This is a genomic window from Kitasatospora sp. NPDC002543, assembly GCF_053594915.1.
Genome location: NZ_JBSFWR010000065.1, coordinates 1 through 47,595, shown reverse-complemented (window position 1 = coordinate 47,595; position 47,595 = coordinate 1). Strand labels below are relative to the sequence as shown.

At 73.9% G+C, this 47,595-nt stretch carries 47 protein-coding genes; 25 read left to right on the top strand and 22 right to left on the bottom strand.

Features of this window, described 5'->3' with window-relative positions; all coding sequences use genetic code 11:
- The 3 genes from ACWD4P_RS24900 to ACWD4P_RS24890 all read right to left on the bottom strand — a co-directional run.
- On the bottom strand, positions 1–1,051 hold a 1,051-nt coding region (locus ACWD4P_RS24900; RefSeq protein ID WP_449781086.1), incomplete at its 3' end, for a lysine--tRNA ligase.
- A gap of 89 nt (positions 1,052–1,140) precedes the next feature.
- Positions 1,141–3,063: a hypothetical protein gene (locus ACWD4P_RS24895; RefSeq protein ID WP_449781085.1), complete on the bottom strand. Its 1,923-nt coding sequence runs from the start codon at positions 3,061–3,063 to the stop codon at positions 1,141–1,143.
- 295 nt (positions 3,064–3,358) lie between these two features.
- Complete coding sequence (locus tag ACWD4P_RS24890; RefSeq protein WP_359821132.1) at positions 3,359–4,108, bottom strand: hypothetical protein; 750 nt, start codon at positions 4,106–4,108, stop codon at positions 3,359–3,361.
- Between the two features lie 162 nt (positions 4,109–4,270).
- Here ACWD4P_RS24890 and ACWD4P_RS24885 point away from each other — a divergent pair, with 162 nt between their 5' ends.
- Together ACWD4P_RS24885 and ACWD4P_RS24880 are read left to right on the top strand one after the other, a co-directional pair.
- A complete protein-coding gene (locus ACWD4P_RS24885; RefSeq protein ID WP_359821130.1) occupies positions 4,271–4,825 on the top strand; it encodes a SigE family RNA polymerase sigma factor in 555 nt (184 codons plus the stop codon).
- A gap of 56 nt (positions 4,826–4,881) precedes the next feature.
- Complete coding sequence (locus ACWD4P_RS24880; RefSeq protein ID WP_449781084.1) at positions 4,882–5,949, top strand: hypothetical protein; 1,068 nt, start codon at positions 4,882–4,884, stop codon at positions 5,947–5,949.
- A 7-nt stretch (positions 5,950–5,956) separates the two neighbouring features.
- Here ACWD4P_RS24880 and ACWD4P_RS24875 read toward each other — a convergent pair whose 3' ends face one another.
- From ACWD4P_RS24875 to ACWD4P_RS24840, 8 genes are all read right to left on the bottom strand, one after another.
- On the bottom strand, positions 5,957–6,745 hold the full coding sequence (locus ACWD4P_RS24875) for a type III pantothenate kinase (RefSeq protein WP_359822670.1): 789 nt from the start codon (positions 6,743–6,745) through the stop codon (positions 5,957–5,959).
- A gap of 46 nt (positions 6,746–6,791) precedes the next feature.
- Positions 6,792–7,754, bottom strand: a complete 963-nt coding sequence (nadC, locus tag ACWD4P_RS24870) for a carboxylating nicotinate-nucleotide diphosphorylase (protein WP_449781083.1) — start codon at positions 7,752–7,754, stop codon at positions 6,792–6,794.
- A gap of 4 nt (positions 7,755–7,758) precedes the next feature.
- The gene (locus ACWD4P_RS24865; RefSeq protein ID WP_359822665.1) at positions 7,759–9,432 is read right to left on the bottom strand and encodes an L-aspartate oxidase; all 1,674 of its coding nucleotides are present in this window, start codon (positions 9,430–9,432) and stop codon (positions 7,759–7,761) included.
- Between the two features lie 15 nt (positions 9,433–9,447).
- Positions 9,448–9,897 carry an aspartate 1-decarboxylase gene (panD, locus tag ACWD4P_RS24860; RefSeq protein WP_359822662.1) on the bottom strand — a complete coding sequence of 150 codons (450 nt, stop codon included), beginning with the start codon at positions 9,895–9,897 and terminating at the stop codon, positions 9,448–9,450.
- A gap of 51 nt (positions 9,898–9,948) precedes the next feature.
- A complete protein-coding gene (gene panC / locus ACWD4P_RS24855) occupies positions 9,949–10,854 on the bottom strand; it encodes a pantoate--beta-alanine ligase (RefSeq protein WP_359822659.1) in 906 nt (301 codons plus the stop codon).
- Positions 10,855–11,790, bottom strand: a complete 936-nt coding sequence (locus ACWD4P_RS24850) for a Rossmann-like and DUF2520 domain-containing protein (RefSeq protein ID WP_359822657.1) — start codon at positions 11,788–11,790, stop codon at positions 10,855–10,857.
- A gap of 74 nt (positions 11,791–11,864) precedes the next feature.
- A complete protein-coding gene (locus ACWD4P_RS24845; RefSeq protein ID WP_359822654.1) occupies positions 11,865–12,554 on the bottom strand; it encodes a response regulator transcription factor in 690 nt (229 codons plus the stop codon).
- Between the two features lie 37 nt (positions 12,555–12,591).
- Positions 12,592–13,824 carry a sensor histidine kinase gene (locus ACWD4P_RS24840; RefSeq protein WP_359822651.1) on the bottom strand — a complete coding sequence of 411 codons (1,233 nt, stop codon included), beginning with the start codon at positions 13,822–13,824 and terminating at the stop codon, positions 12,592–12,594.
- Positions 13,825–13,953: 129 nt separating this feature from the next.
- Between ACWD4P_RS24840 and ACWD4P_RS24835 the strand changes: the two genes are divergently transcribed.
- Together ACWD4P_RS24835 and ACWD4P_RS24830 are read left to right on the top strand one after the other, a co-directional pair.
- Positions 13,954–14,970, top strand: a complete 1,017-nt coding sequence (locus ACWD4P_RS24835; RefSeq protein WP_449781082.1) for an SAM-dependent methyltransferase — start codon at positions 13,954–13,956, stop codon at positions 14,968–14,970.
- Entirely contained in the window at positions 14,967–16,136 is a 1,170-nt protein-coding gene (locus ACWD4P_RS24830; protein WP_359822646.1) for an NADH-quinone oxidoreductase subunit D, read from the top strand. Before ACWD4P_RS24835 ends, ACWD4P_RS24830 begins: the two co-directional genes overlap by 4 nt.
- Positions 16,137–16,228: 92 nt before the next feature.
- On the opposite strand, the gene ACWD4P_RS24825 is transcribed toward ACWD4P_RS24830, so the two are convergent.
- Positions 16,229–17,050, bottom strand: coding sequence for a hypothetical protein (locus ACWD4P_RS24825; RefSeq protein ID WP_449781089.1), 822 nt, complete (start codon positions 17,048–17,050; stop codon positions 16,229–16,231).
- Positions 17,051–17,343: 293 nt separating this feature from the next.
- On the opposite strand from ACWD4P_RS24825, the gene ACWD4P_RS24820 reads away from it, so the two are divergent.
- From ACWD4P_RS24820 to ACWD4P_RS24795, 6 genes are all read left to right on the top strand, one after another.
- The gene (locus ACWD4P_RS24820; protein WP_449781081.1) at positions 17,344–17,577 is read left to right on the top strand and encodes a hypothetical protein; all 234 of its coding nucleotides are present in this window, start codon (positions 17,344–17,346) and stop codon (positions 17,575–17,577) included.
- 11 nt (positions 17,578–17,588) lie between these two features.
- On the top strand, positions 17,589–18,551 hold the full coding sequence (locus tag ACWD4P_RS24815; protein WP_359822643.1) for a Ppx/GppA phosphatase family protein: 963 nt from the start codon (positions 17,589–17,591) through the stop codon (positions 18,549–18,551).
- Positions 18,552–19,253: 702 nt separating this feature from the next.
- A complete protein-coding gene (locus ACWD4P_RS24810; RefSeq protein WP_359822673.1) occupies positions 19,254–20,057 on the top strand; it encodes a sugar phosphate isomerase/epimerase family protein in 804 nt (267 codons plus the stop codon).
- 48 nt (positions 20,058–20,105) lie between these two features.
- A complete protein-coding gene (locus tag ACWD4P_RS24805) occupies positions 20,106–20,876 on the top strand; it encodes a class I SAM-dependent methyltransferase (RefSeq protein WP_449781080.1) in 771 nt (256 codons plus the stop codon).
- A 179-nt stretch (positions 20,877–21,055) separates the two neighbouring features.
- Positions 21,056–22,900, top strand: coding sequence for a dihydroxy-acid dehydratase (gene ilvD, locus ACWD4P_RS24800; protein ID WP_449781079.1), 1,845 nt, complete (start codon positions 21,056–21,058; stop codon positions 22,898–22,900).
- A 148-nt stretch (positions 22,901–23,048) separates the two neighbouring features.
- Entirely contained in the window at positions 23,049–23,579 is a 531-nt protein-coding gene (locus tag ACWD4P_RS24795; RefSeq protein WP_359822637.1) for a hypothetical protein, read from the top strand.
- A 6-nt stretch (positions 23,580–23,585) separates the two neighbouring features.
- Here ACWD4P_RS24795 and ACWD4P_RS24790 read toward each other — a convergent pair whose 3' ends face one another.
- Positions 23,586–24,932, bottom strand: a complete 1,347-nt coding sequence (locus ACWD4P_RS24790; protein ID WP_449781078.1) for an SCO2583/SCO2584 N-terminal domain-containing protein — start codon at positions 24,930–24,932, stop codon at positions 23,586–23,588.
- Positions 24,933–25,116: 184 nt separating this feature from the next.
- On the bottom strand, positions 25,117–25,566 hold the full coding sequence (locus ACWD4P_RS24785) for a hypothetical protein (protein ID WP_359822632.1): 450 nt from the start codon (positions 25,564–25,566) through the stop codon (positions 25,117–25,119).
- A gap of 257 nt (positions 25,567–25,823) precedes the next feature.
- Between ACWD4P_RS24785 and proC the strand changes: the two genes are divergently transcribed.
- On the top strand, positions 25,824–26,651 hold the full coding sequence (gene proC / locus ACWD4P_RS24780) for a pyrroline-5-carboxylate reductase (protein WP_449781077.1): 828 nt from the start codon (positions 25,824–25,826) through the stop codon (positions 26,649–26,651).
- A gap of 106 nt (positions 26,652–26,757) precedes the next feature.
- Positions 26,758–27,960: an MFS transporter gene (locus tag ACWD4P_RS24775; RefSeq protein ID WP_449781076.1), complete on the top strand. Its 1,203-nt coding sequence runs from the start codon at positions 26,758–26,760 to the stop codon at positions 27,958–27,960.
- Between the two features lie 27 nt (positions 27,961–27,987).
- Here ACWD4P_RS24775 and ACWD4P_RS24770 read toward each other — a convergent pair whose 3' ends face one another.
- Positions 27,988–28,527 (bottom strand): hypothetical protein, encoded by a 540-nt coding sequence (locus ACWD4P_RS24770; RefSeq protein ID WP_449781075.1) that lies wholly within the window; start codon positions 28,525–28,527, stop codon positions 27,988–27,990.
- Between the two features lie 116 nt (positions 28,528–28,643).
- Positions 28,644–29,168, bottom strand: coding sequence for a COG1361 family protein (locus tag ACWD4P_RS24765; protein WP_359822625.1), 525 nt, complete (start codon positions 29,166–29,168; stop codon positions 28,644–28,646).
- Between the two features lie 179 nt (positions 29,169–29,347).
- Between ACWD4P_RS24765 and ACWD4P_RS24760 the strand changes: the two genes are divergently transcribed.
- The 5 genes from ACWD4P_RS24760 to ACWD4P_RS24740 all read left to right on the top strand — a co-directional run bounded on the left by ACWD4P_RS24760 (position 29,348) and on the right by ACWD4P_RS24740 (position 33,554).
- Positions 29,348–30,544, top strand: coding sequence for an acetoin utilization protein AcuC (locus ACWD4P_RS24760; RefSeq protein WP_359822623.1), 1,197 nt, complete (start codon positions 29,348–29,350; stop codon positions 30,542–30,544).
- 225 nt (positions 30,545–30,769) lie between these two features.
- On the top strand, positions 30,770–30,979 hold the full coding sequence (locus tag ACWD4P_RS24755) for a helix-turn-helix domain-containing protein (RefSeq protein WP_045699258.1): 210 nt from the start codon (positions 30,770–30,772) through the stop codon (positions 30,977–30,979).
- Between the two features lie 173 nt (positions 30,980–31,152).
- On the top strand, positions 31,153–31,269 hold the full coding sequence (locus tag ACWD4P_RS24750; protein ID WP_425311139.1) for a 30S ribosomal protein bS22: 117 nt from the start codon (positions 31,153–31,155) through the stop codon (positions 31,267–31,269).
- Positions 31,270–31,417: 148 nt separating this feature from the next.
- Complete coding sequence (locus ACWD4P_RS24745; RefSeq protein WP_359822620.1) at positions 31,418–32,539, top strand: NAD-dependent epimerase/dehydratase family protein; 1,122 nt, start codon at positions 31,418–31,420, stop codon at positions 32,537–32,539.
- 7 nt (positions 32,540–32,546) lie between these two features.
- Positions 32,547–33,554, top strand: a complete 1,008-nt coding sequence (locus ACWD4P_RS24740) for a lysophospholipid acyltransferase family protein (RefSeq protein WP_359822617.1) — start codon at positions 32,547–32,549, stop codon at positions 33,552–33,554.
- 114 nt (positions 33,555–33,668) lie between these two features.
- Here the strand turns inward: ACWD4P_RS24740 and ACWD4P_RS24735 are convergent, their stop codons facing one another.
- From ACWD4P_RS24735 to ACWD4P_RS24725, 3 genes are all read right to left on the bottom strand, one after another.
- Positions 33,669–34,958, bottom strand: a complete 1,290-nt coding sequence (locus ACWD4P_RS24735; protein WP_449781074.1) for a DUF5667 domain-containing protein — start codon at positions 34,956–34,958, stop codon at positions 33,669–33,671.
- A gap of 265 nt (positions 34,959–35,223) precedes the next feature.
- Positions 35,224–35,973, bottom strand: a complete 750-nt coding sequence (locus ACWD4P_RS24730) for an ECF subfamily RNA polymerase sigma factor, BldN family (protein ID WP_449781088.1) — start codon at positions 35,971–35,973, stop codon at positions 35,224–35,226.
- Between the two features lie 721 nt (positions 35,974–36,694).
- The gene (locus ACWD4P_RS24725; RefSeq protein ID WP_449781073.1) at positions 36,695–37,747 is read right to left on the bottom strand and encodes an HAD family hydrolase; all 1,053 of its coding nucleotides are present in this window, start codon (positions 37,745–37,747) and stop codon (positions 36,695–36,697) included.
- Between the two features lie 120 nt (positions 37,748–37,867).
- Here ACWD4P_RS24725 and ACWD4P_RS24720 point away from each other — a divergent pair, with 120 nt between their 5' ends.
- From ACWD4P_RS24720 to hemB, 7 genes are all read left to right on the top strand, one after another.
- Entirely contained in the window at positions 37,868–38,143 is a 276-nt protein-coding gene (locus ACWD4P_RS24720) for a glutaredoxin family protein (RefSeq protein ID WP_359823607.1), read from the top strand.
- 285 nt (positions 38,144–38,428) lie between these two features.
- Complete coding sequence (locus ACWD4P_RS24715; RefSeq protein WP_449781072.1) at positions 38,429–39,151, top strand: 3'-5' exonuclease; 723 nt, start codon at positions 38,429–38,431, stop codon at positions 39,149–39,151.
- Positions 39,152–39,258: 107 nt separating this feature from the next.
- Entirely contained in the window at positions 39,259–40,152 is an 894-nt protein-coding gene (locus ACWD4P_RS24710; RefSeq protein WP_449781087.1) for a redox-sensing transcriptional repressor Rex, read from the top strand.
- A gap of 25 nt (positions 40,153–40,177) precedes the next feature.
- A complete protein-coding gene (locus tag ACWD4P_RS24705; RefSeq protein WP_359823612.1) occupies positions 40,178–41,518 on the top strand; it encodes a glutamyl-tRNA reductase in 1,341 nt (446 codons plus the stop codon).
- A gap of 41 nt (positions 41,519–41,559) precedes the next feature.
- Complete coding sequence (gene hemC, locus ACWD4P_RS24700; protein WP_449781071.1) at positions 41,560–42,567, top strand: hydroxymethylbilane synthase; 1,008 nt, start codon at positions 41,560–41,562, stop codon at positions 42,565–42,567.
- A gap of 73 nt (positions 42,568–42,640) precedes the next feature.
- Positions 42,641–44,290 carry a bifunctional uroporphyrinogen-III C-methyltransferase/uroporphyrinogen-III synthase gene (locus tag ACWD4P_RS24695; protein WP_359823617.1) on the top strand — a complete coding sequence of 550 codons (1,650 nt, stop codon included), beginning with the start codon at positions 42,641–42,643 and terminating at the stop codon, positions 44,288–44,290.
- A 68-nt stretch (positions 44,291–44,358) separates the two neighbouring features.
- Entirely contained in the window at positions 44,359–45,339 is a 981-nt protein-coding gene (gene hemB, locus ACWD4P_RS24690; RefSeq protein ID WP_359823619.1) for a porphobilinogen synthase, read from the top strand.
- A 64-nt stretch (positions 45,340–45,403) separates the two neighbouring features.
- Here hemB and ACWD4P_RS24685 read toward each other — a convergent pair whose 3' ends face one another.
- The 3 genes from ACWD4P_RS24685 to ACWD4P_RS24675 form a co-directional block, all read right to left on the bottom strand.
- The gene (locus tag ACWD4P_RS24685) at positions 45,404–45,673 is read right to left on the bottom strand and encodes a hypothetical protein (protein WP_449781070.1); all 270 of its coding nucleotides are present in this window, start codon (positions 45,671–45,673) and stop codon (positions 45,404–45,406) included.
- Positions 45,674–45,885: 212 nt separating this feature from the next.
- Positions 45,886–46,230: a rodlet layer protein gene (locus ACWD4P_RS24680; RefSeq protein ID WP_359823622.1), complete on the bottom strand. Its 345-nt coding sequence runs from the start codon at positions 46,228–46,230 to the stop codon at positions 45,886–45,888.
- An 84-nt stretch (positions 46,231–46,314) separates the two neighbouring features.
- Positions 46,315–46,659, bottom strand: coding sequence for a rodlet layer protein (locus ACWD4P_RS24675; RefSeq protein WP_359823624.1), 345 nt, complete (start codon positions 46,657–46,659; stop codon positions 46,315–46,317).
- Between the two features lie 300 nt (positions 46,660–46,959).
- On the opposite strand from ACWD4P_RS24675, the gene ACWD4P_RS24670 reads away from it, so the two are divergent.
- Positions 46,960–47,595: hypothetical protein (locus ACWD4P_RS24670; RefSeq protein WP_449781069.1), on the top strand; the 636-nt coding region annotated here is incomplete at its 3' end.

Here is a 47,595-nt window from a genome sequence, read left to right as displayed (position 1 = left end):
CCTCGACACCGGTCTCCGGGGTGACCTCGGCGCCCAGGCGGGCGGAGATGCCCGGGTAGACGCTGACCTCCTCCCACGGCTCGGCCAGGTCGATCTCGTGCTCGACGCCGTGCGCGTCCACGCCCTTGATCACCGTGGTGCCCAGTGCGTCCCGGGCCGCGTTGACGATCGTCTCGCGGATCAGCTCGGCCTGGGTGTCGTAGTCGCCGTACGCCTCGTACGACTCCAGGGAGGTGAACTCCGGGTTGTGGGTGGAGTCCGCGCCCTCGTTGCGGAAGTTGCGGTTGATCTCGAAGACCTTCTCGGCGCCGCCGACCACCAGCCGCTTGAGGTACAGCTCGGGGGCGATGCGCATGTAGAGGTCGATGTCGTACGCGTTGATGTGGGTCTTGAACGGACGCGCGTTGGCGCCGCCGTGCACCGGCTGGAGCATCGGGGTCTCGACCTCGATGTAGCCGCGGTCCTCGTAGGTGCGGCGGATCGAGCGGACGACCTTGCTGCGCAGGTGCAGGATCTCGCGGGCCTCGGGGTTGACGATCAGGTCCACGTAGCGCTGGCGGACCCGGGCCTCCGGGTCGGTCAGGCCCTTGTGCTTGTCCGGCAGCGGCCGCAGGCACTTGGCGGTGAGCTCCCAGCGGTCCACCATCACGGACAGCTCGCCGCGCTTGGAGGTGATCACCTCGCCCTCGACGCCCACCTGGTCGCCGAGGTCGATGTCGGTCTTCCAGGCCGCCAGCCGCTCGGCGCCCAGCTTGTCCAGGGAGAACATCACCTGGAGGTCGCCGGTGCCGTCGCGCAGGGTGGCGAAGCAGAGCTTGCCGCCGGTGCGGGAGAGGATGACGCGGCCGGTGACGCCGGCCCGCTCGCCGGTCGCGGTGTCCGGCTCCAGGTCCGGGTGCTTGGCGCGCAGGTCGGCGATGGTGGTGGTGCGGGGGAATCCGACCGGGTACGGGTCGACGCCGGCCGCCCGGAGCCGGTCCAGCTTCTCGCGCCGGACGCGCATCTGCTCGGGAAGGTCGTCGGTCGCGGGAACAAGGCTCTGATCGCTCACCCCACAAGGGTAGCCAGCCACACGTGGTGCTCCGCGCCGGGATTGCCGCGGGGGAGGCCGCGACGGGCGGCCTCCCCCGGATCGGCGGGTCAGTTGGAGATCACGTAGAAGGTCTTGTTCGCCCGGGAGGTCCGGGTGCCGTCGGCGCTCGTGACCTCGAGGTAGAGGATCCGGGTGCCCCACCCGTTCATCGGGATGTCGACCGTCGCGCTGCCGTCGGTCGCGGCAGCGGTGCGGTCCAGCCTGTAGGCGTCGAAGCCGTAGCGGAACGTGGCCGCCTGGAGCCCGGGTTCGAGGTCGTTGGTGGCCGCGGTGAGCGTGAGCCGAACGGTCTGTCCCGAGTGGATCGGCCCGGGGTCCGAGATCGAGACCTGGAAGCCGGGGTCGCCGCCGTACCGGAAGTAGCACGGCGCGCCGGCCGCCGAGCTGTGCACGCCGTCGGTGGTGTACGCGTACCAGCTGTAGGCGGAGCCGTTCTGCAGGTCCGCCAGGGGGACCCGGGTGGAGGTGACGGCCGGATCGGCGTGGTCGACGGCCTTGCTCGCGTAGGTCCTGGTACCGGCCGGGCCGGTCATCACGACCTGCGTCCACACCTGGCCGGTGGCGCCGGGCAGAGCGCTCGTCGTGGCGTTGAAGCCGGTGCTGTAGTTGCCCGGAACGAGCCAGCGCCCTGGGCTGGCGGCGCCACAGGCCACCGTCGAGGGGGCGTCTCCCATCGACAGCCCGGTCGGTCCGCCCTGCGGGGCGGTGAAGTAGCCGAACAGGTCGACCACGACGTCCACCGAGCCGGAGTTGTTGTAGAAGTTCACGATCCCGGAGTCGTCGACCGGGACGATCACGGAGTTGGCCACGGTCTGGCCCGCGGTGTAGTTGAGGTTCGAACTGCTCGGCCGGGGGCTGGCGTTCGGGTAGACGTCCAAGTGGCCGGCGGCGGTGGGGCCGGTGGCGGTCACGTTGAGCACGACGGCGCTCACCTTGGTGGAGGCCAGGCCGGAGCCCTCGCCCACCGGCCAGCTGAGCACGCCGCCCGGGCCGACCGGTCCTCGGCCGGGGGCCCGGGTGTCCACGACCCGGGTCGGGCCGGTCGGGGTGAAGCCGGAGCCGCTGGGTGCTCCGGTGTAGAAGCCGAACACGTCCACGACGAGGTTCGCCGAACCGAGGTGGTTGTACAGGTCGATGCTGCCGTCAGCGCCGAGCGGCACCGTCACCAGGTTGGGAACGGTGTCGCCGGCGGCGAAGTTGAGGTTCGAGGTGACCGGCCGGGTGGTCCCGTGCGGGTAGACCGTCAGGTGGCTGGCGTCGCTGGTGTCGGTGGCGGTGACGTTGAGCACCACGGCGGTGGCCCCGATGGCGGGGACGCGGTTGCGGCCGGCCAGCTTGACGTTGACCGTGCCGTCGGTGCCCACCGGCTCGGCGCTGCCGTCGGGGCCGGTGGTGCGGGTGTCCAGGGCCCGGGACGGGGTGACAGGCTGGAAGGTCGAGCCGGCTGCCGCCGTGTCGTCGGTGTAGTAGCCGAACAGGTCGGCCACCAGGTCGGCCGTGCCGAGGTGGTTGTAGATGTCGACGTACCCGTTGGACACCGGGACGGTGACCAGGTTGGCCACCGTACGGCCCGGGGTGAAGTTGAGGTTCGAGGTGGTCGGCCGCGGCTTGCCGTCGGGGTGGACGGTGACGTAGCTGTCGCCGGTGGTGTCCGTCGCGGTGACGTTCAGGACCACGGCCTTGGCGTTCGGCGCGAGCTGTCCGACCTGGAAGCGCAGCGTGCTGTCCTCGCCGAGCGGCTGCACGCCCGGAACGCCGATCGCCGCGCGGGTGTCGAGCACCCGGGTCAGCTCGGTCTGGACGAACCGGCCCGGCTGGGCGGCGGCCGGGGGTACCGGGTCACCGGGGGAGGCGGCCGGGGCGGCCGGGGCGGCCGAGGCCGGCAGTCCGGCCGAGGCGAGGGCGAGGATCAGGGTGCCGCCGGTGACGACGCGGCGCAGCAAGGCGCCGCGGCCGGAGGAGAGGTCCATCCGTGCTCCAGTGGTTGCACGTCGAGTGTCGGGGAGCGAACGGCGGCGATCCGCGCGTGGTTCGGGACCGGCGCACCGACCGGCGAGGGTGAAGTCGCCCGTGATGTCGCCGGTCGGTGAAGGAATTCCGTGCCCGCCCCCGCCGGAGATCCACTCCGGCCGCACAGTCATACCAGCATGATGATCACTGTGGCTCCGCCATTGATTGCTGTTGGGCAACGATGTGTGGCGGTGCGAACGCGCAGGGGTGGCGGGTCCTCGGACCCACCACCCCTGCGCGTGGGGTCGGCGCGGCTCAGCCGGTTCCGGTGGCGAGTTCGACGTCCTCGATGCCCTCGACGTCCTCGGGGGACCGGTCGGCGGGCGGGGCGGGGGGCTTGGGGCGGCGGCCGAACAGTTCGGCGGGGGTGGGCATCCGGTGCGGACGGGGCGGGTTCTTCGCGGCGGCGGGCTGCTCCGGGCGGGAGTCGGTGCTGCTCATGGTGGTCCGTCCTCCTACAGGGGTGGGGTGACTGTGCGGGGGTGCGGCGGGGCTCGGTACGGCCACCAGGTGGCGGGGCGCCCCGGTGTGCAGGGCGAGCCGCTCGCGGACGGCGGCCTCGGCCAGTGCGTGGCAGCGCCCGGCGAGCCGGGAGCGGCGGGCCCGCTCGCCGTGGCCGCAGGGCTGGCGGGTCAGCCCGCGCAGTGCGGTGAGGTCCTCCGGACCGGGCAGGTACCCGTCGCTCACCGCCTCCTCCAGCCGTTCCAGGTAGCCGGGGGCGCTGCCGGGCAGGGCGGACCGGTAGCGCCCGAGGTCGGCGAGCAGGAAGGCGCGCAGCCGGCCGCCCTCGTGGACGGCCTCGTCGATCGCCTCGGTCAGGCGCAGGGCGTCCTGGACGTCCTCCGCCCAGAGTTCGGCGCAGGGCCCGGCGAAGGCCGGCCGGGCGGGTCCCTGGAGGTGGACGGGGACGGCGGGGTGCAGGGCTTGGGCGAGGGCTCGGCGCAGCACGCGGACTTCGTCGGCGCTGAAGGCCATGCCGCCGCGCGATCCGTGTGGCGTAGGCATGGGCTGACACTACGTGAGGAATATCCGATTTGTCGGTAACCTCGCGCCGAACCACCCACGTTCGGCCTGGTGAAAAAACCTTTCGTCGCCGCCTGTAACGCCGCCCGAGGTGCACCGGGTCATTCAGGTGTCAGGGGAGAGCGAACGAGGGGGCCGGGCAGGATGCAACCGGACGGTCAGGAGAAGGCGGCCCGGGGCGGGCGGCGGGACGAGGACTTCCAGGCCTTCGCGGCCACCCGCGCGCGACCGCTCTACCGCTCGGCCTGCCTGCTCACCGGCGGGGACACCCACCTCGCCGAGGACCTGGTGCAGGAGGCGCTCGGGCGGGTCTACGCCCAGTGGCACCGCACCTCCTGGTTCGGGGCCGGGCGCCGGATCGACAATCCGGCCGGGTACGCCCACACCGTGCTGGTGCGGGCCTTCCTCTCGCACCGCGGCCGCCGCTCCAGCGGCGAGCGGCCGGTCGGCGAGGTGCCGGACGGCGCGGCCCCGCAGGGCGACCCGGAACTGCGGCTGACCCTGGTGGACGCGCTCGGCCGGCTCGCGCCGCGCGACCGGGCGGTGCTGGTGCTCCGCTACTGGGAGGACCGCAGCGTCGAGGAGACCGCCGCGGTCCTGCACAGCACCCCGGGCGCCGTCCGGACCCAGTCCCACCGCGCGCTCGGCCGGATCCGCGCGGTGCTCGGCGGCAGCCTCGACGAGCTCGCCGGGCGCTGAGCCGTCGGCCCGCCCGCACATCACGTCAACTCGATCGGTAGAGAGGTTGGTTCAGCATGTCCGCAGAGCACGACGGGCCCGAGGAGCGGTTCGAGCGGGCCTTCACGGAGGCCATCGGCAGGGCCGGTGCGGCCTACGACACCGACGGCACCCGGCTGGTCGACACCGGCTGGTCGTACGGCCGCCGGCTGCGTCGCCGCCGGCGGGCGGGCACCGCGGTCGGCGCCGCCGCCCTGGCCCTGGTCGGGGTGGGCGGAGCCGCGCTCGGCGGCCTGCTGCCGGGCGGGGGCCCGGCCGTGGTCGGCGCGGCGTCGGGCGCGGCGTCGGGCGGGGCGTCGGCGACCCCCGTGGCCGGGGTCACCGGCCCGGAGTTCGAGCAGATGCTCATCGAACTCCTGCCGCCCGGCACGGTGACGGTGAAGGTGGGCGAGGCCCGCGGGACCGAGAGCGACACCCCGCAGCTGCGGCTGGTGCTGGACGACGGACGGGGAGCGGCGCAGTTCCTGTTCTGGATCATGCGTGACGCGGGTGGGGCGGCGTCCAAGCCCTGCCCGGCCGCGCCGACGGGCGGTGACTCCTGCGCCGATTCCGACCTCCCGGACGGCAGCCACCTGCAGCTCTACCAGGCCGCCACCCGGGACAACGAGCCGGCCGGCTCGAAGACGTGGGCCGCCGTGCTGTCCGGGAACGGCTACCGGATGATGCTCCAGGAGTGGAACCGCGAGCCGCTGGAGCGGGGCGCGCCGATCACCCGCACCGACCCGCCGCTGACCGTGGACCAGCTCGCCGCCGTGGTGAAGGACCCGCGCTGGAAGCGGGTCATGGCGGCCATCCCGGACCGGCGCGCGGGGAAGCCGACCCCGCTGCCCGGAACGACCCAGGTCACCGTCCCGCCGCCGGTCGCGGACGGCCCGGTGACCCTCCCGCCGTCGCTCATGGGGAGCCTCGCGCCCCTCCCGCCGACCCCTTTCCGGCCGCTGCCCGAGGGGTCCGCGGCGACCGTCGCCCCGCCCGCCGCCGGGGGGCCGGCGAGCGGCCCGGCGTCCTCCGCCCTGCCGGGCTTCCCGACGGCCCCGGCGACCGGACCGGCCACCCTGCCGGGCTTCCCGACCCCCGGGAACTGAACTCCGCTCAGCTCGCGGGACGGTTGCGCTCGTACACCAGGCGCAGGCCGATCAGGGTCAGCCAGGGCTCGTGCACGTCGATGGTGGTGGCCTCGCCGAGGACGAGCGGGGCCAGGCCGCCGGTGGCGATCACCTGGACGTCGTCCGGGTCCTTGGCGAGCTCCCGGGCCATCCGCTCGACCAGGCCGTCGACCTGGCCGGCGAAGCCGTAGAGGATGCCGGACTGCATGCCCTCGACGGTGTTCTTGCCGATCACGTTGCGCGGGCGGGCCAGCTCGATCTTGCGCAGCTGGGCGCCGCGGACGCCGAGCGCCTCGACCGAGATCTCGATGCCGGGGGCGATCGCGCCGCCGACGTAGTCGCCGCGCGCGTTGACGGCGTCGAAGGTGGTCGCGGTGCCGAAGTCGACCACGATGCACGGGCCGCCGTACAGGTGGTTGGCGGCCAGCGCGTTGACGATCCGGTCCGCGCCGACCTCCTTGGGGTTGTCCATCAGGACGTGCACCCCGGTCTTCACGCCGGGCTCCACGATCACCGCGGGGACGTCGCCGTAGTAGCGGCGGGTCACCTCGCGGAGCTCGTGGAGCACGGCGGGGACGGACGAGCAGATCGCCAGGCCCTCCACCGCGGCCTCCCGGACCGCGGTGTGGTTGCCCATCAACCCCTGCAGCAGCACGGCCAGTTCATCGGCCGTGCGGCGCGAATCGGTGGAGATCCGCCAGTGTTCCACCACGTCCTCGCCGTCGAACAGGCCGAGTGTGGTCTGGGTGTTGCCGACGTCGATGGTGAGGAGCATGGGGCGCTTTCTGCGAGTCGGGACGGGTCTTCGTTCGACCTGACGGTCAGGCGCGCAGGTCCAGGCCGATGTCCAGGATCGGCGAGGAGTGGGTGAGCGCGCCCACGGCCAGGTAGTCGACACCAGTCTGGGCGACCTCGCGCGCACCGGCCAGGGCCAGTCCGCCGGAGGCCTCCAGCTTCGCCCGGCCGGCCACCAGCGCGACGGCCTCCTTCAGCTGTCCGACGGTGAAGTTGTCCAGCAGGATCAGGTCCGCCCCGGCCTCCAGCACCGGCGGGATCTGCTCCAGGGTGTCCACCTCCACCTCGACCGGCAGCTCCGGGTACGCGGCCCGGACGGCCCGGAAGGCCTCGGCCACGCCGCCGGCCGCGATCACGTGGTTGTCCTTCACCAGCGCGGCGTCCGAGAGCGCCATCCGGTGGTTGGCGCCGCCGCCGCAGCGCACCGCGAACTTCTCCAGCGCGCGCAGGCCCGGGGTGGTCTTGCGGGTGTCCCGGACCACCGCGCCGGTGCCCTCCAGGGCGTCCGCCCAGGCGCGGGTGGCGGTGGCGATGCCGGACAGGTGGCAGAGCAGGTTGAGCGCGCTGCGCTCGGCGGTCAGCAGGTCGCGGGTGCGGGAGCGGACCGAGAGCAGCACCTGGCCGGCCTCCACCCGGTCGCCGTCCTCGACGTGCCGCTCGACCTCGAACTCCTCCTCGCAGACCAGCGACACGACCGCCTCGGCGACCCGCAGGCCCGCCACCACGCCGGCCTGGCGGGCGGTGAAGTCGGCGGTCGCGACGGACTCGGCGGGCACGGTCGCCACCGAGGTGACGTCCTCGCCGCCGGCCAGGTCCTCGGCCAGCGCCAGGGTGGCGATGTCCTCGACCTCGACCGGGTCCAGCCCGGCCCGCTCCAGCAGCTCGGCCAGCTGCGGGTCCAGGCCGGTCTCGTACCCCTCGCCGTCCCCGCAGGCGCAGCCGTCGCCGCAGCCGCCGGCCATCGGGAGTTCCTCGTGGGAGTGGGTCATGGTTCTACTGCTCCTCAGGGGTGCTGACCGGGCCGCCGTCGGCGGCGAGGGTGGTGATCAGGTGGCGCCGCCAGTGGGCGTCGTCGCGCTCGGGGAAGTCCTCGCGCCAGTGGCAGCCGCGGGTCTCCTCGCGCTGCCGGGCGGCCGCGACCAGGGCGGTGGCGACCGTCAGCAGGTTGGCGGCCTCCCAGGTCTCCACCCGGGGGTCGGCCGGCTTCTCCTCGGCCACGTGCGCGTACGCCTGCTCGGCGAGCAGGACCAGGCCCGCCGCCGCGTCGGCCATCGAGGCGGCCGAGCGCAGCACGCCGGCGCCGCGCGACATCAGCCGCTGGATCTCGGCGCGCGCCTCGGAGGCCGGCAGCGGGACCGCGTGCGCGGACCGGACGGCCTCGACGTCCACGGTGCGCTCGGGCAGTCCGCCGGCCGCGTGCCGCTCGGCCAGGTCGGCGGCGATCCGCTCGGCGAAGACCAGGCCCTCCAGCAGGGAGTTGGAGGCCAGCCGGTTGGCGCCGTGCACCCCGGTGCAGGCGACCTCGCCACAGGCGTACAGGCCCGGGACGGACGTCCGGCCGTGCGGGTCGGTGACGACCCCGCCGGAGGCGAAGTGCGCGGCCGGGGAGATCGGGATCGGCTCGGTCACCGGGTCGATGCCGTGCGAGCGGCAGGTGGCGAGGATGGTCGGGAAGCGCTGTTCCCACATCGCGGCGCCGAAGTGCCGCCCGTCCAGGTACATGTGGTCGGTGCCGCGCTCCTGCATGCGCCGGGTGATCGCCTTGGCGACGATGTCGCGCGGGGCCAGTTCGGCCAGCTCGTGCTGCCCGACCATGAACCGCACGCCGTCCGCGTCCACCAGGTGGGCGCCCTCGCCGCGCACGGCCTCGGAGATCAGCGGCTGCTGGCCCTCGGCCTCCGGGCCGAGCCAGAGCACGGTCGGGTGGAACTGGACGAACTCCAGGTCGGTGACGGCGGCGCCGGCCCGCAGGGCGAGCGCCACACCGTCGCCGGTGGAGACGGCCGGGTTGGTGGTGGCGGAGAAGACCTGGCCCATGCCGCCGGTGGCGAGCACCACCGCGCGGGCCCGGACGGCGCCGACGCCGTCGCGGGTGCCCTCGCCCATCACGTGCAGGGTCAGGCCGGCGGCGTGGCCCTCGGCGTCGGTCAGCAGGTCCAGGACGAGGGCGTGCTCGATCAGTTCGAGGTCGGGGTCGGTGCGGACGGCGGCGACCAGGGCGCGCGAGACCTCGGCGCCGGTGGCGTCCCCGCCCGCGTGCACGATCCGGCGGCGATGGTGGCCGCCCTCGCGGGTGAGCAGGATCTCGCCGTCCTCGCCGCGGTCGAAGTCGGCACCGGCCGCGATCAGCCGGCGGACGGCGTCCGGGCCCTCGGTGACGAGGGTGCGCACGGCCTCCTCGTCACAGATTCCGGCGCCCGCCACCAGGGTGTCGTCCAGGTGCTGCTCGGGGGTGTCGCCCTCACCCAGGGCGGCGGCTATGCCGCCCTGGGCCCAGCGGGTGGAACCCTCGTCCAGCATCGCCTTGGTGACCACCATGGCCCGCAGGCCGGCCTTGCGGACGTTGAGCGCGACGGTGAGGCCGGCCACCCCGGATCCGACCACGACCACGTCGGTGGTGGCGGTCCAGCCGGGGGTCGGCGCGGTGAGGCGGTGCGTGACGGACATGGCTCAGTGGCTCCTTCAGCGGGCGCCGGCGGTGGCCGCGCCGGTGCGGTCACCGTACGCCCTGTCACCGCGGAGCAGTCCGGTGCCCTCCGGGGCCTCGGCCGGGTCCCCGCCGAAGCCGGTGATCCGGTTGTGCCCGTCCACGAAGACGACCTTCGGCTCGTAGCCCTTGGCCTCGGCCGTGTCCATCTGCCCGTAGGCGATGAGGATGACGAGGTCGCCGGGGTGGACCAGGCGGGCGGCGGCGCCGTTGATGCCGATCACGCCGGAGCCGCGCGGGCCGGCGATGGTGTAGGTCTCCAGCCGGGCGCCGTTGTCGATGTCGACGATGTGGACCAGCTCGCCGGGGAGCAGGTCGGCGGCGTCGAGCAGGTCCTCGTCCACCGTGACGGATCCCACGTAGTGCAGGTCGGCCTGGGTCACGGTGGCCCGGTGGATCTTGGACTTGAGCATGGTGCGGAGCATTGCGGGTCACGCCTCCTGTGAGTGCATGCCTGAAGGGGATTGCTGTCGGTACTACCGAACGATGATGCGGACGTTGTCGATCAGGCGGGTCGGGCCCACCTTCGCGGCGACGGCCAGCACCGCCTCGCCCTGGAAGTCGTCCGCCGCCTCCGAGAAGTCGTGCGGGTCGATCAGGGCGAGGTAGTCCAGGGTGACGCCCTCGGCGCCGTCCAGGACGGCCGAGGCGGCCTCGCGGACGGCCTTCGGGCCCTGCGCGGCGGCGTCCCGGCCCGCGAACAGGGCCTTGGAGAGGACGAGCGCCCGGTCGCGCTCCTCCGCCGAGAGGTAGCGGTTGCGCGAGGACAGCGCCAGGCCGTCCTCCTCGCGGACGGTCGGCACGCCGACGATCTCGACGTCGAAGTCCAGGTCCGCGACCATCCGCTGGATGATCGCCAGCTGCTGGGCGTCCTTCTCGCCGAAGAACGCGAAGTCCGGGTCCGTGATGTGCAGCAGCTTGGCGACCACGGTCAGCACGCCGTCGAAGTGGCCGGGCCGGGTGGCGCCCTCGTAGCGCTCGCCCATCGGGCCCGCCACCATGCGCACCTGCGGCTCGCCGTTCGGGTAGACCTCCTCGGCGGACGGCGCGAACACCACGTCGGCGCCGCTCTCCTCGGCCAGCTTCACGTCCTCGTCGAGGGTGCGCGGGTAGCGCTCCAGGTCCTCGCCCGGGCCGAACTGGAGCGGGTTGACGAAGACCGTCACCGCGACCCGGCCGTCCCGGCCGACCTGCTTGCGGGCGGCCCGGATCAGCGCGGCGTGGCCCTCGTGCAGCGCGCCCATCGTCATCACGACCGCGTTGTCCACCGGCTGCTCGTCCGGCCAGAACGCGGCCTCGAAGTCGTCCACGGTGCGGGTGACGACGGCCCGGTGGACCTTCGGCGTCCGCTGGGGCTTGTTCGACTGCTTACCGCGTGCCATCTAGCGCTTCTCCTCGTTCAGTACGTCCAGCAGCGCCGCCGCCGACGTTTCGTCGATCGTTCCGTTGGCGAGTGCCCGCTGCGCGGTGGCGCGGGCCATCGCCCGGTAGGCCGCCGGGATGTCCGGGGACACCGTACTGAGCTGCGCCAGGTGGCGCCGCACGGTGCCCGCGTCGCCCCGGGCGACCGGGCCGGTGAGGGCCGCGTCGCCGGCCCGCAGGCTGTTGTCCAGGGCGGCGCCCAGCAGCGGGCCGAGCATCCGGCCGGGCTCGGCGACGCCGGCCGTGCGCAGCAGGTCCATCGCCTGCGCGACCAGGGTGACCAGGTGGTTCGCGCCGTGCGCGAGGGCGGTGTGGTACAGCGGGCGGACCCCCTCGGGCACCCACTCCGGCTCGCCGCCCATCTCCACCACCAGGGCCTCGGCGACCGGCCGCAGCTCCTCCGGGGCGGTCACGCCGAACGGGCAGCCGGCCAGCCGCGCCAGGTCCACCGAGGTGCCGGTGAAGGTCATCGCCGGGTGCAGGGCCAGCGGCAGCGCCCCGGCCCGGGTGGCGGGCTCCAGGACGGCCACGCCGTGCGCGCCGGAGGTGTGCACGACCAGCTGGCCGGGGCGGACCGCGCCGGTGGCGGCCAGCCCGGCCACCAGGTCGGCCAGCGCGTCGTCGGGGACGGTCAGCAGCACCAGGTCGGCGGCGGCCAGCACCTGCGGCGGGGTGACGACCCGCACGCCCGGCAGCAGCGCCTCGGCCCGGCGGCGGGAGGTGGCGGACACCCCGGAGGCGGCGACCACGGTGTGCCCGGCGAGCTGGAGCGCCGCGCCCAGCGCGGGGCCGACCCGGCCGGTGCCGACCACGCCGACGGCCAGCCGGGCCGGGCGGTTGCCCGGGTCACCGGGATCGCCGTACGGGGCGAACTCGCTGAAGTCGGACGAACCCATGTCCACCCTTGTCCTGAATGACCGTTCCGGTCCTCGACGGGTACCGGACGTACCGCCCCAGTGTACGGGCGTCGCTAGTCCGAGGCCCCGGCCCGGATCAGTCCGGCCTCGTACGCCAGCACCACGGCCTGGACCCGGTCGCGCAGGCCCAGCTTGGCCAGGATCCGGCCGACGTGGGTCTTCACGGTGGCCTCGGAGAGCACCAGCCGGGCCGCGATCTCGCCGTTCGACAGGCCCTGGGCGACCAGCAGGAACACCTCCCGCTCGCGTTCGGTCAGCGGGCCGAGGACGTCCGAGCCGGGCGCGCTCTGCGGGGTGGGCAGCACCTCGGCGAAGCGGTCGATCATCCGGCGGGTGGTGGTCGGGGCGACCACGGCGTCGCCGCCGTGCACCGCGCGGATCGCGGCCACCAGCTCCGTCGGCGGGACGTCCTTGAGCAGGAAGCCGCTGGCACCGGCCTTGAGCGCGGCGAAGGCGTACTCGTCCAGGTCGAAGGTGGTGAGGATGAGCACGTGGGGGGCGTTGGGCAGCGGGCTGCCGTCCTCGGCCAGGCAGATCCGGCGGGTCGCCTGGACGCCGTCCAGCCGCGGCATCCGGACGTCCATGAGGATCACGTCCACCTCGGTGTGCCGCAGCTTCTCCAGGGCCTGCGCGCCGTCGCCCGCCTCGGCGGCGATCTCGATGTCGCCCTGTGACTGGAGGATCATCCGGAAACCGGTGCGCAGCAGTTCCTGGTCGTCGACGAGCATCACGCGGATGGTCAAGGTGGGACTCCTTGGAGGGGGTGGACGACGGACGGGGCTAGTGGGCCGCCTTGAGCGGCAGGACGGCGCGGATCCGGAAGCCGCCGCCGGGGCGGGGGCCCACGTCGAGGCTGCCGCTGACCATGCCGACCCGTTCGCGCATGCCGATCAGGCCGTGGCCGAGGCCGTCCGCGCCGCCGGCGGTCAGGTGCTCGTCGGTGCTGCCGCGGCCGTCGTCCTCCACCAGGACGGCCAGCTCGCGCTCGCCGAAGTCCACCGCGACCCGGGCGTGCGCGTCGGGGCCGCCGTGCTTGCGGACGTTGGTGAGCGCCTCCTGGACGATCCGGTAGACGGTCAGCTCGACGCCGCGCGGCAGCTCGCGCGGCTGCCCGGAGGTGGCGTAGTCCACGTCGAGTCCGGCCGTGCGGACCTGCTCCAGCAGCTCCGGCAGCTCCTCGACGCCCGGCTGCGGAACGTATTCCTCGGCCTTGGTGTCGGAGGTGCGCAGCACGCCCAGCAGGCGGCGCATCTCGACCAGCGCCTGGCGGCCGGTGGAGGCGATGGTGCCGAGCGCCTCCTTCGCCTGCTGCGGGGAGTTGTCCATGACGTACGCGGCGCCGTCGGCCTGGACGATCATCACCGAGACGTTGTGCGCGACCACGTCGTGCAGCTCGCGGGCGATCCGGGCCCGCTCGGCGGCGACCGCCACCTTGGACTGGGCGTCCCGCTCGCGTTCCAGCCGGGCGGCGCGGTCCTCCAGCTCGGTCAGGTAGGCGCGGCGCACCCTGGTCAGCCGGCCCCAGGCCCAGCAGAGGATGAACGGCGTGCTCATCAGCAGCGTGATCAGCGCCGCCTCGCCGAAGCCGTAGGGGCGGGTGTGGGCGTCGCCGGCCCGGTCGAAGACCGTCTTCACCGGTTTCATCTGCCAGAACACCAGCGGCCCGGCGGCCAGGCCGGCCGCCAGGGCCAGCCGGGAGGTCCACTTCCGGCCGAAGGCGGCGCCGGTGTAGGCGAAGACCAGGTAGGCGATCGAGGAGAAGCCGGGGGCCACGTTCACGGCCACCTGGCCGACGCCGATGCCGGCGGCGGTGGCCACCGTGAGATCGGGGTAGCGCCGCCGGAAGACCATCAGCAGCGGCAGCACCACGGCGACCGCGATCGAGACGTCGAAGCGCCAGCCCTCGTCGAGGGCGGCCTCGTTCGGGATCAGTCCGAAGAAGAGCACGATCGCCGCCCATGCGGCGTCGACCACCATGGGGTGACGGCGGAGCCAGGCGTTGAGTCGATGCACGTGTCCAGCGTAGGCAGTCGCTTGGCGTGCCCAGGTCCGCCGGTAGGGCGATCCGTCCTACTCCGTAGGTCGGAGAAGCACCCGCTCCGATGGGGAGGGCCCGCCCCCGGCCCGGTAGCGTCGCCTCCCATGACTTGGACGCGGTGGGCACCCGCCATGGAACAGGCCCTGTACGAACCGGGGCGGGGGTTCTACCGCAGGCCGGAGGGCCCGGCCGGGCACTTCCGCACCTCCGTGCACGCCTCGCCGAGGTTCGCCCGTGCGGTGGCCCGGCTGCTCCTGGAGGTTGACGAGGCCCTCGGCCGTCCGGAGGAGCTGGCCCTGGTCGACGTCGGGGCCGGGCGGGGCGAACTGCTCACCGGTGTCCTGGCCGAGCTGCCCGCGCCGGTGCTGGCGCGGCTGCGCCCGTACGGCGTGGAGATCGCCGGGCGGCCGGACGGTCTGCCGTCCACAGCCCTGTGGACGGACGAGCCGCCGCGAGGGGTGACCGGGCTGCTGTTCGCCAACGAGTGGCTGGACAACGTCCCGCTGGACGCCGGGGAGGTGGACGAGGACGGGGTGCTGCGCTACGTCGAGGTGGACACCGCGACCGGCGACACCCGACTCGGCGAGCCGGTCTCGGCGGCCGACGCGGCCTGGGCCGAGCGCTGGTGGCCGGTCGCGGAGCCCGGCGAGGCGGTGGAGTTCGGCGGCCCCCGGGACGCCGCCTGGGCGCGGGCCGTGGCCGGGCTGGAGCGCGGCCTGGCCGTCGCCGTCGACTACGGGCACACCGCCGGGCGGCGCCCGCCGTTCGGCACCTACGCCGGCTTCCGGGACGGCCGGGAGGTGTCCCCGGTGCCGGACGGCTCCTGCGACGTCACCGCCCACGTCGCGCTGGACTCCGCCGCCGTGCCCGGTCTCCACAGCCTGTGGACGACGCAGCGGGAGGCGCTGCGGGCGCTCGGCGTGAGCGGCGGGCGCCCGCCGCTCACGCTGGCCGGCAGCGACCCGGCCGGCTACCTGCGGGCGCTGAGCGCGGCCGGGGAGGGGGCCGAGCTGACCGACCCGGGCGGACTGGGCGCCTTCGGGTGGCTGGTGCAGGCCGTCCGCATGACGGAACCGGTGAGCTTGGCGGGCCTGCCGGGATGGCAGACTCTGGGGGCATGAGGGAGACCACGGTCGGCATCGGGGCGGGAGCCGAGAACTTCACCGGCGCGGCGGGCACCACCGACATGGTGCTCAACATCGGCCCGCAGCACCCGGCCACCCACGGCGTGCTGCGGCTGCGGATGCTGCTCGACGGCGAGCGCATCGTGAGCGCCGAGCCGGTGATCGGCTACATGCACCGGGGCGCGGAGAAGCTGTTCGAAGCCCGGGACTACCGGCAGATCATCATGCTGGCCAACCGGCACGACTGGCTCTCCGCCTTCTCCAACGAACTCGGCGTCGTCACGGCCGTCGAGCGGATGCTCGGCATGGAGGTCCCCGAGCGGGCGGTGTGGATCCGCACCCTGCTCGCCGAACTCAACCGGGTGCTCAACCACCTGATGTTCCTCGGCTCGTACCCCCTGGAACTCGGCGGGATCACCCCGGTCTTCCACGCCTTCAACGGCCGCGAGGACCTCCAGCACGTGCTGGAGGAGGCCTCCGGCGGCCGGATGCACTACATGTTCAACCGGGTCGGCGGCCTCAAGGAGGACCTGCCGGCCGGCTGGCTCGGCCGGGTCCGCACCGCCGTCGCCACCGTGCGCTCGCAACTGCCCGTCTTCGAGGACCTCGTCCTCGGCAACGAGATCTTCCGCGCCCGCACCGCCGGCGTCGGCGTCCTCACCCGCGCGCAGGCCCAGGCGTACGGCGTCAGCGGCCCCATCGCCCGGGCCAGCGGCCTCGACCTCGACCTGCGCCGCGACGACCCCTACCTGGCGTACGGCTCCGAGGAACTGCGGCAGGTGCTCACCGTCGTCACCCGCGAGGAGGGCGACTGCCTGGCCCGCTTCGAGTGCCTGCTGGAGCAGACCCTCAACTCGCTGGACCTCGCCGACGCCTGCCTCGACAAGCTCGCCGCGCTGCCGCCCGGCCCGGTCAACCAGCGGCTGCCCAAGGTGCTCAAGGCGCCCGAGGGCAGCACCTACGCGTGGACCGAGAACCCGCTCGGGGTCAACGGCTACTACCTGGTCTCGCGCGGCGACAAGACGCCGTGGCGGCTCAAGCTGCGCTCGGCGTCCTTCAACAACGTCCAGGTGCTGACCGAGCTGCTGCCGGGGACGCTGGTCGCGGACATGGTGGCGATCCTGGGGTCGATGTTCTTCGTGGTCGGGGACATCGACAAGTAGGCCGCCCGGTGCGGCGGGCACCGGTCGGCCCGGTCGGGACCGGGCGCCCTCCGACGAGCCGCCCGGTCCGGTGCGTCACCCGGTCCGGTGCGTCACCTGGCCTTGGACTTCTTGGCCGGGTCCGCCGGGTGCGGGGCCACCTTGCGGTCGCCCTTGGTCGCGATCCGCTCCTCGCACAGCCGCGCCAGCACCTCGTACCCCGCCCTGCCCATCAGCTCGGTGAGCTCCGGGCGGTAGCTGACGTACACCGGCTCCGCGCCCTGGTGGGCCGCCGGGGCGCCGGTGCACCACCAGTGCAGGTCGTGGCCGCCCGGGCCCCAGCCCCGGCGGTCGTACTCGCCGATCGACACCTGGAGGTAGCGGGTGTCGTCGGGGCGGTCGATCCAGTCGTAGGTGCGGCGGATCGGCAGCTGCCAGCACACGTCCGGCTTGGTCTCCAGCGGCTCGCGGCCCTCCTTGAGGGCGAGCGCGTGCAGGGCGCAGCCGGCGCCGCCCGCGAAGTCCGGGCTGTTCACGAAGATGCAGGCGCCGCCGACCCGGCGGGTCTGGCGGTCGCCGTCCTCGTCCAGCATGGTGACGCCGCCGTCGGAGGTGATCCGGCCCTTGGCGTCGGTGCCCTCGGCGAAGTTCTCCCACAGCTCGGGGGTCAGCCGGGCCGCGTGCCCCAGGACGCGCTTCTCGTCGTCCTCGTCCGAGAAGTGCGCGCCGAGCGTGCAGCAGCCGTCCGACTCGCCGCGGCCCTCGCGGATGCCGTGGCAGCCCTGGCCGAAGACGCAGGACCAGCGGGAGGTCAGCCAGGTCAGGTCGCAGCGGAAGACCTGCTCGTCGTCGGCGGGGTCGGCGAACTCGACCCAGGCGCGGGGGAAGTCGAGCGGGACCTCGTCGCGCGGGATCTCGCGGCGCAGGGTCGGCATCGCGAGGTCGACGGGGGCGGGGGAGGCCTTCGGCTTCGCCTTGGCCTTCTTCTTGGACGTTTCTGCTGGTGCCACCCGGCAAGGGTAGAGCTTTCGGTGGCGGCGGCGCGGTGGCGGGACCGGCGGTGGAGCCCGTGGCGGGTGGAGCCGCCCGGGTGGAGGCGGGGTGAAGGGGGCCGTCGGGCGCCGTGGGACAAGCGCCGAGTCGCTACCGGATCCGTGTCTGGTCGGTGCCGGGTCGGTGCCTGGTCGGTGCCGGGTCCGCTGCGGAGAGGTACCGGGGAGGTACGGGGATGGCAGCCGGCAGCACCGGGGCGTCCGACCGCGCGGGCGGGGAGTTCGTCCTCAAGCCGTGGGAACTGTGCGGAGAGGGCCGGGAGTTCGAGAAGCTCGGCGGCGACCCGGCGAAGGCCGCCACCGCCCTGGAGCGGGGCCTCGCCGCCCTGGGCGCCCCGTGGGGGACGGACCGGCCCCGGACCAGCACGAATACCGCCGCACCCCCTCTCGTCAGGGCCCGGATCGCGTAGCGTGGAGAGTTATGCGACTCGGTGTGCTCGACGTAGGTTCCAACACGGTCCACTTCCTCGTGGTGGACGCCCATCCGGGCGCTGCCCCGCTGCCCGCTTACTCCCACAAGGCCGAGCTGCGCCTGGCCGAGCTACTGGACGGGGACGGTGCGATAAGCGAGGCCGGGGTCGAGCGGCTGGTCGGCCACGTCGCCTCCTCGCTGCGGGTCGCCGAGGACAAGGGCGTCGTCGACATCCTCCCGTTCGCCACCTCCGCCGTGCGCGAGGCCGCCAACGGCGAGGAGGTGCTGCGCCGGGTGGCCGCCGAGACCGGCGTCGAGCTGCGTGTGCTGTCCGGGCAGGACGAGGCCCGGCTGACCTTCCTGGCCGTCCGCCGCTGGTTCGGCTGGTCCTCGGGCCGGCTGCTCAACCTGGACATCGGCGGGGGCTCGCTGGAGATCGCCTGCGGTCCGGACGAACAGCCGGACGTCGCCTGTTCGCTGCCGCTGGGCGCCGGCCGGCTGACCGCCCGCTGGCTGCCGGGGGACGTCGCCGACCCGGAGGGGCTGCGCGAGCTGAGACGCCACATCCGGGCCGAGCTCGCCACCGTGGTCGGTGAGATCACCCGGCTCGGCCCGCCGCGGCACGCGGTCGCCACTTCCAAGACCTTCAAGCAGCTGGCCCGGATGACCGGTGCCGCCCCCGCCGACGCCGGCCCGTACGCCGATCGTCGGCTCACCCGCGGCGGGCTGGCCTCCTGGCTGCCCCGGCTGTCCGCGATGACCGTCGCCGAGCGCGCCCGGATCCCCGGTGTCTCGGAGGGTCGGGCCAAGCAGCTGCTGGCGGGGGCGCTGGTCGCCGACGCCGCGATGGACCTGTTCGGTCTGGAGGAGCTGGACGTCTGTCCGTGGGCGCTGCGCGAGGGCATCATCCTGCGCCGCCTGGACGCCATGGACGGCTCCGCCGACCGTCGCCGCCCGGCGCTCACTCCGTAGGCGGGGCGCGCACCCGTACCGGGGACACCAGCGGGAGGCCCGCCCGCCGGACTCCCCTCCGCGGACCGGCCCGCCCCCGACCGACCCGCCGGGCGCCCTCCCCGGGACAACGTGCCGATGGTCACTGCGCCGGTCGTCCAGCCCCGTTCGCCGCGTGCTCCGCTTACGCTGTCTCCCGTGGTGCAAGCAGCGGGCGAGGACGGAACGCAGGAGGACCGCACTCCCGGGAACGGGCAGTCGCGGCCGGACGGCCCGCGCCGCCGCCTTGGCAAGGCGGTCACGGGCGCCACCGCCGCCCAGGCCGCCAAGCAGGCCGCGAAGGCCGTCAAGGCCGCCCAGCGCACCGCGAGGACGGCTGCCGCGAAGTCGGCCGCCGCCAAGACGGCCGCCGCCAAGACGACCGCCGCCAAGACGACCGCCGCCAAGACGACCGCCGCCAAGACGACCGCCGCCAAGACGACCGCGGCGAAGAAGACCGCCGCCGGGAAGCCGTCCCCGAAGAGTCCCGCCGCGAAGAAGGCCGCCCCCAAGAAGGCCCCCGCGAAGCGGACCGCCCCGAAGGAGACCCGCACCGCCCGGGCCGCCGGCGCCGCCAAAGCCGCCGTCCAGTCCGTCCGCTCGGTCAAGGCCGCCAAGCGCGACGCGGCCCGCCCGCCGCTGCTGCGCACCACCGACCGGCTGGTGCTGCCCCGGCACCCGGCCCTGCACATCCCCGACACCAAGGTGGTGCTGTCCACCGCCTCGGTGTACCCGGCGAGCACCGCCGTCGCCTTCGAGCTGGCCGCCAAGCTCGGCTACGACGGGGTCGAGGTGATGGTCTGGAACGACCCGGTCAGCCAGGACATCGAGGCCCTGCGCCGGCTCTCCGACGCCCACCGGATGCCGATCCTGGCCGTGCACGCGCCCTGCCTGCTGATCACCCAGCGGGTGTGGACCACCGACCCGTGGACGAAGCTGGTCCGGGCCCGGGCGGCGGCCGAGAAGCTCGGCGCGAGCGCCGTCGTCGTCCACCCGCCGTTCCGCTGGCAGCGCCAGTACGCCCGGGAGTTCGTCGAGGGCATCGGCCGGATGGCGGGCGAGACGGACGTCCGCTTCGCCGTCGAGAACATGTACCCGTGGCGTTACCGCGACCGCGAGATGCTCGCGTACGCACCGGGCTGGGACGTCACCGACGAGGAGTACCGGCACTTCACCATCGACCTCTCGCACGCCGCCACCTCCCGGATCGACACCTTCGCCATGGTCGAGCGGATGGGCGACCGGCTGGCCCACGTCCACCTGGCCGACGGCAGCGGCTCCGGCAAGGACGAGCACCTGATCCCCGGCCGCGGCAAGCAGCCCTGCGCCGAGCTGCTGGAGCACCTGGCCCGCACCGGTTTCGACGGCCACGTGGTGCTGGAGGTCAACACCCGCCGCTCGTCCTCCCCCGCCGAACGTGAGGCCGACCTGGCCGAGGCCCTCGCCTTCACGCGCTTGCACCTGGCCACCCCGTCGCGCGTACGCTGAGTCGCCGGGTGCCCGGCCGGGCACGAACTTCCTTACGGAGGGGGACGCATGACGGAGGGTCGGAACTACCGTGAGGCCGCCGCGAGCTTCGGCGGGGTCGCCGCCGAGTACGAGCGGGGGCGGCCCGGTTACCCGGACGCGCTGTTCGACGCGCTGGAGCGGCTCTGGGGCCGCGGCCTCGACGGTGCCCGGGTCCTGGACGTCGGCGCCGGTACCGGCATCGCGACCCGGCTGCTGGCCGCGCGGGGCGCGCGGGTGGTCGCCGTCGAGCCCAGCCCGGGCATGGCCGCCCGCTTCCTGCTCTCCTCGCCCGACCTGCCGCTGGTCCGGGGCACCGGTGACGACCTGCCCTTCCACGACGACTCCGCCGACCTGGTCACCTACGCCCAGGCCTTCCACTGGACGTATCCCGAGAAGTCCGTTCCCGAGGCGGTCCGGGTGCTGCGGCCGGGCGGTGCCGTCGCCGCCTGGTGGAACGTGTACGACGAGACGGTGCCCTGGGTCCGGGCAAGGAGCGAGCGGATGGCCGCCGCCCTCCCCGACCGCTACCACGGCTACGGCGGGGTCGGCGGCCACGTCGGCCACTTCGCCCCGGCCGGCCTCGCGGTCCAGCGGACGTCGCTGCACTGGGAGCGGCGGGTCACCGTCGACCACGTGATCACGGACCTGACCTCCCGCTCCTACCTGGCCTCGCTCAGCCCGGAGGAGCGGGCGCCGGTGCTGGCCGCCGAACGGGAGGCGCTGTTCGCGGTGTTCCCGGACGGCGACGTGGTCGAGCCGTTCACCGTCGACCTCACCGTGGCCGTCAAGCCCGGCTGACCGGGGCCACTGCCCCGGGGCCACTGATCGCGCCACTGACCGGGCCGCCCGCCGCCTGCCCGCATCGCGGACGGGCCGTCCGCCCGCCGGACGGCGGGCGTAGGCTCGGTACCCACGGCGGCCCCCGTACCCTCCCACCCAGCGGGGTGCCCGCGAGAGCCCCGAAGGAGTGGAGCACAGTGCCCGAGCTGAGGTCCCGTACGGTCACCCACGGTCGCAACATGGCAGGCGCCCGGGCGCTTCTCCGGGCGGCCGGCGTAGCCCGCGAGGACTTCGGCAAGCCGATCATCGCGGTCGCCAACTCCTTCACCGAGTTCGTCCCCGGCCACACCCACCTGCAGCCGGTCGGCCGGATCGTCTCCGAGGCGATCAAGCAGGCGGGCGGCATCCCGCGCGAGTTCAACACCATCGCCGTGGACGACGGCATCGCGATGGGCCACGGCGGCATGCTCTACTCGCTGCCCTCGCGCGACCTGATCGCCGACTCGGTCGAGTACATGGTCAACGCGCACTGCGCCGACGCCCTGATCTGCATCTCCAACTGCGACAAGATCACCCCGGGCATGCTGATGGCGGCGCTGCGCCTGAACATCCCGACCGTCTTCGTCTCCGGCGGCCCGATGGAGGCCGGCAAGGCCACCCTGGTCGACGGCACCGTGCGCAAGCTCGACCTGGTCGACGCGATCTCCCAGGCGGTGAACGAGAACGTCTCCGACGAGGACATCGCGATCATCGAGGAGAACGCCTGCCCCACCTGCGGCTCGTGCTCCGGCATGTTCACCGCCAACTCGATGAACTGCCTGACCGAGGCGATCGGCCTCTCGCTGCCGGGCAACGGCTCGGTGCTCGCCACCCACACCGCCCGCAGGGCCCTGTACGAGCGGGCCGGGCGGACCGTGGTCGAGATCGCCGACCGCCACTACGGGCAGGACGACCACTCCGTGCTGCCCCGGGCGATCGCCACCCGGGCCGCCTTCGAGAACGCCATGGCCCTGGACATCGCCATGGGCGGCTCGACCAACACCATCCTGCACCTGCTCGCCGCCGCCCAGGAGGCCGAGCTGGACTTCGACATGCGGGCCATCGACGCCGTCTCGCGCAGGGTGCCCTGCCTGTCCAAGGTCGCGCCGAACGGCTCGTACTACATGGAGGACGTGCACCGGGCCGGCGGCATCCCGGCCATCCTCGGCGAGCTGTACCGGGGCGGGCTGCTCAACGAGGACGTCCACACCGTGCACGCCGACTCGCTCGCCGAGTGGCTCAAGACCTGGGACGTGCGCGGCGGTTCGCCGTCCGCCGAGGCGGTCGAGCTGTGGCACGCGGCCCCCGGCTGCGTCCGCTCCGCCGAGGCCTTCTCGCAGTCCGAGCGCTGGGAGTCGCTGGACACCGACGCCGCCGGCGGCTGCATCCGCAGCGTCGAGCACGCCTACTCGGTGGAGGGCGGCCTGGCCGTGCTGTACGGCAACCTCGCCGAGGACGGCTGCATCGTGAAGACCGCCGGCGTGGACGAGTCGATCTGGACCTTCAGCGGCCCGGCCGTCGTGGTCGAGTCCCAGGAGGACGCGGTCGAGGCGATCCTCGCCAAGCGGGTCAAGGAGGGCGACGTCGTCGTCATCCGCTACGAGGGCCCCAAGGGCGGCCCGGGCATGCAGGAGATGCTCTACCCGACGTCCTTCCTCAAGGGCCGGGGCCTGGGCAAGGCCTGCGCGCTGGTCACCGACGGCCGCTTCTCCGGCGGCACCTCGGGCCTGTCCATCGGCCACGCCTCCCCGGAGGCGGCCTCCGGCGGCACCATCGCGCTGGTCGAGGACGGCGACACCATCGCCATCGACATCCCCGGCCGCCGGATCTCCCTGGAGGTCCCGGACGAGGTCCTGGCCGAGCGCCGCCGCGCCCTGGAGGCCGCGGGCGGTTACCGGCCGAAGAACCGCGACCGCCAGGTCAGCCAGGCCCTGCGCGCCTACGCCGCGATGGCCACCTCCGCCGACAAGGGCGCCGTCCGCGACGTGTCCAAGCTCGGCTGACCCCCGCCCGGCGCGACGCCGGGCCCGTACGGCGTGACACCGGGCCCGTACGGGAACGGCGCCGGCCCCGCACGGAACGAGGAGGAGCCGTCCCACCGGCCGGGACGGCTCCTTCGCCGTGTACGGCGGTCGGGTGATAATCGACGGCGTGAGCGAGCAGCCCCCCACCCCCGCCCCCACCCCCGCCGGCGCCCCCGAGCCGGAGCCGATCCGCTGGTTCGGCACCAGCTGGCTGAACCGGGACAACGGCTACTGGCCGCGGCGGGTCGCCGTGTCGGCCGGTGCCCTGGTCGCGGCCGCCGCCGCGGTGCTGCTGCTGCGCTTCGGCGTGGAGGGCGTCGCGCTCTCCGACGGCGGGGGCTTCCTGAACGGGCTGCTGACCGCCGCCATCGCGGTCTGTTCGATGATGGCCGTGCGGCGCACCTGGAAGGTGCTCACCGAGGGCAAGGACCAGCTGACTGGCTGGATGGCCGAGGACAAGTCGCTCGGCGCGGTCTGGCTGATCGGCGGGGCCGGTTCGCTGCTCGCCTACTTCGCCCGCAGCCTGGTCGAGGCCCCGGGCGAGGCGGTCCGGCGGGCCGCCTACGAGCGGGCCGTCGCCCAGCACGAGAAGCGCCAGGCGAGCCGCAGCCGCCGGCCCGACGCCAAGGCGCCGAGCCGGGGCAAGCGCAAGCGCTGACGGCGGTCAGCTGCGGCTGGTGGCCTCGCACCCCTGGTCGGTGCCCAGCTCCTTGCTCTGGTCGTAGGGGTCGACGGTCGGCCCGGTCACCTCGGGGTGGGGCTGGTCGAACTGCCGGAAGTTCGGGTGGAAGAAGCCGTCGTGGATGACGCACGAGCTGTTGCCGAAGCTCGCGTTGGTCTTGCTGATGTTGATCTTCTCGGGGTTGGCGCGGTACTTGCCCGGGTCGTAGAAGCGGTAGTCGGAGACCCGGCGCACGATGGTCCGGGCCGTCCAGGTGTCTCCCGCGACGTCCTCGGCGGGGCTGATCCGCAGGCTCACGGGCTTGGCGACGCCGCCGCCGCCGCCGCCGGCGGGGGCGGCCGGGGCCGCGGGCGGTGAACCGGGCGGGGTGGCGGCGGCCTTCCCGGCCTCGGGCCCGGGGCGCAGCGCGTAGACGAAGGTGTAGTCCGTGTGGACCACCACTCCGCGCTCGCCGTCGCTGTCGAAGCTCATCCACCCCTTCACCTTGACCACGTCGCCGACCGGGATCGCGTCGCGCCGGTCGAAGCGGGAGAACCACGAGGTCGGTTCGAGTTCGTCGGTCGGGGTGGCGAGGGCCTTGGCCGGCTTCGTCTGCGCCTCGCGGTCCAGCAGGGCGAGCGCGGCCTCGGGATGGCCTCCGGCGGTCACATCGGGGTCGAGGTTCGAGGCGACCAGGAAGTCCTTGACCAGCTTCAGCTTGGCCGCGACCTGGTTCTCGTCGAACACCCCGACGGCGTGCGCGTCCGGCAGCCCGATGCCGGCGGCGCCGGTGAGCCAGCCCTCGGCGGGGGAGCCCTTCCAGGGGTGGTCGACGGTCGGCTGGTCGTCGCGGGTGGCCGGCGGGGCCGTGGTCGGCCGGGCGGTCTCCGGGGCGGCGGTGGGCACCGGCGGGCGGGCGGCCGTGGAGCCCGGGCCGTAGTTGATCGAGTACCAGTCGCGCAGCCCGTCGATGTTCAGCACCGCGAGCAGCACGGCGACGGTCAGCACGACGAAGAGCGGCGTGCGCCACTCCAGGCGGCGCCGCGGGCGCGGGTCGCCCCACGGGCCGAGCGCGGTGGGCTTCGGCTTGCGGCCGAACCGGCGCTTGGGCGCCGCCGGGCCGTCGTTGACCGAGCGGCGGCCGCCGGGATCGACTGGCGGGGTGTGCTTCCACCGGGCGGACAGTATGCGGGTGCGCCCGCTCTGTTCCTTGACGGTGGCTCGGCGGACGAACTCCTCGTCCAGGACGAGGTCGGCGAACGGGTCCTTCCGTCCCGCCCCGGACGGGTCGGACCCGTCCGGCTCGTCGCCCCCGGCGGGGCGCGGTTCCGGATCTTCGGCTATCGGCATCGCGCCAGTATGACGACGGGGGGTGACGATGCGTCGATCGGGGGCACACCACGTGGTGAATTCGTGCGGGGCGGGTTCCGGTTCGGCCGGGTTCGTTCGGAAGACTGCCGTCCGTCCGAACCGCCCGAACCACCTGTTCGAACCGTCCGTCCGTCCGTCCGAACCGCCCGTCCCGCGGCCGGTTTCAGCCCTTCTCGCGGGCCTGCTTGACCGAGCCGACCACCCCGGCGACCGCCAGCAGCAGGCCGGCCGGCAGCAGCGAGATGAAGAGGGCCTCGAACAGGCCCGCGTCGCCGAGGAAGAGCTGGGCCAGCGTGTTCAGCGCGAACAGCCCGCCGGCCGCCGGGAGCGCCGCCTGCCAGGGGTGCTCGTTGGCCCAGCGCCGCAGCCGCCGCTCGGAGGTGTCGCGCCGCAGGTGGCCGCCGACGGTCCCGACCAGGAAGAAGAAGAACAGGCCCCAGCCGGCCGGTGAGGCCAGCATGCTCAGCGACCAGTCCCCGGAGATCGCGCCGATCCCCAGGGCCGTCGCCCCCACCACCGCACCGACCCCCGCGGCGGTCCGCCACGGGCCCACGGTCGCCGAGGCGACGGCGAGTTGCCGGTTCTCACGTCGGGACATTTCGTCGTGTGCCATGGCTCCACGGTGCTCCCGCCGGAGCTCGGAGGCCATAGGGGAAACCCCCGAGTTTTCTCCCTAGGGGGCGGGTCGTTCGGGTCCGGGTCGGTATCCGTTCGGGCTCGGCCCGGATCCCGTGCGGGCCCCGGCCCGGAGTCCGCCGCCGCCCGGGGGCGGGCTCCTCCGCGCCAGGCGCGGACCACGGAGCGGACGGTCCCCGCGCCCCGCCCCGGGCGGTGCGAGGATGGCCGCAGTACCGAGGCAAGGAGCGGACCATGGGCAGCAGCGCAGCGCACGGACAGAAGATCGCCTTCCTGGGCACGGGCAAGATCGGCGAGGCCCTGCTCTCCGGTCTGCTGCGGGCCGGCAAGGACCCGGCCGACGTCCTGGTGACCGCCCGCCGCCCCGAGCGCGCGGTCGAACTCGCCGCCCGCTACGGGGTGGTGGCCGTCTCCAACGCCGAGGCCGCCAAGCTCGCCGACACCCTGATCCTGGCGGTGAAGCCGCAGGACATGGGCGCCCTGCTGGAGGAGCTGGCCCCGCACGTCGGCGCCGACCGGCTGGTGATCTCGGCCGCGGCCGGCGTCCCCACGGCCTGGTTCGAGGAGCGGCTCGCGGCGGGCACCCCGGTGGTCCGGGTGATGCCCAACACCCCGGTGCTGGTGGACGAGGGGATGAGCGTCATCTCGGCCGGCTCGCACGCGGGGGAGGAGCACCTGGTGCGCGCCGAGGAGATCTTCAGCTCGGTCGGCAAGGCGCTGCGGCTGCCCGAGGCCCAGCAGGACGCGGCCACCGCGCTGTCCGGCTCGGGGCCGGCCTACTTCTACTTCCTGGTGGAGGCGATGACCGACGCCGGCATCCTGCTCGGGTTGCCCCGGCAGGTGGCGCACGACCTGATCGTGCAGTCCGCGATCGGCGCCTCGGTGATGCTGCGCGACTCCGGCGAGCACCCGGTGAAGCTGCGCGAGGCGGTCACCTCCCCGGCCGGTACCACCATCGCGGCGATCCGCGAGCTGGAGAACCACGGGGTGCGGGCCGCGCTGCTCGGCGCCCTGGAGGCGGCCCGGGACCGCTCCCGGGAGCTGGCCTCCGGCGGGAAGTAGCCCGCGCGGAAGTCCTTGCGCGACCCCTCCCGCAATCGCGGCGCAGCCCCTACGCTCTCGCCAACATCGTTCTACCGGTCGGTAGCGAGGTCGTCCGGAGGTCCGCTTGAGCGCCGCACCCCCCACCGTCCCGCCCGGTCTGCGCGCCGGGCGGGCCGCGCTCGCCGTCAGCTTCCTGCTCCAGGGCACCGTCTTCGCCCTGCTGGTCACCTGCATCCCGGAGATCCAGCACCGGTACGGGCTGAGCGACGGGCTGCTGCCGGTCTTCCTGGCCGCGGTGCCGGTGCTGGCCGGGGTCGGCTCGATCGTCTCCGAGCGGCTGGTGAAGCGCACCGGCGCGCGGGCCGTGCTGCGGGTGGTCCAGCCCGCCGTCTGTCTCGCCCTGGCGGCCGCCGGGCTGGGCGACGCGCTGTGGCAACTCGCCCTGGCGCTCGGCGCGTTCGGGCTGCTGGTGGGGGCGCTGGACGCCAGTATGAACATGCTCGGGGTGGGGCTCCAGCACCGCTACGGCCGCTCGATCATGATCGGCTTCCACGCCGCGTTCAGCCTCGGCGGCATCCTCGGCGCGGCCCTGGCCGGCCTCGGCTCGCACTACGACCTCGGGCTGCCGGTGCTGTTCGGCGCGGCCGCCGCGGTGGTCGCCCCGCTCGCCGTGCTGACCGGCACGTTCTTCGCCGGGCCGGCCGAACTCGGCGACGCCGTACGGGAGGCCGCCGCGGCCGCGGCCCGGTCCGTGCCCTGGCGTCCGCTGCTGCCGCTCTGCCTGGCGATGGCCTTCGCGTACATCGCGGACGCCTCGGTCTCCAACTACAGCGTCAAGTACCTCACCGACGGGCTGGGCAGCCGGGAGGACCTCGCCAAGCTCTCCTACCTCGGCTACATGGTGGCCATGCTGCTCGGCCGGGCCCTGGGCGACCGCGCGGTGCAGCGCTTCGGGGCCGTCCCGGTGGTCCGCTTCGGGGCCGCGCTGGCCGCGCTCGGCTTCGCGGCGGCCGCGATCGCGCCCGCCGCCTGGGCGGGCATCGCCGGCTTCACCGTGCTGGGCTTCGGCATCTGCGCGATCATCCCGCAGGTGTTCGCGGCCGGCGGCCGGCTCTTCCCGGCGGACTCGGATGCCGCGGTGGCCCGGCTCAACCTCTTCAACTACGTGGGTTTCCTGGTCGGTTCGCCGCTGGTCGGGGCGATCGCCGACGCGAGTTCGTACCGCTGGGCGCTGCTCGCCCCGATGCTGCTGGTGCTCGCCGTCCTGCCGCTGGCCGACCGCTTCTCTCCGGCGCCGACGCGAACGGCGGCCCCCGCCGTCGGGTGACGGCGGGGGCGGTCGACGGGGCGGGGGTCAGCTGATCACGGTCTCCAGCTCGGGCGTGCCGTTGAGGTGGGGGCCGCTCTTGGTCATGACGGCCGGGTAGCCGTACTCGGCGTAGGCGTACGGGGTCCAGTTCAGCCTGAGCGGCACGGACCAGGGCAGGGGGGAGACGATCCGGACGGTGGCCGTGACGGTGCGGGTGGCGCCCGGCGGGATCGGCGCCGTGGGATGGAAGGAGACGAAGTCGCCGCTCGGGGCGACCGTGCAGTCCGTTTGGTCCCCGCCGCAGCCGGTGATGGCGAACGCGTTGCGGTACGAGCTGGTCGGCCAGTTCGGCTCGATGTACTCGTACGCGAAGACGATGGGGATGGTCTCGGTGTTGGTGAGGGAGAGGGTCAGGGTCAGCTGGTCGCCCGGCGCCGCCGTCTTCTTGTCGACGGAGGCCGAGAAACCGGTGATCAGGCCGTCGTCGCGGACGGCGGCGGAGGCCGGATTCGCGCCGAATATCGCGCCAAGTGCCAGTACTGCGGCGAGAATTGCTCCGAGGCGTTGCACGCTGATGGGCTTCATGGCGGAGAGGATAGGAAGCCGTGAAGGCCCGGCGCGCGTCCTCTTCACGCCATCCTCGACCGGAACCGCCGGACCCCCGCCGTCGGGTGACGGCGGGGGCGGTCGACGGGACGGGGTCAGCTGATCACGGTCTGGAGCTCGGGCACCCCGAAGGTGAAGGTCTGGTCCTTGGCCGTGGTGACGCCGCCGACCTGGCCGAACTCGTAGTAGACGTACGGCGCCCAGTTCAGGGTGTACGGCCCGGCGCCCCACCCGGGAGTGTCGGTGATCTTGACGGTGAGCGTGACGGTCTTCGTCGCCCCGGGCGCGATCGGCGCGTTGAAGTGGAAGTTGGCGCTGTTCCCGTTGGTCACGCAGTCGGAGGTGTCGCCGGTGCAGCCGACGATGGAGAACGCTCCGGCCTGGGTGTTGGCCGGCCAGGTCGGCTGGACGGCCTCGTAGGCGAAGTAGATCGGGCTGGCCTCACTGTTGGTGAGGGAGAGCGTCAGGGTCAGCTGGTCTCCCGGCTTGGCCGTCGACTTGTCGACCGCGAAGGCGGTGCCGCTGACCGCGGCGGAGGCCGGCTGGGCGGCAAAGAAGACGCCAAATCCCAGTATTGCAGCGAGAATTACCCCAAGGCGTTGCACGCTGAATGGCTTCATGGCGGAGAGGATATGGAGTCGCAAAGCGTTTGTCTGTACCGCGTCGGCACTTGTCTCCACAGATGCCCCACAACTTCCGTGGTCCCGCCCCGCACCCGCCCCCCGTCCCGCCCCCGCGGCCGCCGCCCCGGCGCGCCCTGACCGCGGTCCGGCCGCCGCCACCCGCTACGGTGGAGGCCATGCCCGAAGCCGAGCGTGACACCCCCTGCGGCCTGCACCTCTTCTGGGACGAGGCCGTCACCGCCTACGACTTCGGCCCCGGCCACCCGATGGACCCGACCCGGCTGGCCCTCACCATGCGCCTGGTCGAGGCCCTCGGCCTGAACGCCGGCCCCGGGGTGACCGTCCGCTCCGCGCCGCCCGCCGGTGAGTCCACGCTCCGGCTGGTGCACACCCGGGAGTACGTCGAGGCGGTCCGGAACGCGGCCGCCCACCCCGAGCGCTCCGACCCGCTGCACGGACTCGGCACCGACGACAACTGGTCCTTCCCCGCGATCCACTCGGCCTCCGCGCTGATCGCCGGCCAGTCCGTGGCCGCCGCCGAGGCGGTCTGGCGCGGCGAGACCCCGCACGCCGTCAACTTCACCGGCGGGCTGCACCACGCGATGCCCGGCAAGGCCTCCGGCTTCTGCGTCTACAACGACCCGGCGCTCGCCATCGCCCGGCTGCTGGAGCTCGGCGCCGAGCGGGTCGCCTACGTCGACGTGGACGTCCACCACGGCGACGGCGTCCAGGCGGCCTTCTGGAACGACCCCCGGGTGCTCACCGTCTCGCTGCACGAGCACCCCGCCACGCTCTTCCCGCAGAGCGGTTGGACGATCGAGACCGGCGGCGAGGACGCCCCCGGCTCCGCCGCCAACCTGCCGCTGCCCGCGGGCACCGGCGACGCGGGCTGGCTGCGCGCCTTCCACGCGGTGGTGCCCGAACTGCTCGACGCGTTCCGGCCGCAGGTCCTGGTGACACAGCACGGCGCCGACACCCACCTGGAGGACCCGCTCGCCCACCTCGCCGTCACCGTGGACGCCCAGCGGCTGGTCGCCGAGGCGCTGCACGACCTCGCCCACCAGTACGCCGGCGGCCGCTGGGTGGCCACCGGCGGGGGCGGCTACGCGGTGGTGGACGTCGTCCCGCGCACCTGGACCCACCTGGTCGCCACCGCCGCCGCCCGGCCCGTCGACCCGGCCACCGAGACCCCCGAGTCCTGGCGCGCCGAGGTCTACCGCCGCACCCGCCGCCCCGCCCCGCTGCGGATGACCGACGGCGCCCGCCCGGCCTGGCGCGACTTCGACTCGGGTTACGATCCGGCCGACCGACTCGATCAGGCCATCCTCGCCACCCGCCGGGCCGTCTTCCCGCTGCACGGGCTGCTGGCCTGAACCCGCCGCCCCGCACCCGCCCAGGCCGGGGGGTGCGTACGCCGGGCGGTGCCATCCGCCGAGCGGCTACGTACTGCAACAGTCCTATCTCTCACCGTACGAGGACTGCACTTCCCCTCTTCCCACTGGTACCACCCATAACTACTCTGGGGATACACGTGTGCCGGTGGAGTCACCGGAGGGGAAGCCGGTGCCTTGCACACGGGTAAGGGTCGGGTGATGGTCATGAGTTCCGTCGAGCGCCCCCTTCAGGAAGTCGTCTTCCTGACCGTGGCGGAGGTCGCCGCGGTCATGCGGGTGTCCAAGATGACGGTGTACCGGCTGGTGCACAGCGGAGAGCTGCCGGCCATCCGGGTCGGACGGTCCTTCCGGGTGCCCCAGCAGGCGGTGCACGAGTACCTCAAGGAGTCCTACGTGCGGCTCGAGAGCGCGTAGCGGCGGCGCGCGGGCGCGGGGTCCACACCGGTGGGCCCCGCACCCGTTCGCCGGGGATTTCCCCCGAGTTCTCCGGTTGCGAGGGGCGCGATTTACAGCCCCGGGCAAGCGGAAGGTAGGCTAGGCCCTCACGTCAGTCGTATGGACTCCGTCTCTCACGGGCGAGAGTCTCAGTGAGCGAGGGTTGTTCCGTGGGCTCTGTCATCAAGAAGCGTCGCAAGCGTATGGCCAAGAAGAAGCACCGCAAGCTTCTGAAGCGGACTCGCGTTCAGCGTCGCAACAAGAAGTAAGCGGCCCCGGCCGCGCCTAGCGCGCCCAGCGCTTCCACCGCCCGTCCTGGCCCTCGTGGCCTGGGCGGGCGGTGTCGTTTCACGGCCCGGTGGGGCGGCGCGGTACGGTGCACGCAGGCCGTCCGGGCCGGGGAATGGGGGCAGCACCGTGGGCGTGGTCGTGCTCGTCACCGGCGTGGCACGCCATCTCGGTGCCCGTTTCGCCGCAGAGGTCCGCCGCCGGCCGGGCGTGGACCTGGTGGTCGGCGTGGACGTGCAGCCGCCCCGGCTGCCGCCCGAGGAGCCGGCCGGCCCGGCCGCCCCGTACCGCTTCCACCAGCTCGACCTGCGCCGTCCGGCGCTCTCCCGGGTGCTGGCCGAGCACCGGGTGGACACCGTGGTGCACCTCAGCGTCAGCGCCACCGGCCTGGGCTCCACCAACCGCTCCGCGGTGAAGGAGTCCAACGTGATCGGCACCATGCAACTGCTCGGCGCCTGCCAGAAGGCCCCCGGGGTGCGCCGGCTGGTGGTGAAGTCCACCACCGGCGTCTACGGCTCCGCACCCCGCGACCCGGCGGTGTTCAGCGAGCGGATGCAGCCCAAGGACCCGCCCGGCGGCGGCTTCGCCAAGGACGCCGCGGAGGTCGAGGGCTACGTGCGCGGCTTCGCCCGGCGCCGCCCGGACGTCGCGGTGACGGTGCTGCGCTTCGCCAACATCGTCGGCCCGGACGCGGACACCCCGCTCAGCGAGTACTTCGCCCTGCCCGTGCTGCCGACCGTCCTCGGCTACGACCCGCGGCTGCAGTTCGTGCACGAGGACGACGCCGTCGCGGTGCTCTGCCGGGCCGCCGACGAGCCCGCGCCGGGCACCGTCAACACCGGGACCTTCAACGTGGCGGGGGAGGGCGTCCTGCTGCTCTCCCAGTGCGCCCGCCGGCTCGGCCGCCCCACCCTGCCGCTGCTGTTGCCCGCGGTCAGCTGGATGGCCGTGCTGGCCCGGCAGACCCGGCTGGTGGACGTCTCGCCCGAGCAGCTGCGGCTGCTCACCCACGGCCGGGTGGTGGACACCACGCGGCTGCGCGACACCTTCGGCTACCGTCCGGCGTTCGGCACCCCGGAGGCCTTCGCCGACTTCGCCGCCGCCCGCGGACCGGGCCTGCTGCCGCCAGGGCGGCTGGCCGCCGTCACCGACCGGCTGACCGCCCTGCTCGGCCCGGAAGGCGCCGCGCCCGCCGGGCCGGACGCCGGGCCGCCCGCCGTACCGAACCTCCCCAGCCGACCGAGGAGCTGAACCCGCGATGAGTGCCGCAGCCGAGAACGCGCCGGGCGAGGCCAAGGTCATCCCGATCGAGTCGGCCCCCAGCTGGACCTCACCGGAGGGGCCGAAACTGGCCGACCGGCTCGCGGAGGCCGTCGGCGGGGCGCTGTCCGGGCCGCTCGGCCCGGCCGCCACCCGGCTGTTCGGCAAGGGCTGGGAGGGCCGCGCCGCCGAGCGGCTGGCCTTCCTGCGCCGCCGGGTGACGGGCGACTACGAGGTGGACGAGTTCGGCTTCGACCGGGAGCTCACCGAGGAGGTGCTGCTCTCGCTGCTGCGCCCGCTGGCCGAGAAGTACTTCCGGATCGACGTCCAGGGCGTGGAGCACATCCCGGCGGAGGGCGGCGCGCTGATCGTCGCCAACCACTCCGGGACGATCCCGCTGGACGCCCTGATGACCCAGGTGGCCATCCACGACCACCACCCGGCCGGGCGGCACCTGCGGATGCTCGCCGCCGACCTGGTCTTCGTGCTGCCCGGCATCAACGAGCTGGCCCGCAAGGCCGGCCACACCCTGGCCTGCAACGAGGACGCCCAGGCGCTGCTGGAGCGCGGCGAGGTGGTCGGGGTCTGGCCGGAGGGCTTCAAGGGGATCGGCAAGCCGTTCTCCGAGCGCTACAAGCTCCAGCGCTTCGGCCGCGGCGGCTTCGTCGCCTCGGCGCTGCGTGCGCGGGTGCCGATCGTCCCCTGCTCGATCGTCGGGGCCGAGGAGACCTACCCGATGATCGGCAACGTGAAGACGCTGGCCAGGCTGCTGGGCCTGCCGTACGTGCCGGTCACCCCGACCTTCCCGTGGCTGGGCCCGCTCGGGGTGCTGCCGCTGCCGACCAAGTGGACGATCCGCTTCGGCGAGCCGATCGCCACCGACGCCTACCCGGCGGAGGCGGCGGACGACCCGATGCTGGTCTTCGACCTGGCCGACGAGGTGCGCGAGACCATCCAGCACACCCTCTACCAGCTGCTGGTGCAGCGGCGTTCGGTGTTCTTCTGACGGTGCCCCGCCGAACCGGCGGGCGCCCGCCGGACCCTTCGGCACGGGAACGGGCCCGGGTACGGCGGTGGCCCGGCGGATATCGCACTCCGCCGGGCCACCGCGGTCCTGTCGTCAGCCGCCCAGGATGCGCAGCCCCGGAAGCAGGTCCGGGAGCAGCGGGGGCACCTCGACGCCCTGCGGCTGGGCCGCGTTCGGGGCGCCGGGGGTGGACTGCTGCGGTGCCTGCGGCGGGGCCGCGTCGGCGCTCGGCGAGGGCTTGGTGCCGGTGAGGCCGCTGGTGAGGCCGCCGACCAGGCCGTTGACGGCGTCCGGGGCGCTGCTGGGCAGGCCGTCCGGCAGGACGCCCTTGCCGCCGACCGAGGCGCCGGAGCCGGGGTTGGCCGGGGCGTGCTCGGTGGCGCCGGGGCGGTTGCCGGCGGCGCCGGAACCCGGGCCCTGGGCGGTGCCGGCCGTGGTGCCGGATCCCGCCGCGGGGGAGCCGGCCGGGGAACCGCCGGTCGAGTGGGACGAGCCGTCGCCCGCTCCGTCGCCGGCCGTGCCACCGCTCTGGGCGGGGGGCAGGACCAGGCGCAGGGGCGCGACGTCCTCGCTTATGTCGTCGAAGAGCCGGTTCACCAGGTCGGCCTGGCGGGTGAGCTGGACGGGCAGCCTGCCCTGCAGCTCGCTCCACCGGCCGTCCTCGTCGTGGGCGAAGCCGGCCAGGGCCCGCATCGGGTCCAGCGAGCCGTTGCTGCGGTAGACCGAGCGCAGCAGGTCGCGGCCCTTGAGGGCGTCGGCGTGCATGTCGTCCAGCGCGCGGCGGACCTGTTCGACGGTGGCCGGGCTGAGCGCGCCGGCCGGGCCGGTGCGGCCGACCAGGGCCTTGGCCTCGCCGAGCCGGGTGGCCGCGTTGTCGAGGAGCAGTTCGCCGCGTTCGGAGTCGGAGCCCGCGAAGTCGAGCCGGAGTCCTTCCAGGCCGCGTTTGAGGCCGTACAGCGTGTCCCCGGGAACGGCGTTGGAGCTGGCCGCGGCGGCGCCGGCCAGGCTGCCGACGGCGAGCCCGGCGACCAGTCCGCCGATCGCGAACCGGCGGCTCCAGCGGCCGCGAGGCGCGGTCCGGATCACCCGATGGCGGCGCTGGCGGGGCACCGCGGTGCCCGTCCCGCCGGCGAAGGCCTGCTCGAACGCGGCCATCAGCTGGGCGCGTTGGACCGTGTGGACCTCCCGGTCCAACGCCGGCCCGGGCAGCGCCCCCAGCGCGTCGGTCAGACCGACCAGTCCGGCCATCGCGGCCGAACCGCCGCCGGTGGCAGCGGCGTTGTCCGATTCGGCGTTGGCCGCAGCGCGTTGCTCCGCCTGGTGGGCCTCCAGCGCCTCGGCGAAGGCCTTCGCCCGCCGGTGCTCAAGCACGTTTGCCGTCACGGGCCACACCTCCCTTCGTCGTTGTCGACACCCCGGCCTGCCGGACGGTTGCCCCGGCTGGCCAAAGCCACTCCATCGGGTGATAGGCCGCAATTCGACTTGACCGTACGCCTGGTGGGGGCTTGCACGCTGGCCAACGAGCGGTGCGGGCCGTCGGTTACGCACGGCTGATCATCGGACCGACCGTTCACCCTGACGTGTCGGCCGGGCGCGAACGATGACGGCCCGTCGGGGCGTATGGCACCGGTGCCGTCCTCGCCGCGGCTCATCGCGCGTCGGGCGGGAGCAGCCGGGCCAGGGTCCGGACGGCGCGGTACTGGAGGGTCTTGATGGCGCCCTCGTTCTTGCCCATGATCCGGGCCGTCTCGGCCACCGAGAGCCCCTGCAGGAAGCGCAGGGTGACGCACTCCTGCTGCTGCGGGTTGAGCCGGCGGACCGCTTCCAGCAGGGCGGCGTTGGAGAGCGACTCCAGCACCGACTCCTCGGGGCTGCGCTCGCACTCGTTGGAGTCGAGCATCTCGCCGGTGGTGACCTCCAGCCGGAAGCGGCTGGACTTGAAGTGGTCGGCGACCAGGTTGCGGGCGATGGTGACCAGCCAGGCGCCGAAGTCCCGTCCCTGCCAGGTGAAGGTGCCGATCCGGCGCAGGGCGCGCAGGAACGTCTCGCTGGTGAGGTCCTCGGCGGTGGCCCGGCTGCCGACCCGGTAGTAGATGTACCGGTAGACGGTGTCCGCGTAGTGGTCGTAGAGCCGGCCGAAGGCCTCGCTCTCGCCGGCCTGGGCCCGCTCGACGAGCTCCATGATCGGGTTGTGCTCGGTCTCGTAGCCGGGGCTCGGCGCGGTCCGGGCGCGGCCCCGGCCGGTGCTGCCGGTGCGGCCGCGCGAGCCGGTGCCGGCCGAGCCGGCGGCGGTGGTGCGCAGGGCCAGGCCGGGCGGCTGCGGCTGGCCGAACGATCCTCCGGCGAGCGCGAGTTGGGGCGAGGCGGCGAGCTGGCTGCGGAGCAGGGTGCGCAACATGTTCAGGCCGGTGGAGATCTGCCGCTCGACGGTCGGCCGGCCGCGGAGGGCGGTACGGGGGCGCAGGGGCGCGGACGACGGGCGGGAGGGTGCAGGCGCGTCGTTCCGGACGGGTGGGTACACGGGACTCCCAGAGGCAGAACTGTGGACGGATCACCTCCGCCTGCGCGGAGAGCACCCCCGAAGCGTCCGTTCGAGCGGGACGCGTGGTGGCGTGCATCCAGGAGAGAATAACGCTTTGTGCAATGACAGCTACACCGTGTGGTCGAAGTGGTCGTTTGGGATCCATTTGTTGCGCATGTTCGGCTGAGATTGACCGGAGCTGTCGTCGTTCATCCGGCTCAACGTGATCGAACGGGTGCTCAGGGTGACCAATTTGGCGGGTCGAGGGGCGGTTTCCCAGCCTTGGGGCCCCGCAACCCCTGACTTTCCCGGCCTGGCGAACGATCAGAACCGGTCACCCGGTGACAGCTTCGTACAGGTGACCCGGACTGTCCTGCGGCGGCGAGGAGTTCGCCCGTAAGAGGGGCCAGGTCAGAGGCATGGTTGACGCCCGGTCACCCGCCGGAGCGAGCCCGCCCGCCCGGCCTCCGAACGCCGTCCGGACGGCCCGCAGACGACCCGGGGCGACCTTCCGGCGGCCTCCGCGCGACGTCCGGGCAACCTCCGCACGACCTCCCGGTGGCCCGTCGGCTCCGCCCGGCGGCCCGGCGCGGGAGGTTCAGGCGCGCCGGCGCCGCCGGTTCAGCGCCACCCCGGCCGCCGTCGCACCGGCCAGCACCCCGATCGCGGCCGCCGCCGGCAGCCCGACCCGGGCGGCCTTGCGCCCGGTCCGGAAGTCCCGCACCCGCCAGCCCTGCGCCCGGGCGTGGCGGCGCAGCGCCCCGTCCGGGTTCACCACGTACGGGTGGCCGACCAGCGAGAGCATCGGGATGTCGTTGGCCGAGTCGCTGTAGGCGGCGCAGCGGTCGAGGTCGAGGCGCTCGCGCCGGGCCAGCGCCCGCACGGCGGCGGCCTTGGCCGGGCCGTGCAGCAGGTCGCCGACCAGCCGGCCGGTGTACAGGCCGTCCCTGGCCTCGGCGACGGTGCCCAGCGCGCCGGTCATGCCGAGCCGCCGGGCGATGATCCGGGCCACCTCCAGCGGGGCGGCGGTGACCAGCCAGACCCGCTGGCCGGCGTCCAGGTGCATCTGGACCAGGGCGCGGGTGCCCGGCCAGATCTTGTCCGCGACGACGTCCTCGAAGATCTCCTCGCAGATCGCCTCCAGATCGGCGGTGGGCTTGCCGGCCACGATGCCGAGGGCGGACTGCTTGGCGTCCGAGATGTGGTCCGGGTCCTCGGCGCCGTGCAGCCGGAACCAGGCCTGCTGCCAGGCGAAGCGGGCGATGTCGCGGCGGGTGAGGAAGCCGCGGCGGTAGAGGCCGACGCCGAGGTAGAAGATCGCGGCCCCGCGCAGGATGGTGTTGTCGCAGTCGAAGAAGGCGGCGGCGCGGGGGTCGTCCGGATCGGGGGTGTGGTTCCCGGCCGGGGCCCTGGGGGCCTTGCCGGGCTTGGCGGCGGCCGGTGCGTCGGGCCCGTCGGCGCTCTCCGCGGCGGCGGTGTCCTTCGCGGCGGCGTCCTTCGGGGCGGCGGCGTCCTCCGGCTCCGGGGCGGGCGTCGGCCCGGGCTCGGCCCGCAGCGCGGCCTCGGCCGCCGCGGCCGCGGCTTCGCCGGCCAGGGCGCTCCGCTCGCTGCTGGAACGCCTTGCCTGGGTGAGCCTTCTGAGCACGGCCATGTCATCGAGGATAGCCAGCCGGGCGCGCGGCGACCGTGACGGAGCCGTGCCCGCGAGGTGAACAGCTCCACCGGGTGCCGGGCGTCCGGACGGGTGGGCGCCGTGGCGGAGAATGGGGAGGTGAGCCCACTGCTGCGACGTAAGAGCCCCAAGCCCGCGGACCGGACGGTGACCCTGGTCGGCAAGCCCGGCTGCCACCTGTGCGACGAGGCCCGCGAGGTGATCCTCCGGGTGACGGGCGAGCTGGGCGCGTCCTTCGAGGAGCGGGACATCACCCAGGACGAGGAGCTGTACCGCCGCTACTGGGAGCAGATTCCGGTCACCCTGATCGACGGCCGCCAGCACGACTTCTGGCGGGTCGACGAGCGCCGCCTGCGCACCGCCCTCGGCGGCTGAGCGACGGCCGAGCGTCGGCCGGGCGGAGACCGAGCGGCGACCGGGCGGAGGCCGAGCCGCGACCGGCCGGGGCCCGGCCGGGTCCTGACCGAGCGTTCGTCCGTGCACGGACCCCCGCCGAACGACGGGGCAGGTTCGCCGAATCGTTGCCAAAGACACCCCGTTCCGGCTTGGGCCGGGGCGGGCTGGTCGGCTTACGATCGAACACGTTTGCGCCCGTGGGGGGCTGATGCACGCGAGGAGTGCGCCATGCTTCCCGGCCCTGTCCCTGGGACGTCCGGAGCCGTGCCCGGAGCCCCGGACGGGCCCCGCGGCTTCGCCGTGGTGGACGTGGAGGCGACCGGCCGCAGCCCGTGGCGGCACCGGGTGGTCGAGGTCGCGGTGGTGCTGCTCGACGAGCGGCTCCGCCCCGAGGGGGAGTTCGCCACCCTGCTGGACCCGCTGGGCCCGGTCGGCCCGACCCACGTGCACCGGATACGCCAGTGCGACGTCGAGGGCGCCCCGCGCTTTCGCGAGATCGCCCCGAGGCTGCTGGAGCTGCTGGCGGGCCGGGTGCTGGTCGGTCACCACGTCAGCTGCGACCACGCCTTCCTGGATCGCGAGTTCGCCCGGATCGGGGTGCCGCTGCCGCCCGTCCCGCTGCTCTGCACGATGCGGCTGGCCCGCGCCCACCTGCCGCAGGCCCGCGGCCAGGGCCTGGCGGCCTGCGTGGAGGCGGCGGGCCTCGGCTGGTACCCGGCGCACACCGCGCTGGGCGACGCCCGGGTGACCGCCGAACTGCTGCGGCACTGCGTGGGCGCGCCGTCCTGCCCGCCGGACGACTGGGCCGGCCCGCTGCGCGAGGCCGCCCGGGTGCCCTGGCCCCGGCTCGGCCGGGCCCGTTCCCGCCCGTCCGGCACCGCCGTCCCGCTGCTGCGCCGGGAGGCGCCGTACGGCCCCCGGCTGCCCGATTCCCAGGCCCCGGAGGTCGTCCTGACCCGGGCCGGTGCTATGGGTTCGACGGCGTGATGCGCATCACTGTGCGGGGACAAAACGGACACCATCTTTGTGCACACGTTCACAAACACATAGCCTGGCTGCCAAAGCCCAGCTTCACCCACAGGAGCACCGTGGCAATCGGCCGATCACCACAGAGCAGTTCGCAGACGCCCGACCAGGGCGCCGCGCGCCGACCCTCGCGTGCCCGGGGCATCCCGGAGGCGACGGTCGCCCGCCTGCCCCTCTACCTGCGGGCCCTCACCGCGCTCTCCGAGCGCTCGGTGCCGACCGTCTCCTCCGAGGAGCTGGCCGCCGCGGCCGGCGTGAACTCGGCCAAGCTGCGCAAGGACTTCTCCTACCTCGGCTCCTACGGCACCCGCGGCGTCGGCTACGACGTCGAGTACCTCGTCTACCAGATCTCCCGCGAGCTCGGCCTGACCCAGGACTGGCCGGTCGTCATCGTCGGCATCGGCAACCTCGGCCACGCGCTCGCCAACTACGGCGGGTTCGCCTCCCGCGGTTTCCGGGTGGCCGCCCTGTTGGACGCCGACCCGAACGTGGTCGGTTCCACCGCGGCCGGACTGCCGGTGCGGCACATGGACGAGCTGGAGTCGATCGTCGAGAGCCAGCACGTCTCCATCGGCGTGATCACCACCCCGCCCGGCGCCGCCCAGCAGGTGTGCGACCGGCTGGTGGAGGCCGGTGTCACCAGCATCCTCAACTTCGCCCCGACCGTGCTGGCCGTCCCGGACGGCGTGGACGTGCGCAAGGTGGACCTCTCCATCGAGCTCCAGATCCTGGCCTTCCACGAGCAGCGCAAGGCCGGCGAGGAGCCGGACGACCGCGCCGAGTCGGTGCTGGACCGCGCCCCCGGTCCGGTCCGGGCGGCCGCGGCCAAGCTGCGCCGCGCGGCCGGCGGCAACGGCAAGGGCCGGACCGCCGCCGAGCCCGCGGTCAAGGACCAGGCCGAGCAGACCAAGGGAAAGTCCGCCAAGGGCGACGGGGATCTCTCCGCGGTGATGCCCGCATGAACACCGAGAGCTGTGGGGGGCGGGCATGAGCCTTCTCGTCGTAGGGCTGAGCCATCGCACGGCCCCGGTCGGGGTGCTGGAGCGCGCCGCGCTGACGGGTGACGTACCGACCCGGCTGCTGCACGACGCGGCCGCCACCGCCACGGTCGGCGAGGCCGCCCTGCTGAACACCTGCAACCGGATCGAGCTGTACGCGGACGTGGACAAGTTCCACGCCGGCGTCGCCGAGCTGTCGCTGCTGCTGGCCCACCACAGCGGGGTGGACCTGGAGGAGCTGACCTCCCACCTGTACGTCCACTACGAGGACCGTGCCGTCCACCACCTCTTCTCGGTGGCCTGCGGCCTGGACTCGATGGTCGTCGGCGAGGGCCAGATCCTCGGCCAGCTGCGCGACGCGCTGGCCAAGGCCCAGGAGGAGCACACCGCCGGGCGCGGCCTGAACGAGCTGTTCCAGCAGGCGCTGCGGGTCGGCAAGCGGGCGCACAGCGAGACCGGCATCGACAAGGCCGGCCAGTCGCTGGTCACCTTCGGCCTGGAGCAGGTCGCGGCGGGCGCGGGCGAGATCGCCGGCAAGCGCGCGCTGGTGGTCGGCGCCGGCTCGATGAGCTCGCTGGCCGCCGCCACCCTGGTCCGCTCCGGCGTGACCGACCTGCTGATCGCCAACCGGACCCCGGCCCGCGCCGAGCGGCTGGTCGAGATCCTGGGCCCGGACGTGGCCCGGGTGCTGGACCTCGCCAAGGTGCCGGAGGCGCTCGCCGACGTGGACCTGGTGATCTCCTGCACCGGCGCGTCCGGCGTGGTGATCCGCGCGGAGGACGTGGCCGCCGCCGTGGCCTCCCGTACGTCCGCCCAGCCGCTGGCCCTGCTCGACCTGGCCATGCCGCGCGACGTCGACCACGCCGTGCACGAGCTGCCCGGCGCCCTGCTGGTCGACCTGGAGAGCCTCTCCCACGCGCACGCCGCCAGCCCCGGGGCCGGCGACGTCGACCAGGTCGGCCGGATCGTCTCCGACGAGGTGACCGCCTTCGGCGCCGCCCAGCGGGCCGCCCGGATCGCGCCGACCGTGGTCGCGCTGCGCGCGATGGCCTCCGACGTGGTCTCCGCCGAACTCGGCCGGCTGGACTCCCGACTGCCCGACCTGGACGAGCGCTCGCGCGCCGAGATCACCCAGACCGTCCGCCGCGTCGTCGACAAGCTGCTGCACGCCCCGACCGTCCGGGTGAAGCAGCTGGCCGCCGAGCCCGGCGGCGCCTCCTACGCGGAGGCGCTGCGGGAACTGTTCGACCTCGACCCGGCGGCCGTGCACGCCGTGTCGGGCACGCCCGTCGGCGGCGCGCCCCAGCCCTCGACCGGGGGCGCCAGATGAACCGTCAGCCATCCCACGAGTACCACCGGGACGATCACCTCATGAATGGTCAACCGATCACGGAGCAGCCCTCGGCCACCGCGGCCCTGCGGCTCGGCACCCGGCGCAGCGCCCTCGCCATGGCGCAGTCGGGCATGGTGGCCCGCGAGGTGACCAGGGTCACCGGGCGCCCCGTCGAGCTGGTCGAGATCACCACCTACGGCGACACCTCGAGGGAGTCGCTGGCGCAGATCGGCGGCACCGGGGTGTTCGTCTCCGCGCTGCGCGACGCGCTGCTGGAGGGCCGGATCGACTTCGCCGTGCACTCGCTCAAGGACCTGCCCACCGCCGCCCCCGAGGGCCTGGCGCTGGCCGCCGTCCCCGAGCGCGAGGACGTCCGGGACGCCCTGGTCGCGGCCGAGGGCCTGACCCTCGACGAGCTGGTGGAGAAGCTGGCCGGAGCCGGCCGCCCGGCCCGGATCGGCACCGGCTCGCCCCGCCGGATGGCTCAGCTGAACGCCTGGGCCACCGCCCGCGGCGCCCAGCTGGAGACCGTCGCGATCCGCGGCAACGTGGACACCCGGATCGGCTTCGTGACCAGCGGCGAGCTGGACGCGGTGGTGCTGGCGACGGCCGGCCTGAACCGGCTCGGCCGCAGCGCCGAGATATCCCAGCACCTCGACACCGAGGTGATGATCCCGGCTCCCGGCCAGGGTGCGCTCGCGGTCGAGTGCGCCACCGCCGACACCGCGCTGACCGCCGCGCTCGCCGCCCTGGACCACGCCCCGACCCGGGTCGCCGTGGCCGCGGAGCGCGCCCTGCTGGCCACCCTGGAGGCCGGCTGCTCGGCGCCGGTGGCCGCACTGGCCACCTGGGGCCGGGAGAACGAACTGCGGCTGGACGGCGTGGTCGGCGACCCCGACGGAACCGCCCTGCTGAAGATGTCCGCCAACGGTCCGATCGTCCTCGACGAGGCCGCCGAGCAGCAGGCGGCGGCCCTCGGCCGCGCGCTGGCTGACCGGCTGCTCGCCGCGGGCGCGGCCGCCCTGATGGGGGAGCGAGCCCGATGAGCGAGCGAAGCGAGCGAATCATGAAGAGCTGCGCGTTTCGCGAAGAGACCGCCGAGCGCTGCGAGGTGGGCGCATGAGCCCCACCGCCGCCACCGACGCCCTGTTCCCCGCGGGACAGCCGGCCACCGGACGGTGCACCTTCCTGGGCGCGGGCCCCGGGGATCCGGGGCTGCTGACCCTGCGCGCGGTCGAGGTGCTGTCCACCGCCGACGTGCTGGTCGCCGACCCGCTGACCGCCGCCGCCGTGCGCAGCCACTGTCCGTCCGGCGTGCAGGTGCACACCCCCGTCGCCGAGGGCACCGACTTCGACCTGGCCAAGCTGGTCGCCGAGGCGGTCCGCTCCGGCAAGCACGTGGTCCGCACCGTCGACGGTGACCCCGGCCTGGACGGCTGCGCCGCCGAGGAGATGCTCAGCTGCGCGGGCGATGGCATCCCGTTCGAGGTGATCCCGGGCGTCGCCCAGTCGGTCGGCGTCCCGGCGTACGCGGGCGTCCCGCTGCGCGCGGGCTCCGGCACCGACGTGCGCTTCGTGGACGGCGCCGCGCTGCTGGCCGGCAGCCCGGTGGACCTGGGGGCGCCGGAGACCACGCTGGTGGTCCGCACCACCCTGGGCCAGCTGCCCGCCACCGCCGCCGCCCTGGTCGCGGGCGGCCGCAAGCCGGAGTCGGCGCTGAGCGCCACCCTCTCCGGCACCACCACCCGCCAGCGGACCTTCACGTCCTCGCTGGCCGGCATCGCGGCCGACCTGAAGGCCGCCCGGGTGCTGCCCTCGCCGGTCTCCGCGCCGGTCGACCCGGCCACCTCGGTGATAGCCGTGGTGGGCGAGCAGGTCGCCCACCGGGCCTCGCACTCGTGGTTCGAGACCAAGCCGCTGTTCGGCTGGAACGTCCTCGTGCCGCGCACCAAGGAGCAGGCCACCGGCCTGTCCGAGCAGCTGCGCTCGTACGGCGCGGTGCCGCAGGAGGTGCCGACCATCGCGGTCGAGCCGCCGCGCACCCCGCAGCAGATGGAGCGGGCCATCAAGGGCCTGGTCACCGGCCGCTACGAGTGGATCGCCTTCACCTCGGTGAACGCGGTGCGCGCCGTCCGGGAGAAGTTCGAGGAGTACGGTCTGGACGCCCGCGCGTTCGCCGGGATCAAGGTCGCGGCGGTCGGCGAGACCACCGCGCAGGCCCTGGTGGACTTCGGCGTGAAGCCGGACCTGGTGCCCTCCGGCGAGCAGTCCGCGGCGGGCCTGCTGGAGGACTGGCCGCCGTACGACCCGGTCTTCGACCCGATCGACCGGGTGCTGCTGCCGCGCGCCGACATCGCCACCGAGACCCTGGTGGCCGGCCTGGTCGAGCTCGGCTGGGAGGTCGACGACGTGACGGCGTACCGGACGGTGCGCGCCTCGCCGCCGCCGGCCGAGACCCGCGAGGCGATCAAGGGCGGCGGCTTCGACGCGGTGCTGTTCACCTCGTCCTCGACCGTCCGGAACCTGGTCGGCATCGCGGGCAAGCCGCACAACGTGACGGTCATCGCCTGCATCGGCCCGGCCACCGCCAAGACCGCCGAGGAGCACGGCCTGCGGGTCGACGTGATGGCCCCGGCGCCGTCGGCGACCGCGCTGGCCCAGGCGCTGGCAGACTTCGGGGCCAAGCGTCGCGACACCGCGACGGCCGCCGGTGAGCCGGTCTACCGGCCCAGCGAGCGCCGTCCCGGCTCGCGCCGCAAGGCCCGCTGACACCCCTCATGGCCGGGGGCGGCCGACCGTCGTCCCCGGCACTGCACAACCGTTCGGAGAGAGAAGCCGTGTCCGCTGAATTCCCGTACGTACGCCCGCGCCGGCTGCGCCGGAGCCCGGCGATGCGCCGCCTGGTGGCCGAGACCCGGCTGCACCCCGCGGAGCTGATCCTGCCGCTGTTCGTCCGCGAGGGCGTCAGCGAGCCCGTCCCGGTGAACTCGATGCCGGGCGTCGTCCAGCACACCCGGGACACCCTGCGCAAGGCCGCGGTGGAGGCGGCCGAGGCGGGCCTGGGCGGCCTCATGCTGTTCGGCGTCCCCGAGGTGCAGGACGCGGTCGGCAGCGAGGGCACCAACCCGGACGGCATCCTCCAGCAGGCGATCCGGGACGTGGTCTCCGAGGTCGGCGACTCCCTGGTGGTCATGTCGGACCTCTGCCTGGACGAGTACACCGACCATGGCCACTGCGGCGTGCTGGCCGCCGACGGCAGCGTCGACAACGACGCGACCCTGGAGCGCTACGCCGAGATGGCCCGGGTGCAGGCCGACGCCGGTGTCCACCTGGTCGGCCCGTCCGGCATGATGGACGGCCAGATCGGCGTGATCCGCCGGGCGCTGGACGAGGCCGGGCACCAGGACGTGGGCATCCTCGCCTACACCGCCAAGTACGCCTCGGCCTTCTACGGCCCGTTCCGCGAGGCCGTCGGTTCCTCGCTCAAGGGCGACCGCAAGACCTACCAGCAGGACCCGGCCAACGCCCGGGAGTCGCTGCGCGAGCTGGCGCAGGACCTCGCCGAGGGCGCGGACATGGTGATGGTCAAGCCCGCCATGTCCTACCTGGACGTGCTGCGCCAGGTCGCCGACGCCTCCCCGGTGCCGGTCTCCGCGTACCAGGTGTCCGGCGAGTACGCGATGGTCGAGGCGGCCGCCGCGAACGGCTGGATCGACCGGGAGCGGATGATCATGGAGACGCTCACCTCGATCCGCCGCGCGGGCGCCGAGCAGATCCTGACCTACTGGGCCCTCGAAGCCGCCGCGATGCTCAAGTAGCCGGCGCCGCACGGCGGAAGGCCGGGCCGTCCCCACGGGGGCGGCCCGGCCTTCCGGCTTCCTGCTAGACGTTCACGTCCCCGGCGTGCGCGAAGCCCACGCCGCCGCCGACCAGGTCGGTCGCGGTGGCCGCGCCGCCGCCGAAGCCGCCGGCGGCGGTGTCCCCGGCGTGGGCGAGGCCGAAGCCTTCGAGGGCCAGGAACGGCTCGTCGGCGGAGGCCGCGATCTCGCCGCCGCCGGCCACGCCGACGTGGGCGAAGGCCGGGGTCGCGGCACCCGCGAGCGCCAGAGCGGCGGCGGCGGTCAGGACGGCCTTGGCCAGCTTGCTCTTCATGGAACTGCCCTCTCTCTCGGAGCGCCCCCGCGGGCGCTCTGACACGTGATCACATCCGGCGGTCCGGTCCGGCGCCCCACGCGCCGGGCCGGAGCGCCGCTCACCCGTCCGGACCGCGCCGCGGCGCGGCCGGCCGGACACTTCGCCGCACAGCCCGGAGGGCCCGGGGAGACCTTCCTCCCCGGGCCCTCCGTCCGTGCCGTGCCCCTCGATCAGCCGATCAGGTGCGAGACACCCGCGTCGCCCGAGGACTGGGTGTTCTGGCCCACGTCGCAGATCTGCTTCGGGGTGCTGTTCAGGATCGGGACCTCGACCGGAACCGCGACGCCGATGACGGCGACGGCGATGTTGTGGATCTCCGGCAGGCAGATGTTCGGGTTGTCCAGAACGTGGCTGTTCGGGCTGCCGTTGCCCATGGTGCCGGTGTGGTTGGTGCCGCCGTTGCCCTGGACGGAGGTGGCGGCGCCGTCCGAGTCGACGATGGCGGAGGCCGAGCCCGCGGACATCGCGAGCGCGGCGGCGGCCAGGCCGGCCGCGGTGAGGGTCTTCTTGATCATTTCCGGTTTTCCTCTCGGGGTGAATCGACGGGCGATTCGGGGGTGTTTCGGAGGGTGGTGCAGGGAGAACGGGGTAGCGACCGATCAGCCGATCAGGTGGGACACGCCGCCGTCGCCCTGGCTCTGGGTGCCCTGGCCGATGGTGCAGTACTGCTTGCCACCGGTGTTGGCGACCGGGACCTCGACCGGGACGGCCACACCGAGCACGCCCACGGCGATGTTGTGGATCTCCGGCAGGCAGATGTTCGGGTTGTCCAGGAAGTGGAAGTTCGGGCTGTTGTTCCCGACCGTGCCCGTGAAGTTGGTGCCGCCGTTGCCCTCGATCGAGGCAGCGGCGCCGTCCGCGTCACCGATCGCGGCGGCGGGCGCGGCCGCACCGGCCAGCGCGGCGACGGCCAGGCCGGCGGCGGCGAAGGACTTCTGGATCATGGCGAGATCCCTCTCTGAAATGCTCTTTGGATTCCGTGCGTACAACGCTGCGAACGCTCAGACCCGGTCTGCAGTCACTGACGTCCAGATCAAAGAACGACGGCACGGAAGGTTACGGGGATTCTCGAAAAGAGTCCCGCAGGCGCGGCGGCGGATCGTTTCCGGTCGGATTATTAACCCGAACCGGTTAACCGCCGCAATCAGCGTTCCCGGTCACTCGTTGAGCAGATCGCTTTCCGGCTGCGGCCCCCCGCAGCCCTCCCAGTGATCTCCAGTACGGACAGCAGAACGGTGAAAAGCATGAAGCTCTCCAAGCGGGCCGGCGCGATGCTGCTGGCGGTCGGTGCCGGTGTGCTCGCCTCCCAGGGAGCGGCCTCCGCAGCCGCCCCGATCGGCCCCGAACAGGTCGGCGCGCTGGAGGACGCGCTGGCCACCCAGCAGGTCCCGGCGGACGTCCCGCTCGCCCCACTGGGCAGCCACCTCACGGCCGGCATCCCGGCCTCGCTGCTGATGCCGCCCGTCCCCGGCCCGACCACCAGCAGCGACGGGGCACTGCTCCCGGCGCAGGTCCTTCCCCAGCTGACCACCGGCAAGGTCGGCCCGAGCGCCAAGGCCGACCTCCCGCTCCCGCTGGTCGACCAGGGCGCCGACCTCGGCAAGGTGCTGCTGGACGCCCCGGCCGCGCCACTGCACGCCAAGACCCCCGGGCTCACCCTCGGCGAGCCGCTCGCGCTCGCCCGGGACGGCGCCGGCCAGCTCGCGGGCGGCCGGCTGAAGGTCGACGAGATCGACCCGCGGCTGGTCTCCGGCGCGGTCCAGGTGATCCCCGGGGCCAAGGCCAGCCTCGGCGGCGAGGACAGCCGGCTCTCGCTGACCGACACGGCGGGCGCCCTGGCCGACACCGCCACCACGACCACCACCACCGTGGTGGGGCAG

What these genes read in the sequence shown, in the direction of transcription:
- ACWD4P_RS24895 (WP_449781085.1), bottom strand. Translation starts at nt 3,063, where the DNA reads ATGGACCTCTCCTCCGGCCGCGGCGCCTTGCTGCGCCGCGTCGTCACC.
- ACWD4P_RS24890 (WP_359821132.1), bottom strand. Translation starts at nt 4,108, where the DNA reads ATGCCTACGCCACACGGATCGCGCGGCGGCATGGCCTTCAGCGCCGAC.
- ACWD4P_RS24885 (WP_359821130.1), top strand. Translation starts at nt 4,271, where the DNA reads ATGCAACCGGACGGTCAGGAGAAGGCGGCCCGGGGCGGGCGGCGGGAC.
- ACWD4P_RS24880 (WP_449781084.1), top strand. Translation starts at nt 4,882, where the DNA reads ATGTCCGCAGAGCACGACGGGCCCGAGGAGCGGTTCGAGCGGGCCTTC.
- ACWD4P_RS24875 (WP_359822670.1), bottom strand. Translation starts at nt 6,745, where the DNA reads ATGCTCCTCACCATCGACGTCGGCAACACCCAGACCACACTCGGCCTG.
- nadC (WP_449781083.1), bottom strand. Translation starts at nt 7,754, where the DNA reads ATGACCCACTCCCACGAGGAACTCCCGATGGCCGGCGGCTGCGGCGAC.
- ACWD4P_RS24865 (WP_359822665.1), bottom strand. Translation starts at nt 9,432, where the DNA reads ATGTCCGTCACGCACCGCCTCACCGCGCCGACCCCCGGCTGGACCGCC.
- panD (WP_359822662.1), bottom strand. Translation starts at nt 9,897, where the DNA reads ATGCTCCGCACCATGCTCAAGTCCAAGATCCACCGGGCCACCGTGACC.
- panC (WP_359822659.1), bottom strand. Translation starts at nt 10,854, where the DNA reads ATGGCACGCGGTAAGCAGTCGAACAAGCCCCAGCGGACGCCGAAGGTC.
- ACWD4P_RS24850 (WP_359822657.1), bottom strand. Translation starts at nt 11,790, where the DNA reads ATGGGTTCGTCCGACTTCAGCGAGTTCGCCCCGTACGGCGATCCCGGT.
- ACWD4P_RS24835 (WP_449781082.1), top strand. Translation starts at nt 13,954, where the DNA reads ATGACTTGGACGCGGTGGGCACCCGCCATGGAACAGGCCCTGTACGAA.
- ACWD4P_RS24830 (WP_359822646.1), top strand. Translation starts at nt 14,967, where the DNA reads ATGAGGGAGACCACGGTCGGCATCGGGGCGGGAGCCGAGAACTTCACC.
- ACWD4P_RS24825 (WP_449781089.1), bottom strand. Translation starts at nt 17,050, where the DNA reads ATGCCGACCCTGCGCCGCGAGATCCCGCGCGACGAGGTCCCGCTCGAC.
- ACWD4P_RS24820 (WP_449781081.1), top strand. Translation starts at nt 17,344, where the DNA reads ATGGCAGCCGGCAGCACCGGGGCGTCCGACCGCGCGGGCGGGGAGTTC.
- ACWD4P_RS24815 (WP_359822643.1), top strand. Translation starts at nt 17,589, where the DNA reads ATGCGACTCGGTGTGCTCGACGTAGGTTCCAACACGGTCCACTTCCTC.
- ACWD4P_RS24805 (WP_449781080.1), top strand. Translation starts at nt 20,106, where the DNA reads ATGACGGAGGGTCGGAACTACCGTGAGGCCGCCGCGAGCTTCGGCGGG.
- ACWD4P_RS24790 (WP_449781078.1), bottom strand. Translation starts at nt 24,932, where the DNA reads ATGCCGATAGCCGAAGATCCGGAACCGCGCCCCGCCGGGGGCGACGAG.
- ACWD4P_RS24785 (WP_359822632.1), bottom strand. Translation starts at nt 25,566, where the DNA reads ATGGCACACGACGAAATGTCCCGACGTGAGAACCGGCAACTCGCCGTC.
- proC (WP_449781077.1), top strand. Translation starts at nt 25,824, where the DNA reads ATGGGCAGCAGCGCAGCGCACGGACAGAAGATCGCCTTCCTGGGCACG.
- ACWD4P_RS24770 (WP_449781075.1), bottom strand. Translation starts at nt 28,527, where the DNA reads ATGAAGCCCATCAGCGTGCAACGCCTCGGAGCAATTCTCGCCGCAGTA.
- ACWD4P_RS24765 (WP_359822625.1), bottom strand. Translation starts at nt 29,168, where the DNA reads ATGAAGCCATTCAGCGTGCAACGCCTTGGGGTAATTCTCGCTGCAATA.
- ACWD4P_RS24760 (WP_359822623.1), top strand. Translation starts at nt 29,348, where the DNA reads ATGCCCGAAGCCGAGCGTGACACCCCCTGCGGCCTGCACCTCTTCTGG.
- ACWD4P_RS24755 (WP_045699258.1), top strand. Translation starts at nt 30,770, where the DNA reads ATGAGTTCCGTCGAGCGCCCCCTTCAGGAAGTCGTCTTCCTGACCGTG.
- ACWD4P_RS24740 (WP_359822617.1), top strand. Translation starts at nt 32,547, where the DNA reads ATGAGTGCCGCAGCCGAGAACGCGCCGGGCGAGGCCAAGGTCATCCCG.
- ACWD4P_RS24730 (WP_449781088.1), bottom strand. Translation starts at nt 35,973, where the DNA reads ATGTTGCGCACCCTGCTCCGCAGCCAGCTCGCCGCCTCGCCCCAACTC.
- ACWD4P_RS24725 (WP_449781073.1), bottom strand. Translation starts at nt 37,747, where the DNA reads ATGGCCGTGCTCAGAAGGCTCACCCAGGCAAGGCGTTCCAGCAGCGAG.
- ACWD4P_RS24705 (WP_359823612.1), top strand. Translation starts at nt 40,178, where the DNA reads ATGAGCCTTCTCGTCGTAGGGCTGAGCCATCGCACGGCCCCGGTCGGG.
- hemC (WP_449781071.1), top strand. Translation starts at nt 41,560, where the DNA reads ATGAATGGTCAACCGATCACGGAGCAGCCCTCGGCCACCGCGGCCCTG.
- ACWD4P_RS24695 (WP_359823617.1), top strand. Translation starts at nt 42,641, where the DNA reads ATGAGCCCCACCGCCGCCACCGACGCCCTGTTCCCCGCGGGACAGCCG.
- ACWD4P_RS24685 (WP_449781070.1), bottom strand. Translation starts at nt 45,673, where the DNA reads ATGAAGAGCAAGCTGGCCAAGGCCGTCCTGACCGCCGCCGCCGCTCTG.
- ACWD4P_RS24680 (WP_359823622.1), bottom strand. Translation starts at nt 46,230, where the DNA reads ATGATCAAGAAGACCCTCACCGCGGCCGGCCTGGCCGCCGCCGCGCTC.
- ACWD4P_RS24675 (WP_359823624.1), bottom strand. Translation starts at nt 46,659, where the DNA reads ATGATCCAGAAGTCCTTCGCCGCCGCCGGCCTGGCCGTCGCCGCGCTG.